The sequence below is a fragment of the Psychrobacter sp. 1Y11 genome (assembly GCF_052259045.1).
Classification (GTDB): domain Bacteria; phylum Pseudomonadota; class Gammaproteobacteria; order Pseudomonadales; family Moraxellaceae; genus Psychrobacter.
The window spans coordinates 1-57,671 of the sequence record NZ_JBQQER010000003.1 but is presented as its reverse complement, the minus strand read 5'-3'; the positions used below and the strand labels follow the sequence as shown (position 1 = coordinate 57,671).

48 protein-coding genes (1 of these 48 running past the window's edge) are annotated in these 57,671 nt (G+C 45.5%); 25 read left to right on the top strand and 23 right to left on the bottom strand.

Annotated features, from left to right (window positions below; translation table 11 throughout):
• Positions 1–35, bottom strand: partial view of an excinuclease ABC subunit UvrA gene (gene uvrA, locus ACTXGJ_RS03325; protein ID WP_443565118.1) — the beginning only. The gene continues 2,872 nt to the left of window position 1, outside the view; the window shows 35 of its 2,907 coding nt (coding positions 1–35); it begins with the start codon at positions 33–35; its stop codon lies beyond the left edge, outside the window.
• A gap of 628 nt (positions 36–663) precedes the next feature.
• Between uvrA and ACTXGJ_RS03320 the strand changes: the two genes are divergently transcribed.
• The 11 genes from ACTXGJ_RS03320 (at position 664) to ACTXGJ_RS03270 (ending at position 13,386) form a co-directional block, all read left to right on the top strand.
• On the top strand, positions 664–2,028 hold the full coding sequence (locus ACTXGJ_RS03320) for an MFS transporter (RefSeq protein ID WP_439241469.1): 1,365 nt from the start codon (positions 664–666) through the stop codon (positions 2,026–2,028).
• Between the two features lie 295 nt (positions 2,029–2,323).
• Complete coding sequence (gene ssb / locus ACTXGJ_RS03315) at positions 2,324–2,899, top strand: single-stranded DNA-binding protein (protein WP_439241467.1); 576 nt, start codon at positions 2,324–2,326, stop codon at positions 2,897–2,899.
• A 481-nt stretch (positions 2,900–3,380) separates the two neighbouring features.
• On the top strand, positions 3,381–3,704 hold the full coding sequence (locus ACTXGJ_RS03310) for an H-NS histone family protein (RefSeq protein ID WP_439241451.1): 324 nt from the start codon (positions 3,381–3,383) through the stop codon (positions 3,702–3,704).
• Between the two features lie 150 nt (positions 3,705–3,854).
• Positions 3,855–4,658, top strand: a complete 804-nt coding sequence (gspN, locus tag ACTXGJ_RS03305) for a type II secretion system protein N (protein ID WP_443565117.1) — start codon at positions 3,855–3,857, stop codon at positions 4,656–4,658.
• Positions 4,659–4,666: 8 nt separating this feature from the next.
• Positions 4,667–5,569, top strand: coding sequence for a type II secretion system protein N (locus ACTXGJ_RS03300; protein WP_443565116.1), 903 nt, complete (start codon positions 4,667–4,669; stop codon positions 5,567–5,569).
• 150 nt (positions 5,570–5,719) lie between these two features.
• On the top strand, positions 5,720–7,987 hold the full coding sequence (gspD, locus tag ACTXGJ_RS03295; RefSeq protein WP_439241445.1) for a type II secretion system secretin GspD: 2,268 nt from the start codon (positions 5,720–5,722) through the stop codon (positions 7,985–7,987).
• Between the two features lie 69 nt (positions 7,988–8,056).
• Positions 8,057–8,245, top strand: a complete 189-nt coding sequence (locus ACTXGJ_RS03290; RefSeq protein WP_439241443.1) for a hypothetical protein — start codon at positions 8,057–8,059, stop codon at positions 8,243–8,245.
• A 232-nt stretch (positions 8,246–8,477) separates the two neighbouring features.
• Positions 8,478–9,443, top strand: coding sequence for a hypothetical protein (locus ACTXGJ_RS03285; protein WP_439257400.1), 966 nt, complete (start codon positions 8,478–8,480; stop codon positions 9,441–9,443).
• A 166-nt stretch (positions 9,444–9,609) separates the two neighbouring features.
• Positions 9,610–10,647 (top strand): TatD family hydrolase, encoded by a 1,038-nt coding sequence (locus ACTXGJ_RS03280; protein ID WP_443565115.1) that lies wholly within the window; start codon positions 9,610–9,612, stop codon positions 10,645–10,647.
• Between the two features lie 164 nt (positions 10,648–10,811).
• On the top strand, positions 10,812–11,627 hold the full coding sequence (locus tag ACTXGJ_RS03275) for a tRNA threonylcarbamoyladenosine dehydratase (protein WP_443565238.1): 816 nt from the start codon (positions 10,812–10,814) through the stop codon (positions 11,625–11,627).
• Between the two features lie 16 nt (positions 11,628–11,643).
• Positions 11,644–13,386 (top strand): GAF domain-containing hybrid sensor histidine kinase/response regulator, encoded by a 1,743-nt coding sequence (locus ACTXGJ_RS03270; protein ID WP_439241437.1) that lies wholly within the window; start codon positions 11,644–11,646, stop codon positions 13,384–13,386.
• A 98-nt stretch (positions 13,387–13,484) separates the two neighbouring features.
• Here the strand turns inward: ACTXGJ_RS03270 and efp are convergent, their stop codons facing one another.
• Positions 13,485–14,057 carry an elongation factor P gene (gene efp, locus ACTXGJ_RS03265; RefSeq protein ID WP_439241435.1) on the bottom strand — a complete coding sequence of 191 codons (573 nt, stop codon included), beginning with the start codon at positions 14,055–14,057 and terminating at the stop codon, positions 13,485–13,487.
• A gap of 226 nt (positions 14,058–14,283) precedes the next feature.
• Here efp and epmB point away from each other — a divergent pair, with 226 nt between their 5' ends.
• The 6 genes from epmB to ACTXGJ_RS03235 all read left to right on the top strand — a co-directional run bounded on the left by epmB (position 14,284) and on the right by ACTXGJ_RS03235 (position 22,598).
• Complete coding sequence (epmB, locus tag ACTXGJ_RS03260; RefSeq protein ID WP_443565114.1) at positions 14,284–15,288, top strand: EF-P beta-lysylation protein EpmB; 1,005 nt, start codon at positions 14,284–14,286, stop codon at positions 15,286–15,288.
• Positions 15,289–15,468: 180 nt separating this feature from the next.
• Positions 15,469–17,553, top strand: coding sequence for an EAL domain-containing protein (locus ACTXGJ_RS03255; protein WP_443565113.1), 2,085 nt, complete (start codon positions 15,469–15,471; stop codon positions 17,551–17,553).
• Positions 17,554–17,652: 99 nt separating this feature from the next.
• Complete coding sequence (locus ACTXGJ_RS03250) at positions 17,653–18,201, top strand: c-type cytochrome (protein WP_439241429.1); 549 nt, start codon at positions 17,653–17,655, stop codon at positions 18,199–18,201.
• A gap of 76 nt (positions 18,202–18,277) precedes the next feature.
• A complete protein-coding gene (locus ACTXGJ_RS03245) occupies positions 18,278–19,264 on the top strand; it encodes an AAA family ATPase (protein WP_439241427.1) in 987 nt (328 codons plus the stop codon).
• 35 nt (positions 19,265–19,299) lie between these two features.
• The gene (locus tag ACTXGJ_RS03240; RefSeq protein WP_443565112.1) at positions 19,300–20,334 is read left to right on the top strand and encodes a hypothetical protein; all 1,035 of its coding nucleotides are present in this window, start codon (positions 19,300–19,302) and stop codon (positions 20,332–20,334) included.
• Positions 20,331–22,598, top strand: a complete 2,268-nt coding sequence (locus tag ACTXGJ_RS03235) for a transglutaminase family protein (protein ID WP_443565111.1) — start codon at positions 20,331–20,333, stop codon at positions 22,596–22,598. Before ACTXGJ_RS03240 ends, ACTXGJ_RS03235 begins: the two co-directional genes overlap by 4 nt.
• A 9-nt stretch (positions 22,599–22,607) precedes the next feature.
• Here the strand turns inward: ACTXGJ_RS03235 and ACTXGJ_RS03230 are convergent, their stop codons facing one another.
• The 18 genes from ACTXGJ_RS03230 to ACTXGJ_RS03145 form a co-directional block, all read right to left on the bottom strand.
• Positions 22,608–23,468: a universal stress protein gene (locus ACTXGJ_RS03230; RefSeq protein ID WP_439241421.1), complete on the bottom strand. Its 861-nt coding sequence runs from the start codon at positions 23,466–23,468 to the stop codon at positions 22,608–22,610.
• A 430-nt stretch (positions 23,469–23,898) separates the two neighbouring features.
• Complete coding sequence (modB, locus tag ACTXGJ_RS03225) at positions 23,899–24,600, bottom strand: molybdate ABC transporter permease subunit (protein WP_443565110.1); 702 nt, start codon at positions 24,598–24,600, stop codon at positions 23,899–23,901.
• 56 nt (positions 24,601–24,656) lie between these two features.
• Complete coding sequence (locus ACTXGJ_RS03220) at positions 24,657–25,187, bottom strand: molybdenum cofactor biosynthesis protein MoaE (RefSeq protein ID WP_439241417.1); 531 nt, start codon at positions 25,185–25,187, stop codon at positions 24,657–24,659.
• 242 nt (positions 25,188–25,429) lie between these two features.
• Positions 25,430–25,714, bottom strand: coding sequence for a MoaD/ThiS family protein (locus ACTXGJ_RS03215; RefSeq protein WP_443565109.1), 285 nt, complete (start codon positions 25,712–25,714; stop codon positions 25,430–25,432).
• Positions 25,715–25,804: 90 nt separating this feature from the next.
• Complete coding sequence (moaC, locus tag ACTXGJ_RS03210; RefSeq protein ID WP_443565108.1) at positions 25,805–26,335, bottom strand: cyclic pyranopterin monophosphate synthase MoaC; 531 nt, start codon at positions 26,333–26,335, stop codon at positions 25,805–25,807.
• 58 nt (positions 26,336–26,393) lie between these two features.
• Positions 26,394–26,924, bottom strand: coding sequence for a molybdenum cofactor biosynthesis protein B (gene moaB / locus ACTXGJ_RS03205; RefSeq protein WP_439241411.1), 531 nt, complete (start codon positions 26,922–26,924; stop codon positions 26,394–26,396).
• 168 nt (positions 26,925–27,092) lie between these two features.
• Positions 27,093–28,133, bottom strand: a complete 1,041-nt coding sequence (moaA, locus tag ACTXGJ_RS03200; RefSeq protein WP_443565107.1) for a GTP 3',8-cyclase MoaA — start codon at positions 28,131–28,133, stop codon at positions 27,093–27,095.
• 292 nt (positions 28,134–28,425) lie between these two features.
• Positions 28,426–29,124, bottom strand: a complete 699-nt coding sequence (locus tag ACTXGJ_RS03195; RefSeq protein WP_443565106.1) for a nucleotidyltransferase family protein — start codon at positions 29,122–29,124, stop codon at positions 28,426–28,428.
• Positions 29,117–30,355, bottom strand: a complete 1,239-nt coding sequence (locus tag ACTXGJ_RS03190; protein ID WP_443565105.1) for an XdhC family protein — start codon at positions 30,353–30,355, stop codon at positions 29,117–29,119. The genes ACTXGJ_RS03195 and ACTXGJ_RS03190 overlap by 8 nt, the downstream gene beginning before the upstream one ends.
• 116 nt (positions 30,356–30,471) lie before the next feature.
• Complete coding sequence (locus ACTXGJ_RS03185; protein WP_443565104.1) at positions 30,472–32,967, bottom strand: molybdopterin cofactor-binding domain-containing protein; 2,496 nt, start codon at positions 32,965–32,967, stop codon at positions 30,472–30,474.
• Between the two features lie 2 nt (positions 32,968–32,969).
• On the bottom strand, positions 32,970–33,962 hold the full coding sequence (locus tag ACTXGJ_RS03180; protein WP_443565103.1) for an FAD binding domain-containing protein: 993 nt from the start codon (positions 33,960–33,962) through the stop codon (positions 32,970–32,972).
• Entirely contained in the window at positions 33,959–34,630 is a 672-nt protein-coding gene (locus ACTXGJ_RS03175; RefSeq protein ID WP_443565102.1) for a 2Fe-2S iron-sulfur cluster-binding protein, read from the bottom strand. Before ACTXGJ_RS03175 ends, ACTXGJ_RS03180 begins: the two co-directional genes overlap by 4 nt.
• Positions 34,631–35,620: 990 nt before the next feature.
• On the bottom strand, positions 35,621–36,346 hold the full coding sequence (locus ACTXGJ_RS03170) for a DUF3726 domain-containing protein (RefSeq protein ID WP_443565101.1): 726 nt from the start codon (positions 36,344–36,346) through the stop codon (positions 35,621–35,623).
• Positions 36,343–38,166, bottom strand: a complete 1,824-nt coding sequence (locus tag ACTXGJ_RS03165; protein WP_443565100.1) for a hypothetical protein — start codon at positions 38,164–38,166, stop codon at positions 36,343–36,345. Before ACTXGJ_RS03165 ends, ACTXGJ_RS03170 begins: the two co-directional genes overlap by 4 nt.
• A 107-nt stretch (positions 38,167–38,273) precedes the next feature.
• Positions 38,274–39,926, bottom strand: coding sequence for a BCCT family transporter (locus ACTXGJ_RS03160; RefSeq protein WP_443565099.1), 1,653 nt, complete (start codon positions 39,924–39,926; stop codon positions 38,274–38,276).
• A 218-nt stretch (positions 39,927–40,144) separates the two neighbouring features.
• Positions 40,145–41,134 carry a membrane dipeptidase gene (locus ACTXGJ_RS03155; protein WP_443565098.1) on the bottom strand — a complete coding sequence of 330 codons (990 nt, stop codon included), beginning with the start codon at positions 41,132–41,134 and terminating at the stop codon, positions 40,145–40,147.
• Positions 41,135–41,313: 179 nt separating this feature from the next.
• Positions 41,314–42,789, bottom strand: a complete 1,476-nt coding sequence (locus tag ACTXGJ_RS03150; RefSeq protein WP_443565097.1) for an aldehyde dehydrogenase family protein — start codon at positions 42,787–42,789, stop codon at positions 41,314–41,316.
• An 89-nt stretch (positions 42,790–42,878) separates the two neighbouring features.
• Entirely contained in the window at positions 42,879–43,265 is a 387-nt protein-coding gene (locus ACTXGJ_RS03145) for a RidA family protein (protein WP_443565096.1), read from the bottom strand.
• A 213-nt stretch (positions 43,266–43,478) separates the two neighbouring features.
• Here ACTXGJ_RS03145 and ACTXGJ_RS03140 point away from each other — a divergent pair, with 213 nt between their 5' ends.
• Positions 43,479–44,378, top strand: coding sequence for a LysR family transcriptional regulator (locus ACTXGJ_RS03140; protein ID WP_439241388.1), 900 nt, complete (start codon positions 43,479–43,481; stop codon positions 44,376–44,378).
• A gap of 57 nt (positions 44,379–44,435) precedes the next feature.
• Positions 44,436–45,254, top strand: a complete 819-nt coding sequence (locus ACTXGJ_RS03135; RefSeq protein WP_443565095.1) for a sulfite exporter TauE/SafE family protein — start codon at positions 44,436–44,438, stop codon at positions 45,252–45,254.
• A gap of 82 nt (positions 45,255–45,336) precedes the next feature.
• Here the strand turns inward: ACTXGJ_RS03135 and ACTXGJ_RS03130 are convergent, their stop codons facing one another.
• Positions 45,337–47,019 (bottom strand): FAD-dependent oxidoreductase, encoded by a 1,683-nt coding sequence (locus ACTXGJ_RS03130; protein WP_443565094.1) that lies wholly within the window; start codon positions 47,017–47,019, stop codon positions 45,337–45,339.
• Positions 47,020–47,082: 63 nt separating this feature from the next.
• Positions 47,083–47,838, bottom strand: a complete 756-nt coding sequence (copM, locus tag ACTXGJ_RS03125) for a CopM family metallochaperone (RefSeq protein ID WP_443565093.1) — start codon at positions 47,836–47,838, stop codon at positions 47,083–47,085.
• 423 nt (positions 47,839–48,261) lie between these two features.
• Here copM and ACTXGJ_RS03120 point away from each other — a divergent pair, with 423 nt between their 5' ends.
• The 6 genes from ACTXGJ_RS03120 (at position 48,262) to ACTXGJ_RS03095 (ending at position 55,600) form a co-directional block, all read left to right on the top strand.
• On the top strand, positions 48,262–50,607 hold the full coding sequence (locus ACTXGJ_RS03120; protein WP_443565091.1) for an FdhF/YdeP family oxidoreductase: 2,346 nt from the start codon (positions 48,262–48,264) through the stop codon (positions 50,605–50,607).
• Between the two features lie 115 nt (positions 50,608–50,722).
• A complete protein-coding gene (locus ACTXGJ_RS03115) occupies positions 50,723–51,691 on the top strand; it encodes a formate dehydrogenase accessory sulfurtransferase FdhD (RefSeq protein WP_443565090.1) in 969 nt (322 codons plus the stop codon).
• Positions 51,692–51,805: 114 nt separating this feature from the next.
• Complete coding sequence (locus tag ACTXGJ_RS03110) at positions 51,806–53,107, top strand: molybdopterin molybdotransferase MoeA (protein WP_443565237.1); 1,302 nt, start codon at positions 51,806–51,808, stop codon at positions 53,105–53,107.
• Between the two features lie 60 nt (positions 53,108–53,167).
• On the top strand, positions 53,168–53,857 hold the full coding sequence (gene mobA / locus ACTXGJ_RS03105) for a molybdenum cofactor guanylyltransferase (protein ID WP_443565089.1): 690 nt from the start codon (positions 53,168–53,170) through the stop codon (positions 53,855–53,857).
• A 20-nt stretch (positions 53,858–53,877) separates the two neighbouring features.
• Positions 53,878–54,381, top strand: a complete 504-nt coding sequence (locus ACTXGJ_RS03100) for a YgjP-like metallopeptidase domain-containing protein (RefSeq protein WP_443565088.1) — start codon at positions 53,878–53,880, stop codon at positions 54,379–54,381.
• Between the two features lie 10 nt (positions 54,382–54,391).
• Complete coding sequence (locus ACTXGJ_RS03095) at positions 54,392–55,600, top strand: saccharopine dehydrogenase family protein (RefSeq protein ID WP_443565087.1); 1,209 nt, start codon at positions 54,392–54,394, stop codon at positions 55,598–55,600.
• 136 nt (positions 55,601–55,736) lie between these two features.
• Here the strand turns inward: ACTXGJ_RS03095 and ACTXGJ_RS03090 are convergent, their stop codons facing one another.
• Positions 55,737–57,365, bottom strand: coding sequence for a long-chain fatty acid--CoA ligase (locus ACTXGJ_RS03090; RefSeq protein WP_443565086.1), 1,629 nt, complete (start codon positions 57,363–57,365; stop codon positions 55,737–55,739).
• Between the last annotated feature and the right edge of the window lie 306 nt (positions 57,366–57,671).

Sequence of the window (57,671 nt, the reverse complement as noted above, 5' to 3'; positions counted from 1 at the left end):
CGAGCGCCGCGTATTGCGATATGGTCATGTGCCATCGGTAAGGGGTTTCCTATTTTTTAAAGTGGGTTAACGATTATTAAAGATAACCAACATTTGTAAATTTAAAAGAGTAGATAAACTTAAATAATAATAAAATAGACAAATAAAAAGAAAAGAGAGTAAAAGACTTAACTACTTTTTAAAACCTATTTATTTTTATCAATTAACAAAAGTCTATTTATAGGAGTTAAGGTCAAATAGCTAACCGGTATTTATATTTTTACGATAGCTATTAAGCAAGTTTGCCACTGCTGCAACTTATGAGTAAAAAAATGCTATATGAGCAAAAGAACAATGCTATCAACGCTTTACTTTATAGTCACGATTAAGCGATTATTCAAGTCAGGGAGACGTATTAAAGAAGGTTAGTAACAAAACTATAGAGATAAAGGCAGCAGAGAGCGCCTTGTGATAAAAGTCTCGGCAAGAAAATGGCGAATGTCTTATACTAGGGAGCTTGATTTGGAGCTGAAGCTAGCGCAGATATAATAACGTCATGCGGTGCTTGAGGTCTCTAAGCCAGCTTTAATCAACCTTTGTAGGATCAGGCTTGGAGATCAATCCACTTAAGTGGTCTGCAAGCTGTAGCTATCAGATGTTATAAGATGAACCAGTGAGGCAAGTATGAATAGCGTAGAGAAACGGGCAATCTTAGGGGTAGGTGGTATTTTTGCTCTGCGGATGATTGGCCTGTTTATGATAGTGCCGGTGTTTTCTGTTTATGGCAGCACTTATGCGCATGCGACGCCTTTTTTAATTGGTTTAGCCGTCGGGATTTATGGTCTGGGTCAAGCTATTTTTCAGATTCCGATGAGCCTTGCTGCCGATAAGTTTCCGCGTAAGCCTATTATCATGCTCGGTCTGATATTGTTTGCGCTTGGTGGTGTTATTGCGGCCAACGCCACAGATATTTACGAGGTTATTATCGGTCGCGCACTCGCGGGTAGTGGGGCCGTATCGGCGGTACTAATGGCGCTCTTAGCCGACGTCACGCGCGAGGAGATGCGCACCAAAGCGATGGCCACTATGGGTTTGACCATTGCCACCTCTATTATGCTCGCCTTTGCTTTTGGACCATTATTAGTCGGCTCGCTTGGGATGTCAGGGCTGTTTTGGTTGACCGCAGGCTTTGCCGTACTGGCTATGTTGCTATTGTTCGTAGTACCGACGCCGCTACGGGTCCTCAAACATAACTTAGATAACAAATCGATCGGTGAACAGCTAGCGACGGTGCTCAAAATTGGCGATCTAAACCGGCTGCATTTCGGTATATTTGCGCTGCATTTGACGCTTACCGCGATATTTGTCATCTTGCCGCATCAGCTAACGGAAGTCATGGGCTTGTCGGTGCGTCAGCAAGGCTTAGTGTATTTGCCGCTGTTATTTATCGGCTTTGGCGTCGCGATACCTTTTATTATTATCGCTGAAAAGAAGCGTAAGATGCGCCAAGTCTTTTTGGCTGCTATCGCCTTAATGACCGCCGCATTAGTATTATTGGCTTTAGGTAGCCAAGTCGGTGTCGGTATTATCTTAGGGTTACTGCTGTACTTTATGGGCTTTAACTTACTTGAGGCCACTATTCCGTCTTGGATCTCTAAGCGCGCGCCAGTCGCGAACAAAGCCACGGCGATGGGGCTGAATTCATCAAGTCAGTTCTTCGGTGCCTTCGTTGGCGGCGCGATGGGTGGTCTGTTACTCAGCCAGCCTAATATGTTGGCATGGGGTATTTTGGCGGTAATAATGGCTGTGGCACTACTAATCATTCTGCCCATCTCGCAGCCGCCGTATCTATCTAGTACCACAGTGACAATTCCGAATAACATCGATGTTCAGGATTGGTCGCGACAAATGATGGCAATCAATGGCGTCGATGAGCTAGTCGTCATGGCAAAAGAGCAAGTGGCTTATCTAAAACTGGATAAAACCCAGCTAACAGATGAAGCAAAGCAAGAGCTTGCCAAGTTAGCACAAAGCCCTTTAAATATATAATTGAGCTATTAAGATCCGATACGATTGCGATAGTATTGACTGTACTGAAAGTATCGACGGTTATATTAGGCTAGCTAGCACACAAATGTATGATAGTAAACGACATGAACTGTCGTCTATAAATAAGTGTGTCTAGATATTTACGAAAAAAACGTATAAAGTGAACCTATAATATTAATTGAAAATTAGGGTTGATAATTATTGACCTTATAAAAATAGATTAAAGTAAGCTATTTAGGCTTTTATATAAGAGCTTAGCGCTTATCAACAAAATCATCTATAAAAGGAAGACATTATGCGCGGAGTTAATAAGGTCATCATCATCGGCAATCTTGGTGCGGACCCCGAATCACGTCAATTCAATAATGGCGGTAGTGTTACGAATATATCAGTAGCCACCTCTGAGCAATGGACCGATAAACAAAGCGGCGAAAAAAGAGAAGCCACTGAATGGCATCGTGTCTCACTGTTCAATCGTTTGGGTGAAATTGCCGCTCAGTACCTACGAAAAGGCAGTAAAGTCTATATCGAAGGTAGCCTGCGCACTCGTAAATACCAAGCTCCTGACGGCAGTGATCGCTATGCTACCGAAATTCGCGCCGATCAAATGCAGATGCTAGATGGCGCTAGCGGTGGTCAAGGTGGTCAGCAAGGTGGCTATAGTAACCAAGGCGGTGGACAAGGGTTTGGTGGTCAGCAGGGTCAAGCTGGTGGTATAGCAGCGGCAGCACAAGGTAATCAGCAAGGTGGCTATGGCAATCAAGGTACACCTACTCAGAACAACAATCAATTTAACCAACCAGCACAGGCATCGCAGTCTAAACCTAACGCCATGCCAGACGGTCCGGTCGATGATGATATTCCGTTCTGATGAATACGTAATCTAATAGTGTTGATTAAATCAGATAGAGCCTATGCAAATAGGCTCTTTTTTTATTTGGCTATTGTTATCTTGATAGGTAAAGATAATGTGTTTTTAGTTTAATGTCTTAATTATAAAAGATGAAAATAAAATATAGAGATATATTTTTGCAGCATTTTATACTCTAGTAGCATCGTATGCTTTTATATTTAATACTCTATAAGAGAAAAAGAACTTATGTTCTTTTTCTAAAAAGTAACGCTATCTATAATGAATTATAAATAGAGTATTATAGTTAATAGAGTTTGTTATAATGCAGATAGTTAATCCAATCTGTATTTAGATTGAATTAATCACTTTGTATTTATAATCGAATACTCGCATCGCTAATTATGGACCAAGCTATTAAAGACAATGTCGACCAATGGATTATAAATTTTAGGCTATTAAGTCTATTCCTTATAATGAACACTTTTATACCGAGGCTACTATGAAGAATAACACCCCTATTGATTTAGAAAACTTGGACGTCGATCAACTGCGTGCAATTACTGAAAATGCCCAGCAGCTTATCGATCAAAAACAGCATCAGCGTTTGTATGATGCTTATATGCAATTTGAAAAAATCGCTGAAGACGCCGATAGTAGCATTGACGAGATTCTAAAAGCTGGTGAGAAGCTTGAGAAGAAGCGTAGCATTAAGTATCGCAACACGGACAACAGTGAGGAGACTTGGACAGGACGTGGTCGCAAGCCGACTTGGCTTGTAGAAGCTATGGCAGCTGGCCGTGAATTAAACGAGTTTGCTATTTAATAAAGCTATAAAATCAGTACGATAATCGGCGCTAAGCTTGAGCAAGAAACCAGTATTTTTATTTAAGAATACTGGTTTTTTTATATCACCTATAGCGGATTATTTGCTATGATAATGAGCTTTTAACCCCTTTAAAAGAGTCTTTTATTCGTGCCAAAACTGTCTACATCGTCCAATAAACGTCCGCGTAAGCTCTGGTGGCTGGTGGGTATGGTGATGTTTGCGCTATTTGCAGTACTGCAAATGCCAGCGGCATGGATAGTCGAAAAATATGCTCCCAATTCGCCTTATGTGCAGCAAGTATCCGGCAATGTCTGGCAAGGCGCGCTTATTTGGCAGTTGCCACAAACGAGTACGGCGCTGACCGGCTCGGCCAATTGGACTTGGCAGCCGTGGCAGTTATTTTTGGGAAAGCTTGGCGCTGACGTTGAGATTACTACCGGCCAAACACGTTTAGAGGGGCAAGTCAAAGTAGGGCGCAGCTCATGGCAAGTGGATGATATGAGCGGCAAGATCGCTCCGGAAACTTTGGCAAGTGTTGTCAATTGGCAATTACCAAATACGCCTATTCAGCTCAATAACGTCTCTTTACAGCGTCAGTCAGCGGCGGGAGAGAAGAGCGCAGGTTTCCATAAAGCGGATGGTCAGCTGACTTGGGTTGGCGGTGAGGTGGGCTATCCCAATGCCGGTAAGATACTCTACATTACGATGCCGACCATGCGAGCGCAGCTCAGTACGGAACAAAAAAACGATAACCACCTATTGCATGTCAATTTATTAAATAATCAAGACAAACGCTTAGGCGACTTATATCTAGATGGCGATAATATGCTAGATGTCAGTCTGACCCAGCGCCTACTCGAAAACATGCCAGAATATCAAGGTCAAGCGCCGCAAGATACCCCAGTCATTAGTGTGCGTCAGCCGTTATTAACCGGCTTAGGGGCAAATTGATAATGAGTATGAGCGCACGACTAAAGCCGGTGATGGATACTCTCAATCGCTTCTCAGCTTGGCTGTTATTATTAGCGATTATTTGGTTGTGTTGGGTGGCAGCACGGTTATTGTGGCTTATATTAGCGCCGCCGCTAGCCCCAGCCTTACCGCTGCAAGCTATTCAAAATAACGCAAATAGCTCCGTCGATAATAGCAATTTGTTTGCCATTTTTGCAGATCCTGAACCTGTCGCGGCAGCCGTCCAGCCGCCGCCGAATGTAGAGCTAAAAGGAGTGCTACTCGCCATACCTGATAGCTTGTCGTCAGCGCTGTTAGACGTCAACGGTGAAGTCAAAAACTATCGTATCGGTGATCGCTTGGAAGATAGTGGCTTTACGCTTATCAGTGTAGATTGGAACGCGGTTATTATTGCGGACGCTGCCGATCAGCAAACCGTCATCGAGATGCCAGAGGCGCTACCACTTGATCAGCGAGGGCTGGATGATAACGCTATTGGCAATCAGCGCTTACCTAATACTAATAATTCAAGCAATACGCTGCCTTTGCCAACCCAAAGCCCGCCGATAGCCACTGATAATCCGCTAGCAGAAGAGGGTGAACCTGCCGACACGAGCACCGCTATCGATGAGGCAGTAAGCGCGCTAAAAGAAAACCCAGCCAGTTATCTAAGCCGTATGGGCGTCATGGCGTCAGGTGAGGGCTATCAAGTCACCGCAGCTATGCCATCAGGGTTACGCAATCGTTTAGGGCTCGAGGCTGGAGACAAAGTGCTGACAGTCAACGGGCAGACGGTTGGTAGCAGTCCTGTGCAAGATGCGACTGTCTTGCAACAAGCGCAGCAATCGGGCGAGGCGCAGATTGAGGTGCAACGAGGCGAGCAGGTGATTACTATTCGTCAGCAGTTTTAGGGTAGCGCGAAGATCTTTTTATCATAATTTAGTTTTATCAGTTTATCGTACACAAGTTTTACCGCGTTAATTTATAACTGCCAGTTAGCAGTATGTTAGCCTGTAGCATCTTGTACCTCACAAGTGACATCATAATGGGTAATCATAACCATGGTAAGTTTGGATAAGTTTTCAATGACATCTTTACGTCTTTCTATACAGCGGTTGCTGCGTCTGTGCCGGCCTTTATATTTGGCGCTGCCATTATGGGCGGCGTCTTGTGGTCTTGCGAGCGCTGAGAGTTGGAAAGTCAATTTGCAAGATGCCGATATAAAAGCTTTTATTAACGAAGTGGCTACTATTACCGATCAAAACTTTGTCCTTGATCCACGTATCAATGGCAATGTCACTGTCATATCCAACCGTGCTTTATCGCGTGATGAGATTTATCAGCTGTTTTTGAGTGTGATGCAAGTCAATGGTATAGCAGCGATAGACTCGGGTACCACAGTCAAGCTAGTTCCGGATAATGTCGCTAAGCAATCGGGCGTGGCGGTAGATCTGCGCGGTGATAGCGTTGGTGAGTCATTGGCCACCCGAGTGATTTATCTGACCAATACTCAAGCCGCTGAGATCTTAGGCGTTATTCGGCCTTTGATGCCGCAGTCCGCTCATGCTGCTGCCGTACCAGGCGTCAATGCGCTCGTTTTATCTGATCGCGCCGATAGCCTAAACCAGCTTACTGCGCTGATTCGCGACTTGGATAGCAATGTCAATGATAGTCTGCAAGTGATACCGCTACGCCATGTCGACTCTGAGCGGATGATGGATCTAATTAGCGCTCTGGTGAGCACTGGCGGCGGTCAGGCAGCAGGCGGCGATCAGCTCAAAGTCATTGCCGATAGCGCAAGCGATAGATTGCTAGTCAAAGGCAGTCCGGAGATGATTGCCAAGGTACAAGAGATGGTCAATCAGCTCGATACCACGCCATCGCGGCGGCTTAGTGGTCTGCGTGTGTTTCGCTTGAAGTACGCCAGCGCCGCTCATATCGCTGATATGTTACGGGGCTTGTTGGCTAATCAGTCTCTTAATAGCTCAGGGGCAACCTCCACTCTAGAGTCGGCCTCCTTGACCGGCGCTAGTAGTACAGGTGCTACGCTTAATGGTGCTGCCAATGAGCTGATCAATACTGCGGCTAATAATGCCAGTACCCCTTCGACAACTAGCGGCACAACTGGCGGCGCGAACGATAGTACCACCGGTCGGCCTTTTAGTATTATTGCTGATGAGACGCAAAATGCCGTCATCGTCAATGCCGCGCCTGAGTTGATGTTTGAGATTGAAGAGGCGGTCAATCAATTGGACAATCGCCGCGCGCAAGTGCTCATTCAAGCGGCTATCGTGGAAGTATCGGGCGATGATGCGACCCAGTTGGGTGTACAATGGGCGCTTGGTAATGCCAATAGCGGTTTGGGAGTCGTGAATTTCAATAACGTTGGGGCTAGCGCGACGTCCTTAGCGGCAGCTGCATTGGCAGGTGGCGGCGCGGCGGGTGCTGCTGGGCTCAGCGCAGCAGCCAATTCAATCGTTGGCGCTTTGATAGGGATTGGCGATAGCCGCAAAGACAGCCAAGGTAATACCGAATTTTATGGTGCTATCTTACAAGCGCTTGACTCCTCGACCAGTGCTAATCTATTGTCTATGCCTTCTATTTTGACCTTAGATAACGAAAAAGCGAGCATTCTAGTCGGACAAAACGTGCCTTTCGTCACCGGCTCTTTTACCACTAGCGGTAATGACTCGAATAACCCTTTTCAGACTATTGAGCGCCAAGATATCGGTATTAATCTCAATGTCATTCCTCATATCGGTGAAAACGGTACCGTACGCTTGGAGGTTTCGCAAGAGGTCTCATCAGTAGTACCAGGAAGCGTTGGCAACTCAAGTGGAATCATTACCAATAAAAGCCTGATTAACACCACTATTTTGGCAGACGATCAGCAGACGATCGCCCTAGGTGGCCTGATGCGTGATAACTCGACGACTCGCCAACAGAAAGTCCCCGGTTTAGGTAACGTGCCAGTGATCGGGCGCTTGTTTCGCTCAGATAATGACAGTACCCAAAAGAGCAATCTAATTATATTTTTGCAGCCGACGATTTTGCGTGACGGCGGAGCGGTGGCAAGCGTCACTGAGCGCAAATTCAATCAAATGCGTGTATTACAGCTGGTTATCGACAAGAATGGTACGATTAAGCAGCTGCCCCTTAGCGGTACCAAGGGCTGGAATGGTGACGTCAGTAAAGACTTTGAGCTCATGCCGCTCAACCCGCTAATCCCCAAGCGCGATCAGACGCCAAAACAAGTGACGCCGCCATCAGGGTTTACGCGCGTTGATAGCCCAAATGCAGGTATCACTACTTATCCCATTAGCCAGTAGTTTTAAAAGTGGTTATAAGTTATAAACTTAGTGGTCGTCATAACTTAGTGGTCGTCATAAAGGAGCGTTATGAATAAGAAAAAATGGCTTACATTAAGCCTTATCGGGACGGCTCTACTCTTAATACCTCGGCGTAGCAGTCGGCAGACGCATCCGAGCGCCAACCGTCTTTTCAATGAGCAGAGTCGCGCCTCTGATCAAAATGCTAATGACACGCAGAGCAAGCAGATGGCGCAAAATAAAAACGGCGCGCAATAACTTGGCATCATTCGAAGCACTATCCTAAGCCTTTATACTATGGAGACTTTGCTCAGCGTTAAAGTTATCACTACGTAATATTGTCGAGCATCACCAAGCATTGTGTTATTATTTTAACCAGTTCTTTACTGTAGCTGACTCCATGAGACGCCATCACGACACACACATACGTGTAAACTCTTCCGTCATTTCCTTGATGTTCTTTTCTAGGGGATTCGTTTTGATGCGGTTCATGTCGATGGCGACAGCGGTTGTATTGGCTAGCACTATTTTGTTAGGCTGTGCGCCGCAACCTGAGTCTATGTTCGAGAAGCAAGCGGAGGAGGAGGCAGCTAATGAAATCGGTGTTCATAGTACGATAGAGAATCATAAATCCTCCCAGTCTAGTACTGCTAACACCGCTAACTCTTTAGACAAGACAAGCCATAAGCAAGCGTCGCCTATTAATATCAGTAAACAACAAACCATCGCGCGCCAACCTGACTGTGATGCGCAGCAAACGAGCTGTCAGTATTTGGAACTCAACACCTTAACCTTTACGCCGCCTCAACCTTGGCTTGCCAACATCATGTGGCAAACTGTTGCCAGGACCTTATCGCCAGACACGCCTTTTACCAGTCAACAACAAGTGGCAAGAGACTCCGTATCAGCGCTGTTAAAACAAATAGAGTTTCGCAGTGAAGGAGTCAGCTCACAGCCTAACTATCAACGTATTGATACCGACTTAATCCTCAACCAAAGCTTGAATACTGACAGTGCTGTAGCGAACTCTAATACTGACGACGCTGTGATGACTGGTTATCTGTTGGTCGAATCGACTCAGCAGCGCAGCGAGGATCATCAGCAAGGGCGCCGCGACTACGTGATGCTAGATATGCAAAAAAAGCTACAATTGACCGTAGAGGATATTTTATTACCGGACGCCGATACCCAAAAACTACTATCGGCTTTCAATGCAGTCAAAAAGCAATGGCTCACTAAGCAAGGGGTTGAGCAGCAGGATCTAGAACAATGGCCGCTCCCCCTATCTGAGCAGTGGTATATAGATCAGCAAGGGCTGCATTTAGTCTATCAATCCGGAGAGCTGCTCAATACTCAGCTTCAGGAAGTGGATTTCGTGGTTCCCTTCACTCAGCTACAAGATATCGTGAAGCCGAGTTATATGGTGACGCTTTCAACGAGTATGACGTCATCTTAAGTGTTAACGATATAGATGTTTAAACAGTAAATAGCAGGTCAGTCCAATCCACTGATGCTCGTACGCCACAACATATATTGAAAATAATAGTGATATTAATAAAAACTAGCCTTGCTAAATAATCGCAGATTAGTGATAGTAATAAGTTAGTGTAAGGAGGCTGTTTATGGCTGATACCATCCAATCGCTAACGGATAATAAAGACATTGTTCGTTACCCTTTAATTGATACACATACCCATTTTGATGCTCCTGTATTCGATGAAGATAGAGCGCGACAAGTACAGCGCGCTTATCAGAGCGGAGTCGAGCATTTAGTGCTAGTGGGTTATCTGTATCGTCACTTCGACCGGCTTTATGAAGTTCAGCATTTTTTTGATAAGCGTGAGTTTGCAAGCAACGCAGCTGATTCGGTAGACATTGATGGCAGCTCCATCCCTGCAGCTCATATTGCGCTAGGGCTACACCCTTTTTATATAGAGCAGCATACCGAAGCGCACTTAGATGCAATGGCAGAGATGCTAGATAAGCAGCGTCCTCTGGCCATTGGTGAGATTGGGCTCGATACTTTTACTGCAGAGATGAAAGAGCCTGAGGTCTTTGCTAAGCAGCAGCGCTTTTTTAGCGCTCAGCTTGATATGGCGGTGGCTCATCAATTACCGGTGATGCTACATATTCGTAAAGCTCATGCTGAGGCTTTAGCGATATTAAAAAAACACGCTTATGATGCCAAAACCTTAGGCGGTATTGCTCATAGCTTCAGCGGCGGTGAACAAGAAGCTAAGGCTTTTGTGAAGCTCGGTTTCAAGCTTGGCGTGACCGGACAAGTCACCAACCCTAATGCCAAAAAGCTGCGCCGCGCGCTGCAAGTCGCCGTTGCTGAGTACGGTATCGGCTGCTTAGTGATAGAGACTGACTGCCCAGATATGACGCCGATTAGCTGTCAGACTTCTAACGATAACGCCTCCGCTTTAGGCAAAAACCAAGGTCAAAGCCCAGATGATGTTTGGGAGGGTGACGAGGGTAATGACAGTCATAATCGCAACGTGCCCGCTAATTTGCCCCTTGTGTTAGCGAGCTTAAGCGAGCTACTGGCAGTCGATGAGGCAAAACTTGCTCAGCAACTATGGCAAAATAGTATCGATAGTTTAGGTCAGTCGTGGTCTTATCCTAGCGCTAATTTTGGTACTGATTCTAGTAATTAAAAGCCTGCCCCTGCGCAGTGAAGCGACGCTGCGAGTAGTGCAAATCATTTATCATCGATATCAGTATTGTCAATAAATAGCGTCAATAAATAGAGTGTTAATGCATGAAAGATCAATCCACCATAACCGATAGCAAAGTCGCCGATAGCGAGCGACCTGAAATGATGGCGACAGTAGCTGATGATAGTCAATATCAGCGCCGCTTTCAGGGCACACAAAAGCTGTATGGCGCTGATGCTTTTACAAGCTTTGCAGCCGCGCACATCTATGTGATTGGTGTTGGCGGAGTCGGATCTTGGGTGGCTGAAGCTTTAGCGCGAACCGCTGTCGGCTGTGTGACGCTAGTCGACTTAGACGTATTAGTCGCCTCCAATGTCAATCGGCAACTACTAGCGCTTGACAGCAGTTTTGGTCAGAGTAAGATTGCCACTATGGGCGCGCGTATGCGCGAGATTAATCCAAACATAGAGCTACACTTAGTTGATGACTTTTTGACGCCTAATAATGTCGCGCAGTTATTACCTGATCGCGCCGCCGCTAAGCAAGCTATGGCGCAGAATCGGCCAATTATTATCTTAGATTGCGTCGATGATATGAGTGCTAAGCTTGCTATTGCCTTGCATTGCCGTTTTAATAAGCTAAAGCTTATCTGTGCAGGCGGGGCAGGCGGCAAAATAGATCCGCGCCAGATCACGGTTAGCGACTTAAAAGACAGCTATCAAGATCCTTTACTGGCAAGACTACGTAACAAGCTGCGTCATGAAAAAGGTATCAATAGCCAAATGAAAGAAAAATTCGGCATCAAATGTGTCTATTCAACTGAGCCGCCGCGCGTCGAAAAGATAGGTCAGTCCGCTGGCTTAAACTGCGGCGGTTATGGTTCGGCAGTGGCGGTAACCTCAGTCATTGCTATGGTTATGGTAAGTGAGACTCTACTTATACTCAGCAAGCAAGCGGCTGCTACAGCGGCTACTTTATAATCGTTTTGGAGAAGGCATGTCCACTTATCCGCAAGCAAAAGATGAACAAGCACGCATCGCTAAGCTACAAGAGTATCAAGTCCTCAACACAAATGTTGAGCCAACTTTTGAGCGCCTCTCTGACTTGGTGAAAACCTTCTTTGACATGCCTATAGTCGCCATTACTTTTATGGATGAGGATACCCAGTATTTAAAGTCACCTCGCGGGCTTGGCGATACTTGCACCACCACTCGTGGCGTGGCGGTTTGTAATTACACCGTGCTCTCTGATGAAGTATTTGTTGTTGCCGATTTATCGATAGATGAGCGTTTTATTGATAATAGCTTAGTCACCACCGATCCCAATTTACGCTTTTATGCGGGCGCACCTATTATCTTGCACGAAGATAACCATATCTATCGTCTAGGCTCATTGTGCCTTATGGATACCAAGCCACATTATGACTTTAGCGAAGAGCAAGCCAAGCACTTAACGCAGTTTGCTCAGATGGCAGCTGATGCGCTGCAGCTACAAAAAAAGCAACGTCTTGCCAAGCATGCCAACGATATGAAGTCAGATTTTTTGGCGAATATGAGCCATGAGATCCGAACTCCTATGAACGGTATCATCGGTATGGTCGATATGCTTGATGAGACGGCTTTGAGTGCTGAACAAAAAAACTATGTCGATAATATAAAAGTATCGACAGATCATCTACTGGTCATTATCAACGGTATTTTGGACTTATCAAAAGTTGAAGCCGGTAAAATGGTCATTGATACGGTACCGATGAGCTTAGCCACTATCTGCAATGAAGTAGTGACTTTATTTACTACCAAAGCTACTCAGCGTGGGTTGACTTTAGAATACCACTACGATGATACTCTAAACTCCTACGTAGAAGGCGATCCAGTACGGCTTAAACAGATTTTTTCTAATCTGATCAGTAATGCTATTAAGTTTACTCGCGAGGGCGGTCACATTGTCTTTGATGTTAGACCATCCAAAGATAGTGATTTGGAGGCGTTTAATGCTCAAAGAGAAGTCTCGGATGCCACTGATCACCCTATTAACCATGACGATATGGCTTTTTTTATTACCGTCTCAGATACTGGAGTGGGGATAAAAAGGGAGTCGCTGAATGCGATCTTTGACGCTTACAATCAGGCGGACAAATCAACGCATCGGTTATACGGTGGTACCGGTCTTGGATTGTCGGTCTGTAAGTCACTAGTGGCGCTAATGGGTGGTCATATTTGGGCGGATAGTATCGTCGGTGAAGGCACCACCTTTAAGCTATTACTCCCTTTAAAAGTAATCGATAAACCGCAGTATGCCGCCTGGCAACAAGCCAATCATATCGATATCGAACCTGAATGGCATTATAACGGACATGTGCTGTTAGTTGAGGATGATAATGTCAATGCGATGATCGCTCTAAAGGCCTTGCGTAGTAGCGGCCATGAGGTCACGCACGTCACTGATGGACAAAAGGCCATTGACGAGTTTGTCGCGAACCCCAAACGTTACGATGTGATTTTGATGGATCATCATATGCCTATCATGGATGGAATACAGGCGACTATTAAGCTGCAAGAGATGTTTGATGCCGAAGATCTGCCACCTATCATTGCTCTAACTGCCAACGCTATGGACGGCGAGCGCGAAAAATACCTGCAAGTGGGTATGCAAGACTACTGTAGTAAGCCCTTCAAAAAAGAGCAATTAAATGCCTTAGTTCAGTATTGGCTGATGTATAAACAGTCAGTTAATGCGTAAGCTCAAACGCAAGCAAACTCACATGCAATCTTAAAAAAAGGCTTAATCGCTACCCGATTAAGCCTTTCTTATTCGACTCTTATCAAGACGACAGGGAGTTAGCTTACGCGAGTCTGATAGTCACCCGTACGTGTATCAACACGTACCACTTCACCTTGCTGCACAAACAAGGGTACGCGTACTACAGCGCCAGTCTCTAAAGTTGCAGGTTTGCCGCCGCCACCAGAAGTGTCGCCGCGAACGCCCGGATCGGTTTCAGTGATCTGTAGCTCTACAAAGTTTGGCGGCGTGATAGATAAAGGAACGCCATTGAATAGCGTGATCACACAAGTGGCATTGCTGTTTTCTTTTAGCCACTGCGGGGTATCGCCCATTGCTGTTTTGTCCGCTTGGATCTGCTCAAAGCTCTCAGAGTCCATAAAGTGCCAAAACTCACCATCGGTATACAGATAATCCATCTCCGTATCGATGACGTCAGCGGCTTCTAAGCTATCTCCTGATTTAAACGTTTGCTCAAGTACCTTACCGCTACGCAGGTTACGTAGCTTGACGCGGTTGAATGCTTGTCCTTTACCGGGTTTGACGAATTCATTTTCCATAATGGCACAAGGGTTGCCATCAAGCATGACCTTTAGACCTGCTTTAAATTCATTAGTAGAAAAACTTGCCATAACAACAAACTCCTAGTAGCACTGTCTTGGGTTTAAGAAATTGGGCTATAGTAACTATATAATAGTAACAATATATAGACGCAAATAGATAAGGGATAATAATATAGGCACAAATAGATAAGTAACCATATACAGTAATTATGATTGCTATATTTTGCTAGGTTACTAGCACGCCACAGTGATAAGCGTATAATGGCGACTTTTGGGCATAAAGTATTAGGGTGTTATGATAAACCATTTAATCCTACAAAAAAACTGGCAAACTCAATTATCCGAGGCCATAACCTCTATTGATGAGTTATTAGCAGTATTAGAGCTCGAATCGCTAAGATCGCAGATATATGTGCCAACGCATTTTGAACTACGAGTGCCACGCGCTTTTGTGGCCAAGATGCAAGTAGGCGATGCTAATGATCCTCTGCTTAGACAAGTGCTACCGGATCAAAGAGAGCAAGTAGCTGTGACGGGCTATGTCGCAGACCCTTTAGCTGAAAACTCACAAAATCCGCTGACCGGTCTGCTGCATAAGTACCAGTCTAGAGTGTTACTGACGGTGACTGGAGCCTGCGCTATCCATTGTCGTTATTGCTTTCGTCAGCATTTTGACTATCAAAGTAACCTACCAAAAGCGTCGGTGCAGGATGCTATTATCCGCTATATCCATGAGCACCCTGAGATCAATGAGGTGATATTAAGTGGCGGCGATCCCCTTAGTGTCTCAAACCGTCGATTATTCATTTGGTTAGATATCTTAGAGGCTATCCCGCAGCTAACGACGATAAGGTTACATACGCGTCTACCGTTAGTTATTCCTGAGCGCTTAGACGATGACTTACTAGATCGATTGGCTAGCAGCCGTTGTCAGATCGTCATGGTTGTCCATTGCAATCATGCCAATGAGATCGATGAGACCACCGCGCAGCATTTACAACGAGCGCGCGTAGCGGGTATTACCTTACTCAATCAGACCGTGTTACTGCGTGATATTAATGATGATGTAGACACACAAGTGGCACTTAGTCAGCGCCTCTTTGCCGCCGGTGTGCTGCCTTATTATCTACATTTATTGGACAAAGTGGCCGGTGGCGCTCATTTCGATAGCCCAGATAGCGAAGCTATTGCGCTATACTGGGCGCTATTAGAGCAGCTTCCTGGCTATTTAGTACCCAAACTGGTGCGCGAGTTACCCAATAGAGCGTTTAAGGTGCCGATTGACCTTTATAAGCCCTGATAAAGGCTATATATCTGAACGCTTTAGCCAATATGATTTTATGCTTATTCATATTTAGTTATGCTAGTATTAGCATCTGATGCCATAAATGGCGACTAGTCATAGCTTATCTGGTCATACAGATCTAGTGACAAAAAACTAAGTACCTCGATTGCCATCGTAAGATTTATGAGGATTTTTATGCGAACCGATACCACTCTGAATTTATTAGTCATAGACGATGATCAGCTATATGCGGAGGGTTTGATAAATTTATTAAAATCCTACTATGCAGAGGTAAATTTAGGGTTCTTGGATGACAAAGAAGAGCTGCTCAAGTCATTACGTCATAGCTGGGATGTTCTAGTGTTTGGTAGCGCCTATGATTTGAGCTTCACCGATGTCGTGGCTATTATTCAAGAGCATAACATTGATCTGCCCATCATCGGTCTAATGAGCGATGAGCTCGCAGAAAACGGTCGCAACCAAGATGGGTTGCCGATTATTATCGATGGTACCATGATCAAGGCATTAGTAGCCGATCGCGAGACGCAAGTGGTCATGGCGATTCGCTTATTGCACGCCAATTTGCGTACCCGCCGACAGGTTGGCACTTTACAACAAGTGCTGACTGAGTCGGAGCAACGAGCTAATCTGCTGATAAAGAACTCCAAAAGTGCGGTCGCTTATATCGATCAAGGCATTCATATTTTCGCTAACGATCCTTATCTCAAGATGTTCAACTTCGAGTCGATGAACGATATTATGGGCTTGCCTATTATTGACTTGATAGCTGGGTCTGACAATATAAAAGACTTCAAACAGTTTCTACGCCAATTTGATAAAGGCAATCGGCAACAAGTCGAATTCAACTCTAATAGTAAAACTAAAGACGGTGAGATCTTTGAAGTCAAGCTGCAACTGGCTACTGCTACCTTAGAGGGCGAGCCTGTGACGCAGATCATCATTCAGCAAAGTGGTCCAAGTAGCGCCGATATCGATAAGCAGCTAGCGGCAGCAGAGCGGCTCGATAGCTTGACTGGGCTAAGTAACCGCCGCGGCTTTGAGGAGCGGCTTGAGAGCTTACATCAGCAAGTCTTAAATAATAAAAGCCACGCAGGGCTATTATATATTCAGCTAGATAACACCGGTAGGATTAGCAGTAGTTTGGGGTTAGAGGGAGTGGATGCCACCGTCAAGCAAGTGGCCGCGCTGCTCGATGAAATCGTTGCCGATTATCCGGTTAGCCGCTTTAGTGACACCTCATTTACTGTGCTTGCCAATGATATTTCAACCCAAGCGCTCAAGGAATTGGCTGAGCGTGTGCGGCTAAGGATTAGTGAGATGCTCATCAACGTCGGCAAGCGGACGATGAGCACCACCGCGAGTATTGGGGTGGTAAAAATCGACCAAAATGCTCCTGCACCTAAGGTGTTACTAGAGCGCGCGCTGGAAGCTATCAATCATATCGGTATAGAGACTAGTAATCAGGGCGATGCTTATCATTTTTATGATCTGAGTAAACATGTGAGCGAAGATGATAATGCTTTAGCTGAATACTTAGTCAATGCCATTACTAATAATCGCTTTGAGCTGATGTTTCAACCCATCTACGATATCACTTTTGATCGCAGTGATTTTTTTGAGGTTTATTTACGTTTGCCGCTAGGGGATGCTGAAAACACCGTACTCTCCCCAAATCAGTTTTTATCAGTAGCCAAATCACACAATCTACTTGAAAAGATAGACCGCTGGGTACTTATCAATGCTTTTAAACAGCTAAGCGAGGTGCGTAAGTCGCATCCAGAAGCGCGGCTCTTAGTGCAATTAACCAGTGCGTCATTGGTTGATAAAAAGCTTGCGAGCGTAGCCAGTCAAATCATCAAAGCCGTAGGGGGGCCAGCAGGCGCGCTAACCATACAGTTCAATGAGCAAGATATTCGCAACCATCTAACGATAGCAAAATCTCAGTTTTCGGCACTAAACCAAATCAACTGCCGACTGTGTATTAATAACTTTGGTAGTACTACAAAGTCTCTCGATACCGCTGAATTTGTACAACCGCATATGATACGCATCGCGCAAAGCTACGTCACCGATATTCATACCGATAACAACTTGGACACCATAAAATCTTTAATCACCGAAGTGAATAAAATCAATGTCGATGTGTTAATGCCTTATATCGAAGATGCCGCCACTATGTCGGTGTCTTGGAGCGTAGGGGCGCGTTATCTGCAAGGCTACTATTTAGAAGAGCCAAGCCGCAGTATCAATGTGGTCTAAACGTGGTGTGACTGTTTTATAAGGCCGTTTACTAACAGAGGCATTGTTAGCATAGACGGCCAATGATATCGTTTTTTATTAAAAGAAGTTTTTGTCAACATGTCTATGGTTATGCGTCAAATAAGTGTTATTTTTACTGCTGTCATTTTACTCAGTGCGTGTGGTGAGCCTATTCCGCCTGATAGCCGTGCTGCAGTGACTCTGCCGGTATATGAGCAAGGGGATGCAGACAACGGCGCTTTGATATATCAAGACGCTTGTGGACAATGCCATCAGCTCACTCCAGGGCTGAATAAAAAAGGACCGCAGCTGATGAATATTTACGGGGCTGAGGCAGCTCAATTAGCTGATTATGAGTATAGCGAAGGTCTTAAAACCTCGGGCTGGGTATGGGATGCTGAGACGCTCGATCCTTATATTGCAGATGTTGAAACAGCCATGCCTGAATCAAAAATGCTCGCTGATCCGATGCCTGACGCGAGCGAACGTGCTGATGTTATCGCCTATTTATCGACGCTACGTGCTCCCGCAGCTTCACCGGATGCTGATGCAAACATAACAGACAATCAGCCCAGCCAGATGAGTAATGAGCCTGTTGATATAATAGACGAGGATAAGGATCAGCCTGCCGCTGACTTTCAACCCTAAGCTTAACTGTTACTCTTAGCCAACTGACACCTTTAGATGGTAGCCTTTTATAATACAAACTTATGATCCTAAGCCTATGACTGTAGAAGTAGCCCCTTTACCCGTAAATGCAACAGCTGATAACTATGAGCGTAATCAACAGCAAATCGCTCAGTTGCTCGTGCAGCTGAACAAGGTGGTCCTTGATAAACCACAAGTGCTCAAATTAGCACTTAGCTGCGTACTCGCTGGCGGGCATTTACTGCTACAAGATCTGCCTGGCATGGGTAAGACTACGCTAGCACAGGGATTGGCGCAGTTGTTAGGTTTGAGCTTCAGTAGGGTGCAATTCACTAATGATATGCTGCCTGCCGATATCTTAGGTATGACGCTCTATGATCAGGGCAAAATGGCTTTTGAGTTTAGACCTGGGCCGATATTTACTCAGTTATTATTAGCTGATGAGATCAATCGCTCAAGTCCCAAGACCCAAAGCGCGCTACTCGAAGCCATGGAGGAGCGGCAAGTCACCCAAGATGGGCAGTCATACCCTTTGCCAAAGCCGTTCTTCGTCATTGCTACCCAGAACCCTTTGCAGCAAGCAGGGGTCTATCCGTTGCCTGAGTCGCAATTGGACCGGTTTTTAATGTGCTTGTCGCTCGGTTATCCCTCTCCTGAGGCGGAGCGAGCACTATTGCGCGGGCAAGATCGCCGTGAGTTGCTGAGTCAATTAGAAGCCATACTTGATAATAATGAGGTGCTATTAGCACGCCGAGGCGTACAGCAAGTCTATGTGTCAGATGCCTCTTTAGACTATCTACAGCGCTTGGTTGCTAAGACGCGTATCAGTCAGGACTATCATGGGCTATCGCCGCGTGGCGTGCTGTCACTACAAAGTGCCGCGCAAGCTTATGCTTATGTCTCAGGTCAGCAAGAAGTGACGCCGGAAGATATTCAAGCGGTATTTGCTGCGGTCACTGACCACCGGCTAGGGCAGCGTTTTGTGCCTGCTAATGCCGTCAGTGGTCAAACACCGCCGACTATCGCTCAGCGTATTATGGCCGAAGTGGCAGTAATCGTTTGATAGCTTGACTACCCCTGACAAGTGATAGGGCGACTATGACCATCTTACCTCAGACCATAAAGCAACCATTGACCGCGATGTTCAGTCGCTGGTTTGCCAAACGTGCCCCTAGAAGTGACAATGCTACTCTCAACTTGCGTAATGTTTATATCTTCTTTAGCCGCGAGGGACTACTGTTTGTACTGCTGCTGATTATCACCTTTATTGCAGGTGTTAATTACGGTAATAACTTAGTACTAGGGCTGTGTTTTTATTTGATTAGCGTTTGGCTCATCAGCTTCCATATCACCTTTGCTCATATATCAGGACTACAAGTCAGATTGCTTGAGGTGACGATGGCAGAGGCAGGCGAGCCGGTTTGGGTGACCTTACAGCTACTGAGTAATAGCCGTCAACCTAGGCGGCAGCTGTCTATTGGCTTCGACTCACAAGACAAGAAGTTCAACAAACGAAGCTCGGTAAACTCTCCATTAGACTCTGCGCAAACCTCAGTACTACTGCCGCGTCTCAAAGATGAGCAAATTATACGGCTGCCCGTCGCAACTCATAGACGCGGTAAACTTAAATTACCGCGTTTACACATTAAAACGGTCTATCCTTTAGGCATTATGCGCGCTTGGTCTTACGTTTACTTTGCCCGTTCAGCTTGGGTATATCCGCAGCCGGAGGCTTTCGAGTGGCAAGCGCGATATTTAAGCGCAAATAGCGCAGACCTACCTACAGGAGGGCAGTTCACCCAAGGTCAGGACGATTTTGAGCGCCTCGATAACTATGTCGCCGGCGAGTCTCTAGCGCGAGTCTCTTGGGCACATGTGGCGCGCGGGCAGGGCATGTTTACTAAGCACTTCGCTGACCCTATCGGCTACGAGCAGCGCTTAGCTTATGAGGATATGCCGGCGATAACTCATGAGCAAAAACTGGCGCAATTGGCTTATGGCGTGCTAGCTTTAAGCGAGCTTGAGCTACCGTTTCAGCTACAACTGCCGCATGAAGCGCCTAGTACAGGCGAGATAGGCCAAGGCGAAGCATTCGGGCAAGCTTGCTTACTAAGGTTGGCGCAAGCATCATGAGTCTATTTAAGCGTAACGCAAAGCTATCAAACTCAGCTAAAGCAGAGGCAAGTATACAGTTAGAGGCGCCGCGTACTTCGACGGCAGCTGCTCAGGACAGCTACGCAAGCTTTGAAAAACTAGCTTATGGTCAAGTGGCATCTACTAGCTTGTATGATAGGCCGCTTAATGATAAGTCCGCTGGTATCAGCAAAAGCTATCAGCGCCTATTATCGTTGCCCGCTTATTATTGGGTGCTAATCGCGCAGCTGTTTGTTATCCTTCCTCATGCCGCCTATTTACCCTTATGGTTAATAGGCTTTGCCATTATCACTATCATCGCCCAACTGCCAAGCATCAAATCGAAGTTCAAACCCACTCGCTTAAAGCGCCTTTATCAAGTCATGCAGATGCTAGGGTTTTTATTGGGTTTAGCCGGTTTATCGCTCACTTATGGTACGGCTTTTGGTTTAGATATGGGCGTTGGGTTTTTAGTATTGTGCTTAGTCAGTAAGCTGTGGGAGCTTTATAAACGCCGTGACGCGTATGTGGTACTGAATCTATCACTATTTGTTATCGCAGGCTTATTTTTATTAGATCAGGGTCTTGTCACCACTTTGCAGGCTATCGCAGCTACTATTGTCGTGTTATTGGCTTTTATAACGCTTAACGATGATAGTAACACTAGCGGTGATGGCCGCATGCGTACCCTTGGTGTATTAGGCGTATCGGCGCTGCCTTTATTAGTGGTGCTATTTTTATTTTTCCCGCGCTTGCCGCCGTTATGGTCAGTGCAGCTGTCCTCGAGCCAAGCAACTACTGGCGTCTCTGATAGTATGTCACCAGGCGATTTTGCCAATTTGAGTCAATCCACAGAGCTTGCCTTTCGTGTTGATTTTAAGCAAGATCGTCCTGCGCAAAGTGAGCTGTACTGGCGCGGTTTAGTTTTTAGCGACTTTGATGGCGTCACTTGGCGTCCCAACCGGCGCATACAGCAGCAATGGCAATGGCAGCCTAAGCGCCAACCACCTAAGTGGTTTGAGCAATCATTAGCGACGGCTAGCGATGCGGTCAAGCTCGATCCTAATTACTATGAGATCACCTTAGAGCCCACCCAGCAGCCATGGTTATTTGGTCTAGATTATCCCTTTACCCAAAATCAAGATATTAACTTAACCTCAGATTTTACCTTAATCAAAGAGGAGCCTGTTAGTGAGCAGCTGCGTTATGAAGTGCTACGTTATGCGCCTATGCAGATTGCTCCTATCCTTGATGATGTCAGCCGTGCGGCTAATCTAACGCTGCCTAGTGCAGGTAATCTACAAACGCAAAACCTTGCCAAGCAGCTATTTGCTCAATCAGGATCAGACCCCGAGCGTTATATACAAGCTATCCAGCGCTGGATCAATCAGACTGAGTTTCGCTATACCTTATCGCCGCCGCCACTGGATGAGAACCGTATTGATAGCTTCTTATTTGAGACCAAAGCCGGGTTTTGTGAGCATTACTCCTCAAGCTTTACTTTTATGATGCGCGCTGCAGGCATTCCAGCGCGCGTGGTCGCCGGCTATCAAGGCGGCGAGATGGGCCGCGGCGGTAACGTCTGGGAAGTGCGGCAAATGGACGCGCACGCTTGGAGTGAGGTATGGCTTGAGGGTCAAGGCTGGGTGCGCGTTGATCCGACAGCCTTTGTTGCTCCTGAGCGGGTCGAGCAAGGGATGGACGCGCTAACCCAGTCGCGAGGCGCTTCACTGTTCGGTGAGGGAGCGACCGCTCAAGTCAGCTATCAGCAGTATCAGATGCTACAAGCATTAAGACGGCTATCAGATCAAGCCAGTTACTATTGGCAAAAAGACGTCGTCGGCTATGATCAAGATAAACAAGCCGGATCGCTGCTCAAATGGTTTAACATTCGCTCTATCTCTGAGCAAATCGCTTGGCTAGCAGCGAGCGCTATCACGGTAATAAGCCTACTAGTATTTATGATCTGGTATCGCCGGCGCAAACAGTGGCATCCGGCAGATAGACCGCTGATAAAGCTCTCTAACAAAGTAGCTAAAAACGATAAAGCTTTGGCTCGCCACGATAATGAAGGCGCTTTGGCCTGGCTTGAGCGCTTACAGAACAGCCAAATGAGTCATAATAAGCTGAGCAAGCAACAGATAGCGGATATCAAAAAATACTACCGACAGCTTCGCTATGGACGCTTAAGCGTCGCCGAAACTCACAGTCAAGAGTACCAACAAGTACTCAAAGCGCTCAAACGCGGTATCAGTCAACTGTGATAGCCGCTATTAACGTAACAATAGAATAGGCGACAAGGTTTTGGTAATGATTTTTGTGGTTGTGCTACCGATAAAGAGCTGTTGAAACTTCGAATGCCCATAAGCGCCGATGACGATCATGTCGATAGCATTATTGGCTTGAAACTCAACCAGTCCCTCAACGACATTGTCGTAAGGCAAATGATGAGCAGTAACGGTAAACCCTGACGAGCTTAACTGCTCAGTCACGGCCGCTAAGCTGTTCTTCGCCGTATTATTATCATTACCGACCATCACGATATAACCTCTCAGCCCTTTTAACAGCTCGCTAGCCGCGACCATCTGCGCCGCTTTTATTGCGGTCTTGCTGCCATCAAAAGCAACTAAATAGGAGCTTGGTGTTTTGAATGATTCTGAGCAGATGAGAATAGGTTTATGGGAAGCGCGGGTCACCGTTTCAATTTGGCTACCGATATTGACGCGGTCATTTTGATGGTCTTCTCCGCGTCGCCCCAGCACGATCGCGCGGTTTTCACTATCGAAGTGCTCGATGGCAGGCAGCAGTTTGCCGCGGCGTCTATAAGTTTTTATCTCAACATCAAAGCGGCTATTAATATGGCTTTTTGCATCTTCGATTAGCGCATTGCTATAGCTGTTAACCACCTTAGCTCTTTGCTCATCTAGCTGCGTCAACTCTTCTAGTAATATCTGCCGACTGTCGACCCCTATCGTTCCTGATAAGTCGCGTCTAGAGGAGACAGGAATATCAACCACATTGAGTAGCGCCACCGCTAGATTGAGCCGATTGGCGTACCATGCCGCATAGCTACAAACGGACTGAGTGACTGTAGAGCCATCAATACAAGCTAAGACATGCTGTTCGCTAGACATAAAGTCTCCTCAATATAGAAGTTATCGGCTTTTGCTGTTGCTACACGGTTATCTGTACTATAACAAATTATAAGATCGCATAAGTAGAGCATAAAAAAGCGCTCTAAAAAAGTCTTCTAAAGCGCTTTCGCTTATCGTAGTACGTTAATTATGAGCCGCAGTTACAGCATTTAGCGCACATATCACACTTATTGCAAGTGGCTTCGCTAGTACAGCCACATCTTGAGCAGCTACAGGTTTTGCTGCGAATGGATAAGTAGCTTAAATGAGTGTTATTAGTCAATGACATAAGTAATCCTTATTACTGATAAGTGATAATTTATACTGTCATAGAGAGGATAAGCATTCAGTAATTATCTTGTGGTCTTGATGCAGAGGTTTATTAGAGAAAAAGTAACAGGGTATTAGTCTGTCGTTATAAGCATTGTTATTATGAGCGCTGAATCGACTTACTAACGCTCGCTATCAAGGTCACCATAAGCATCCCCGTGATCACTAGTACCGCTGCCATCAGATGCGCCATCTCATAGTTCAGCGCTTCGACTTGCTCATAAATAGCGATAGAAATGACCTTGGTTTCCCCAGAGATGCTACCGCCTATCATCAATACCACGCCAAACTCACCAATGGTATGGGCAAAGCTTATTAAGCTACCTAAAATAATGCCAATACGCGCTTGCGGTAGCGCTATAGTGATAAATCGTCTGAGGCGACTGTTTTCTAATAATTGCGCCATTTCTGTGACGCTTTTAGGAATACGTAAAAACTGCGCGTAGACTGGCTGGACATAAAAAGGCAAAGAGTAAATGATAGAGCCTATCACTAAGCCCTCAAAGGTAAAGACTAAGCTGCGAATATTATGTTCATTTAGCCAATGACCAACGAGCGAGTTGGGGCTCATAAGCAGTAGCAAATAAAAGCCAATAACAGTCGGCGGCAGTACTAAAGGCATCGCTATAACACCTAACAAAATGACTTTAAGGCGACTGATAAAACGATGACGACTAGGACGCGCTAGCCAATAAGCGAGCGGAGTCGCGAGTAATAGCAGGCATAAGGTAGTGACGCCTGCAAGCTTAAGGCTTACCCAAAATGGCATTAGCATCTCTGATAAGACGGAAGGATCGGCCATAGCTCTACAACTATCACATCGGAAGGGGAGTAACGGTACTAATCAGCCATTATTACTTAGCCGTTGTTGCTTAGCCATTTGGGCGACTCATTATCATAATATTCTTGCTTCCAGACGGGAATGTCGGCTTTGATGGTATCGAGTATCCAGCGGCAGGCATCAAAAGCCGGGTAACGATGCGTGGAGACCACACCGATCCAAACCGCGATATCGCCAATCTCTAACGCGCCAATACGGTGAATAGCCACAGCATGCGAAATCGCAAACTTCTCTTTGGCTTCGTTAATGATTTGTCGACCTTGGTTAATCGCCAAATCTTCATAGCCGTAGTAAGTCAAACGCTCAACAGAGCTGGCATTATTATGATTGCGCACGCGACCTTCAAAGCTTGCAAAAGCGCCACAGCTATCGTCATCGAGCATAGCTCTGAGACGAGCCTCATCGATAGCCACATCTAATAAAGCAAAGCCATCACGCTGAGCAATAGCGTAAGCTTCCTCACTGCTGCGTTTAATCTGCATCGATTGGCTATGCACGTCGGCTTTATTGCCAGATTTTGTATCATTGCTTTGATTGTCGTCAGTCATTTATAAACTCAAGTTTTTAGTAGAATCTGGTAATTAACGAAATTCTATTTAAAGAATTTCACTTGCAAAGCGAAAATTGCAGTTCAATTTTTAACGCTTTTCAGGGCTAAAGCCGCAGCCTACGTCAGCTTAGCTCTAGTATGAGAATTTATACATAAAAGCCAAATAAAATGAGCCTTAAAATAATATTTGCTAAGCTATGACCTATAACCTACGTTAATTTTTATATTAGTTAAAGACTTTTAACCGCCTGCTACTGGGGTAATAAAGACCACGCTGTCGCCATTATTGATAGGGTCGTCCCATTTAGCAAAATAATCGTTCACCGCCACGCGCAGATCGGCCTGCGGACGACTAAAGCGGTGCTTTTCGCTAAGCTGCGCATAAAGCTGAGCTAGTGAGGTAGCAGGATCGACCGCTACTGTTTCTTCCTGACAATTAGCTTCATCGGCAAGACTGGCAAAATAAAGTACGTTAATATTCATTAAGTTATTAGCATTGGTGTCATTCATTGTATTATCAGTCATATTTTTACCTATATCATTCGGTGCTGCTTGCAGTCGTTGATTCAACCATGAGTTAAATTATTCGCTCACTAAATAAACATCAAATCTAGATTATTTTACTTGATGGTTATAATCGGACTTGCCACCTGTCTTAGTCATGAGTTTAACTCCATCAATCACGATGTCATGCGATAGCGCTTTGGTCATGTCATAGATAGTCAGGCAAGCGACGCTTACCGCAGTCAATGCTTCCATTTCAACGCCAGTCTTATGGGTAACTTTCACCGTTGCATTGACCGTTATGCTACTGAGCTCATCGTCATAATCGAAGCTTAAGCCGATCTTATCTAGTGGCAATGGATGACAAAGCGGAATCAAATCATGAGTGCGTTTGGCTGCCATAATACCTGCGATATGCGCGGTTTGGGTGATGCTACCTTTTTTGGTCATACCATCAGCGGCTTTTATTTGGCTGTAAATATCCGCTGGAAAACGTACCTGACCGATAGCATGGGCTTCTCTAGTGGTCGCAGTCTTACCACTGACATCAACCATGTGAATATCGCCGTCGCTATCTAAGTGCGAGAGGGTAGCGACTTTGTTCTCTAAAGGTTTGGCGGTATTTTTATCAACAGCAGACATAGGCATATCTTTTCTTAGCAATTAAATTTTTATGACAGCTTTGTTTATACGCAAGCAATTAATCATGACTCGGATTAGCGCGCATAAAGTGCGCGACGAAGTTACAAGGACGAGTGCGATTATCGAATTGCTCTTTTAGAATACTATTCCAGCCCGTGCGACAAGCGCCCGTCGAGCCAGGCAGACAAAATATACCTGTACCATTAGCCATACCAGCGATAGCACGTGATTGAATGGTCGACATACCGATCTCGTCTTTAGAGAGCAAACGGAACATCTCGCCAAAACCGTCAATAGACTTGTCAAATAAAACATTGACCGCTTCTGGCATACTATCACGGATAAAAAACCCAGTACCGCCCGTGGTCATCACCGCATGAATATTAGGATCAGCAATCCAGCCGCTAATAACGGCGCGAATCTTATAAATATCATCAGTGATTAATTGACGATCGGCAAGCTTATGACCCGCTTCAACTAAGCTATCGACCAAATATTGTCCTGAAGTATCTTGCTCAAGAGTGCGACTGTCAGAGACACAAAGGACGGCAATATTAAGTGGGGTAAATTCTGCGGCAGGCTTAGACATTTTTTTCCTTACTCTTAAATTATTTAATACTTGGTTTATAGTGGATACCAAACAATATGGATGCGCTATATCGTTTTTATATCGAACATACTATATATTTTAGAGCTTTAGAAGCTTTGCGATTTTTAGTTTTACAATGTAAAAATTATCAAACTTCACCAAAATAGTCTAACCACCAATAATAGATAAGTTATGCATCATGCCACTATCAGACTCATGCAGATGATGATGTTCAGGTTTAATTGGCATAAAGCTATATAGGGTATCAATCAACCCTTGCACATCATTGTTTTGCAGATATTTTCTAATATCATAATTGCCTTCGTCAAACAAACACAGATGCACTTTGCCTTGGCTACTGACGCGCAAGCGGTTACAGTTATCACAAAAGTGCGCGGCATAGGGCGCAATCATACCGATACGACCGAGATAATCAGGGTGGCTGTATTCGATTGCAGGACCATCGGCGCTACCGCGATCATGCGACTGCCAACCGCGCGCAAGTAAGTAATCAGTAATCATATCGGCCTGCGCATGCTGAGCAAAAAACAAATCACTGTTGTCGCTCGTCTGCATAAATTCAATAAAGCGATAAGTCACAGGACGATCTTTGACGTAATCCATTGCATCGATCAGGTTTTGAAAAGCGGTCTCTGCCATTAAGATACTATTAATTTTAAGCTTGATATCAGTAGTCGCTAATAAGGTATCCATATCGCGCATCAGCTGCGGCTGAGTATTAAAACCTGTCATCTGATGGAAAGTATCGGCATCGAAACTATCCATACTGATGTTGAGCTGATTAAGTCCTGCTGCTTGCCAGTTAGCTAAATGCTTGCCAAGCTTATAGCCATTACTAGTCATCGCCACCATCTCGATACCGGCAGTATTTTTGATAGTATCGATAATCTCAACCACATCGCGTCTGATAGAGGGCTCACCGCCGGTGATACGTACCTTTTGGGTACCAACTTGCGCAAAGCCTTGAATTAGCGTTTTGATCTCAGCCACGCTGAGCTCATCGGAGGGACGCTTGCCCTGATAGCCATTTGGCAAGCAATACTCACAGCGAAAGTTACAAAAATCAGTAATGGACAGGCGCAAATAAGTCAGCCGCCGCGAAAAGCCATCGGTTAGTGGTTTATTATCAACTGCTAAGTTACTGGCTATCAAATTATCGGCACGAGCAGGATCTACAGAGGATAGCATTGAGCTATTCTGTGCTTGAGGGTCAAAAATTTCAGGCTTTGAAACAGGTGAATACAAAAAGGTACTCCCAATAATGGGGTCAAAGAAAAGTATAAGTGATTAAGGCTGGTTTTACCGTCAACGTTATGTATTTATTGCCTTAATTTAATTAGAATTATAGCAAATATGGGAGATTGTATTAGGGCATATTCAGGTATGGATAGAGGTTTGATAAAAGCGGTGCTACGAGTTTGCATGACGTGCAAAAAAGACTGAGCTAGAAATAATAAATCATTTTGCTCATTAAGCCGGTTCAATCAAGCCAATCTTTCTCTTTAGCATAAGCTAATTGTTTAGGAGTATCAATATCAAAGCTAAGCCGGTCATTGCTAATGTTAGCTATCGACTCGGCAGGTAACACTCTAATAAAATGCCGTAAACCTTTATCACCGCTCAGCGAAGACTGCCATGTGTTTAATAACTCATAATTGACAACTATTGGTAGGCCAACGATATCACTCTTATTTTCATTAACAATAAAGTTATCATCTAAATAGGGATAGCGACTGGCAACGACTAAGTTGTCTTGTGTTAGAAGTTGCTTCAAATGCTCTGCCTCTAATAACACTTGATCCACACCAATAATCAATACGCGCTTGATAACTAAATCGTGCTGAGCTTTTAATGCATCAATAGCTAAAGATAAGCTCTGCGCCATGCCTGTCTCTGGCGCCGCATTATGGACTATCTCTATGTTTGGATTTTGCGGGTTTGGTTCATCGATAATAGTATCGAGAGTAGAACGGATAGCTAAATTTTGCTTAGGAATGACAACGATGATAGTTTGGGGCTGAGTCGCCAAAGCAAGCGCTGTCATATAATCGACTAAAGGCTTACCCTGCTTTTTTAAGAGTTGCTTGGGCTGACCTAGCCTGTGACTGAGGCCGCTAGCTAAGATAATGACCGCGTGATTTTGAGGTGCGTTTTGAGTCACTAAAGATCTATCACTCATAACTGGCTGCGTCGACTAACTGATTTGAGTTCGATGATGATTTTGGCTGGGCCAATTCTCTATTAACCGCAACTTGCTCATGAACCACCGCACTGATTTGGGCGATGATACTAAGTGCCAAGGCCTCAGGACCATCACCGCCTAATTTATAGCCGATAGGGTAGTGTAGTCGATTGATGCCATCTGCTAATATCGCAGGGTTTTCGCAGTTTGAGCTTATCTCCTCAATCAAGCGCTCAGTGCGATAACGCGGCCCCAACTGTCCAATGTAATTATAATGATTTGGACGTTGTAGCAAAGTAGCTAAACGCGCACGATCTTGACTGAGGCTATGCGACATCAGCGCTACCGCTGCATTTCGGCTTAATTTAAGTAAAGTGTCGCTATCTGCTAAGGGTACCGAAAGGACTGAGTCAGCTTGCAAAAAACGCTGGCGCGTCGCATATTGCGACCTGCTATCGATGACTGTGACGTGCCAATCCTGCAGCTTTGCCATCGTAACTAGCGGTATAACATCATTACCGGCTCCGCAAACTAATAGTCGAATTTGCGGTTGTAAGCTTTGTATTAACCATTCGGTTTGTACGCTTGCGCTATCCTTATTTGCCATTGGGTTTTTTAGAACGAGATAATCAGCATTTTTTTTACTAACTTCATAAGTGGCCAACTCATCAATTATCGGCTGCGGTATTGCTTGTGAATCCGCGCTTTCACCCGAAAAACCAGTGCTTGAATTAACTCTAGTGCCAACGGTCATCTCAGCACTGTTAGCGCGAATTAGGGTAGCCACAGTAGCAGGTTGCCCACTTTGACGAACTTTTTGAATTAAATCCAGATAGGGCATAGCAGTAGTTAGACGCTCAAATAACACGTGAACTTTACCGTTACAGCCTAAACCAAAATTTAGCTCGTCCTCTAAGTCTGTATCAGTATCAACAGCAGCATAATTATTTAATGCATCATCCTGTTCGTCACTGTGCTCATCACCGGTTTGATAGACTTGCACGCTTGCATTATTACGAGTCAGCCAAAAAGCGCGCTTGATAATATGCGGCTCGAGGCAGCCGCCACTGATCATACCGACTGAACGACCATCTTCGCAAATGAGCATCATTGCGCCAGGTTTACGATAAGCCGAACCTTCCGTGCGCACTACCGTTGCCAAGACGGCATCAACGTTGTGCTGATGCGCATCGAAAGCGAGCTGTAGAATGTCTGCGACTTGATTCATATTTTTGCGTTTCTTTTTTATATTTTGAAAGATAAAAATAAATAAAACCTGCTTAGGATTAAAATTAATATTTAGCAGGTTTTATCTAAGAGATTTTTATACTTCGATAACGCTCATTACTCAGGCATATCGGCTAAGATTTTGTCTAAAGTAATAGGGAAGTCATAAACTCGTACACCAACGGCATTATAGATAGCGTTAGCAATAGCGGCCGCTGAGCCTGAAATCGAGGTCTCGCCAATACCTTTTATGTGCATCGGATTGGTATAAGGATCATCTTCTTCTAACAAAATTACCTCCAACTGCGGTACGTCAGCGTTGACCGGCACATGATATTCGGCAAGGTCATGATTACATAAGCGACCATCGCGCTTGTCATGAATAACCTCTTCCATCAAAGCAGAACCAATTCCAAATATCATGCCGCCATAACACTGTGAAGTTGCCAACTTATGGTTGAGAATACGTCCTGCTGCATACACGCCAGTCATACGTTTGACGCGAATCTCACCGGTGACTCTATGTACCGCGACTTCAGCGAAATTCGCTCCAAACGAGGCTTGGCGATAGTTTTTGCCATTTTTACCTGGTTTGATCTGGCCTTTGGCGCTGATCTCTTGCTCGTCAAACTTAGCGATGATATCAGCTAACGCATAGGACTGATTATCATTAAAATCATATTGCTCGGTTGCTGATTTTAACTTTGATGCCGATTCTGGCAGCGGTATACCCGTTTTCTTTGACGCTATAACCATCAGATCTGCGGCTCTATCCATCAAATCTGAGACTTTATCAGCCAACTTTTCATCAACCAGCTCTGTGACTTTTTCTTTACCCGTATCTATGGCTACTTCTATTTTACTAGGCTCGTGCTCACCCGATTTTTTGATTTGGCCTTTATCTATACGAATGGTATCGGTATGCAAACCTACTTTTTTGGCTAGCATGGCGCGTAGCTGCTCGCAAGCCAAATAGACGCCACTACCGGCGCTGGCGGCACCAAAGCTACCACCAGAACCTGAGGCTGGTGGCAAATCACTGTCACCAAGCTTCATCTCGATATGATCGACAGGCAGACCCAGTAGATCAGCAGCAACTTGAGTAAATACCGTGTAAGAGCCAGTGCCAATATCGGTCATATCCGTTTCGATAATAGCTTTGACGCCAAGCTCTTTTAAGCTATCGAGTTGCAAAATTGCCCGAGCTTCAGAGGGCTGCAATAGGTTACCGCGCGAGGTCCCAGACATACCGGTCCCTATCCACCAATCGCCTTCTAGCTGACTGGCAGGTTTGGGGTTATGTTGATCCCAACCAAACGCTTCAGCGCCTTTTTCCATACAGGCAACGAGCTGACGGGTGGAGAATGGAATCTCTTCGCTCGGGTCTTCTTCCGGCTCATTACGGCGGCGCAGCTCAATAGGATCAATCTCCAGCTTGTTCGCCAGCTCATCCATCGCACATTCAACGGCAATCATACCGACCGCTTCACCTGGAGCACGCATAGAGCCTGATAAGACTTGGTTCATATCCACCATCTGATAGCTGACGCGGCGATTCTCTCCGCGATACAGGAAGTGAGTCGATAATGCCGTTGGCTCAAAAAATGCCTCACCCGGTAAATTACTGGTTGTAGTATCGTGAATAAAGGTATCAATAACGCCTTCTTTGTCACAACCAATAGCGATACGCTGTCGAGTGTTTGAGCGTCTTACTGTCGCCTCCATTACTTGCGGGCGCGTCATAGTAATCAGTACTGGACGACCAACTTCTTTAGAGGCAATGGCGGCAGCAATAGATTCTGGCGCAATACCCAGCTTACTCCCAAAGCCACCACCTACGTAGTATGAGATCAGCTCTACTTGCTCTTTATTCAAGTCTAGCGCGTCCATAATTTGCTGCTTACAAGAGGCGATCATCTGATTTGAAGAGTACATAATAAGCTTATCCTCTTCCCAATAAGCTAAAGTCGCATGCGGCTCCATAGCAGCGCTATTTTGACTGGGCGTGTGATACAAACTATCAAGGGTTACAGCTGAATCAGCCAAACCTTGTTCCGGATCGCCATGTTCAGCGTTCTTGTCTGAGCCTTTTTTCTCGTCAACATCATGAGCATTGGACAGCTGTTGGGTGAAATCCAAAGCCGCCTGCTCGGTCTCATCTTTATAGGTCACTTTGAGCGCATTGGCACCTTCAGTTGCTGCTTCAAAAGTTTCAGCGACAACAACAGCGATAGGTTGACCGTGATAAAAGATTTCACTTACGCCTTGAGTGGGGGCTTCGGTCTCGCCGCCTTGCTGTGAGTTACGTAAAAAGCGCTCAGGATCAGTAACGACTTTAATGATGCCCGGAATATCTGCGACCGAGTCGCTATCGATATTGTCAACCTTACCTTTAGCAATGGCCGCGCCAACCAGCACACCATACACTTTATTTTCGACCTCGATCTCTGCTGAATAATGGGCTTGACCGCTAACCTTTAACGAGCCCTCGACGCGGTTAATTGGTTTACCCACCAAATTACTCGCTGTTTTGTCGAATAAGGTTTCAACAGGCTCATTCATTTTTTCTTTATTGGTAGGCTCTGACGGTAATACTGAATCTAATAATGACATGATTATGCTCCCTCGCCCGCTAGTGCACGCTTAATGACTTGTTTTAGCAAACGGCGTGTTAGTGGTATTTTAAAGTCGTTTTGACCGCTACCTTTGGCATCTTTTAACAACAAATCTGCAGCCTGACTGATAGTGTCATCGTCGCCCTGCGTATCGATCAATAAATCTTCCACATCTTCATTGCGCCACGGCTGAGTACCAATTCCGCCAAATGCTAAGCGTACTGTCGCCAAATTACCATTATCATCAGCGTCTATCACAGCTGCACACGATACAAGCGCAAAAGCATAAGAGGCGCGGTCACGTACTTTGTCATAAGTGTGCATGCCTTTAATAGGTGCTGGCAGCACAACATGCGTAATAAGCTCACCTGACTCTAAAACGTTTTCGATATGGGGGGTGTCTTTTGGTAGACAATAAAAGTCTTTTACCGGAATCTGCCGAGTCGAGCCATCGGTTTTGGCAGTCTCGATGGTAGCATCAAGCAAACGCATAGCGACCGCCATATCGGATGGATGCTGAGCAATACAAGCGTCACTTGTGCCTAAAATTGCAAGGGAGCGGTTCTCACCATTGATGGCAGGGCAGCCGGTGCCCGGTTCACGCTTATTACAAGGGCTATCGGTATGATAAAAATAGTAGCAGCGCGTACGTTGCAGGAAGTTACCGCCAGTCGTCGCTTTATTACGCAGTTGGCCAGTTGCGCCAGCTAATATTGCACGAGACAATACCGGATAATTGGCAATCACGCTAGGATGCGCAGCCAAATCACTATTGCTCACTAAAGTTCCGATACGTAGACCGCCATCGGCGGTGTCTTCAATCTGTTCGAGCTCTAAGCGTGTGACATCAACCAGTTTGGTTGGCGTTTCAATCTCAAACTTCATGAGATCGAGCAAATTGGTACCGCCTGCGATAAATGAAGCCTCTTTAGGAGTTGCAAACATTACCGCTTGCTGCGGTTCAAGGGCGCGGATATATTCAAAGCGTTTCATGAGCGGCCTCCTGCTGTGCTACTGGCAGTTTTATTATGGTTTACGGATTGGTTACCAAGTTGCGACTGACTGGGCGGTGGCGACCAAATACCCGTCACTGCCGAGTCTTGTAGCGAACTTGTAGTCGTCTCTTCACTAGAAGAAGCACGCTTAGCTGACACTTCGCTCTCAAGCACTTGTGAGATGGCATCCACAATGTTGGGATAAGCAGAACAGCGACAAATATTGCCACTCATGCGCTCAGCGATCTCTTGGACTAATAGCCCATTAGGGTTTTTGAGATCTGTCGTCACATAGCTTGGCCAGTTTTGTTTCACCTCTTCTATTAAAGCAGTGGCTGAACAAATCTGACCTGGGGTGCAATACCCGCACTGAAACGCGTCATGATCTTTAAATGCTTGTTGCAAGGCTGACAACGATTCGGGCATGCCGATACCTTCGATTGTCGTGATTTTATCACCATCGTGCATGACCGCTAGCGTCAAACAGGAATTGATACGCTCACCATTGATGAGCATCGTACAAGCACCGCATTGACCGTGGTCGCAGCCTTTTTTGGGTCCGGTAATTTGTAGATGCTGACGACAAACGTCGAGCAGAGTGGTACGCGAATCAAGATCATCAAAGGAATAATTTTGGTTATTGATATTCAAAGTCAAAGTAGACATGCTGGCTTCTCGCTGGCAAAGGATAAGGGCTAAAATAAGGATAACTAATAAGTCATCATAAAATAGTAGAGGCAGCAGGCCAGTGAGTCTGTGTAGTAAATGTTATTCTAGGAAGGGAGGGAAAAGCTGAGGGGAGCGGCGATTTAAGAGCTTGGCGCTAAGCACAGGCCTTAGTAGTGACTAATCAAAAGTATGATAAGTTATATCGAGAGGTGAGAATAAAATCCTTTGGCGTACTGTTTACTTTTGCAACTGAGTCATTGAATAACTTAAATTATAAAAGTAACTGGAATAGCATTATCGGTTTTGTTTTACAAAACATTGTTTGCTGATTAACGGCCTCATCTACGTTTGCTACGGCGATCGATCTTTTGGTGCAGACGTTCAGGTTTATGGCTACTCATAGCACTTACAGAATGACTAACAGCGCAAAATAGATAAACAACCAGTGTCAATGAGACAATAAATGGGGTTAGCAGCCATATGATGCTATTAATAGTGAAAGGGAGTAGCAGACCATTAAAGATAGAGGTGTTGGGTATAAACGTGTCGCACAAGACATCCGTAATGCGCTTCGATATAGGAAACAATAAAGTGCTAACCCCTAATAAATAAAGGAGCTCGATAGAAGCATAGCCTTTAGCAAATATTATGAAGTAAAACATCATATAGAAGCTAAAGCTCAATAACCAACACTTGATAGAATAGCTGACTCGGAGCATATGCGACCTCATGACGCCAAAACGCGCTGATATCTGACATACTGGCATAATCAAACTCAAGCCTACGATGTGAGATAGAATTAAAGACAAATATGATTGAACTTATATCTACTAAATATAATCATAGCAAAAAAAATCTATACTGTTATCAATATATTCATTTTTTTACATATTTATTTTTAACGGCTTTTTTAACGATAAAAAACCCTCAAAGTGGTTAGCTTTGAGGGTCATAAAAGTAATATTGTTTTAAAGTTTAATGGCCGCTTTATACACCGCCTGCGCCTTTACTAGAAGCTTCGCTGTTCTCCACTAAGATAGCCGCTGCGGTTTTTTTGAGGGTATTCCACTGCTCATCATCGACATAAATGCCTTCTTTCCAAGCACGCTTATGCGTCTCATACAGCTCATCGGTCGATATCTTATGATCAAAATCTCGGCTTTCGTTATCAATATTGAAGTTAGCAGTAGCAAGCTCAATCACCATATCATCGGTGTTGTAATTGGCTTGAATCTCATTAAAGAAGTAAATATCAGGATAGGTAAAACCTTGATTTAGGGTAAACAACGTGTGCTTAGGGGCGCTGCCATTATCCCATTTGGCAAGGCAAGCGATACCTTTGGCCGATAGGTTGACCAGTTCGCTATAAGCCAGCCAGCGGTTGTGGCAGTTCTCGATATAGATTTTATAATGATCAAGATCGCCCATTTTCTCTAACGCGTAGTCCATAATAGTAGGCAAGTGACAGGCTAAGCTGCTGCTATGCAAATTAAAACGAATCTCATCGGCGCTCTGGGAGACGATATCGATAGGCGTATCTTGCTCAGTCAAAATGTAGGGGGTGGCATTATTGAATTGTTCAACACCATCAAGCCCCGCCATTTGTAATTCGGCGACCATAGTGGCGACTAGATCCGCTTCGCCGACTTCGCGGTGCATACCCGTAAAGGCTTTATACACGGTGCTGACAATCTCATTGCGTGAGACTATCATAGCTCTATCTCCTTCATCGCTTTATTTGCATAGTTAGGCACAATGGGCATAGTTGGCAGCGGTCCACTAGGCGCATCGGTAGCTAGCAGCGTTGTCTGCTCCGCTACAGACATCTTGCTCAAAGGTAAGCTTGGCAGTAGCGGAAACAGCCACTCATTGCTATGGACTTCATCGAACAGCGGCGCACCCTGAAATAAAGTCACCCGTACCCAGCGATCCGAGCGCGGATCGAATTTGGTTGCGCCAAACATCGATAGTTTGCAGCGCAGCAGATGAATAGGCAAAGTGTCTTTTTGTAGCACATTCATCTGAATATCGCCCATGCTCTTGTGACCCATCGTCCAAACTCGGCGAGCGATAGAGCGATACTTGGGCTGCTTTAACACAAACTCTGAGAGCAGCTGCTCAGGTTCGGCTTGTTTAAGCGCCACATACAAGCGATTCACTTGCCGGGCGATATCTAAAGACAGCTCACGATCATCGCCAGCTTCTACTCCGCGCACGCCCATCCGCGGCTCTTCTTTATCGACTGAGCGATACCAAAACCAATAACTGTTATCCGGCTCATTAAAGTCGATGTTGATTGCCCACTGATAACGGCTCTGTAATACTTCTAGCAAATCTGCAACCGTTTTACCTTTTGGTAGCGATAAGGTCTCATCGGCGTTGACCTGCTCTTGAAACGCATCTACTTGCTCAGGATATAGCTCCATCAAACAGGAGATAATGACCTCTTGGCTCTCATAACTTAGATCCTTTTGCGCGTGGAAAAAATCGTCCCAAGTCTGATATGTCTTTATACTCGTCAATAAGTTATTGCGTAATAGCGTTAACTCTTTTACAGCGTTTTGGTTTAGCGCGGCTTGTGTCTCATCAATAGTGACAATTTCGGTAAAATGCTGAATAGCGCGGCTAAGCAGACTGGAGAAGTAAGCGGCTTTTTTTGAATTAATCTCATTGACTAGCGTCGCTTGTAGCGCCTCTTCTCGCATGGTCATCCACTGATCGACAATGCAGGGATGATTAATCAAATAAGGCGCCATCCCAAGACCTGTGGCATTACCGATGCCCAAATAGCGCTTTATATCAGGATGTAGCGTGGTGGCCTGATCGCCGCCGCGTTTATGCGCTAGATAATCGACCCAATCGAGACTAAATTCACGTAGCAAATAAACCGCGCACATCTGCGCGCGAAAGGACTGATTAAAATCCTCGCTATGACCCAGCGGCTCAAAGTCATAAATACCAAATTTACCATTACCATAAACAGCCGTGGTACGCAGGATATAACCGACTTGCGCTAGAATATCGAGATCCGGCTGCTGACCCTCCGCTAAGCGTGAGACTGTGTGCTCAAACACGCGCATACTCTTGTTCGCGCGCGCGAGCACCATGACCATATTGGAGTTGCGGCCCGCTTCTTGCAGCGGTACGTTAGCCTTAAGCTTATCTAGCAGTTCTTGCCCAATCTCACCATAGACTAAGCCAAATGTCACATCCCACTTCTGTGCAATAACCCTATCATTACGCTCGTCATCGGCCAGCTCATTGCAGAACACCACTAGATGATAAATATGTTCAGCGGTCTGCAAGCGGTAAATCACTTGCCCAAAACCGTTATCGTCTAAATCCCAAAGATAGGTGGTTAGTGTCCATTGCTCTCTATCAATCTTACGCAGCAGTGTACGTACAAAGCTAATGCGCGTCTGATGCATAGCGCCAAGCCTCTCAGCGTCCATGACGACATTGGGGGCACGTAAAGAACGTTTTGCCAGCTCAATGCCTGTCATACTATTATCATTTGCATGATCGAAATTCATAATGCCTCCATGGTCAGTCGTGTATTGAGTCGGTCAACTGGTATCGTATTGCGTGACCAAATGACCGATTATGTTGAGCTTTATTGCTTAAGGTTTTGAGATTAATCTCATTTTTTAACGGCCGCTTGTCTTTCTAACTTCTTCTCTTGAACGAGATAGTCAGTCTCTACGCGATTAGGACGATATAGGTCTTGATCGCGTGCCATCTGCTGAGCGATTTGCGGCCCATTCCATAATGAGGGCAGCAGAATAAAGGAGACGGGCACCGCGGTAATCACGATAAAAGATTGCAAGGCACTGACGCCGCCTGATCCTAAGGAGATTAAAACGATAGCCGTGATACCCATCATCACCCCCCAAAAGGTACGAATCATAGCGTTAGGCTCACGCTCGCCGCTGATAACCACACTAATAGTATAAGTCATCGAGTCGCCTGTGGTGACGATAAACACCGTAGTCAAAATAAGAAATAGTATTGAGATGATTAATGGGAACGGTAATGACTGCGTAACGGCTAGCAGGGCACCTGGTAGATTAAAGCCTTCAAAAGCGCTACTAACCACACCCGGATTGGCAATCTCAAAAGCAAGGCCTGAGCCACCAACTACGGTGAACCAAAAGCAAGTCACCAGCGGCGCAATGATACAAACGGTGGTGATTAATTGGCGAATGGTACGACCTCGCGAGATACGCGCGATAAAGATCGCCATCATTGGCCCATAGCCCAAGAACCAGCCCCAAAAGAACACCGTCCAACCGCCAAGCCAGCCTTCATCACCGCGAAACGTCGCCATCGGAATGAAGTTTTGTACCATGGTACCAACGCCTTGGATGTAGCCATTAACAATAAAGTTGCTCGGCCCAAGGATCAAAATAAATAGCATCAGCGCAACGGCTAATATAACGTTAAAGCGGCTTAGCAATTGCATACCGCGCGCCAGACCACTGATAGCGGAGATGGTATAAAGTGCAATAGCGCCCACAATGATAATCAGCTGAGTGACAAAGGTATCAGGAATACCAAATAACTCGTTTAGCGCATAACTGGTCTGCAGTCCCAAAAAACCAATCGGACCGATGGTACCTGCAGCCACGGCAATAATACAGCAAGCATCGATAATAGCGCCGGTCTGCCCGGTCAACACTCGCTCACCAAATACCGGGTAGAGTAGGGTACGTGGTTTGAGCGGTAGACCTTTATCATAATGCAAATGCATCACGACGATAGCCGTCAAGCTACCAACGATCGACCACGCCAAAAACCCCCAATGCATAAAAGATTGCGACAAAGCATTAAAAGCGCGCTGCTGTAGATCAGCGGACTCGCCATAGACAGGCGGCGCGGTGACAAAATGGGCGATAGGCTCAGCTGCCGCCCAAAACACACCGCCGCCAGCGAGCAGCGTACAAAACAGAATCGCCATCCACTTAAAATTGTCCATCTCAGGCTTGGGCAGATTGCCCAAAATCACCCGACCCGTACGACCCGCGCCAACAGCTAGAGCAATGACAAAAGTAGCAAGGAGTAGTATCTGCCAAAAAGGTCCAAAAATATCAGCTGACCAAGTAAAAGCCGTGTTTACTACTACAGCCAGTTGTTCTTCAGCAAAAATGGCCATCATCACAAAGAGGGTAATAAAACCGCCGCTGTACCAAAATGCAGGGTTTTTTAGTCCTAAAGTATCGGTATTTTCTTCGATTAAGTTAGGCCTAGTGGAGCGTCCGAGCTCGTCTTGCTTAAGTCCCTTTAAATCAGCCATGGCTTGGCTTCCTGTAGTTGACATGAGAGTGTCATGCGTTAATTGGAATTAGAACGCTATCGAGCAAAATGTGAGCCAAGATAAAAAGGATAACTTTGCTCTAAATCGTCGGGTTCTAAAGAGTGGTTAACGCTGAAAACAGCTAATGTCTTATAGCGTATTAAATCGTAACGTTGTTAAACTCAAATTTTAAAATCAAAGGGTTTGGGTTTGTGGATTTAATCTAAAGGCTTTAACCCTTGCTCCAAAAAATCAAACCAGTTTTGCCCAATAATTTTGCCCGCATCAGTCTCATTAAAACCGTGTTTAAGTAGGCCGTTATAGATGTTCTCCATACCTTTTTCGCCGGCAAACCACGGCAGATTATCAGGCCAGCCTGAATTATTAGCACTGCCTTCGCCATAATCCATAGCTTTTGACCAGCGCCCATTACGCATCCATTCGAGCACGGATTTGGGCTGATTAAGACACAAATCACTACCGATGGCTAAATGCTCGACACCATATTTATCGGCGCAATTAGCAATCATAGTGCAGAAATCATCAAGGCTGCAGTCGCTACCGTTTGGCAGATGAAACGGGTATAAACTAAACCCTAACAAGCCGCCCGCTTCGGTTAAGGCGCTAATGACGGTGTCTGATTTATTACGCAGCGCATCATGAGCGGTAGTCGGATTGGCGTGGCTAATACAGATCGGGCGCGTAGAGTGCTCAATCGCCTCAAGGGTGGATTGCTCGGCGCTGTGCGACATATCAATAATCATGCCGACACGGTTCATCTCCGCTATCGCTTGCTGACCGAAACGCGTGACCCCGCTGTCTTTTGACTCATAGCAGCCGGTGGCTAGCAGGCTTTGGTTGTTATAAGTCAGCTGCATAATCAGCAGTCCTAAACGGCGCATGACGCTGATTAGGCCAATCTCATCATCGATAGGCGAGCAGTTTTGCGCGCCAAAGAAGATGCCAACTTTGCCTTCATCTTTCGCTGTCTTAATATCGTCCACGCTATAGACGGGCGAGATTAAGTCGCTGTTTTGCTCGAAGTGCCTATTCCATTCAGCAAAGCGAGTCATGGTTTGACGCGCATCTTCGTGATAGACCAAAGTAGCATGTACCGCGTTAATACCGCTGGCCTGTAGCATCTTAAAATAATCACGATCCCAGTTACTATATTGCAAGCCGTCGATGACGATATGGTCTTGGTACATATCCGTGTCCTTTATGCTTTGGAAAAATTTACGGTTTTAAATGAAGTAATGTCGTATATTTTTATCTATAACTGGTATAAATTTTTTGGCTTGCTGCTCGCTTCGCTCACAGAGGCTGCAAAAAATTCATCCCAGTCATACTTTTTCTACGTCAATTACGATTTTATTTTTATAAAAAACTAATACGCCTTTTGATAAGCGGTCTTGACGATGGTATAGAACTCTTTAGCGTATTGACCTTGCTCACGCGGGCCAAAGCTTGATTGTTTACGACCACCAAAGGGCACGTGGTAGTCAGTACCCGCTGTCGCCAGATTGACCATGACGCAGCCTGCTTGCACTTGCTCTTTAAACATGGCGCTATTACGCAGGCTTTGGGTGATGATGCCGCCGGTCAAGCCAAAGCGCGTATCGTTAGTCATGGCAATCGCTTCTTCCAAGTTTTTGGCGCGTATCACACAAGCTAAGGGAGCAAACACCTCTTCTTGGTTAACATCCCAGCTATTTTCGGTCTCGGTAAACAAGGTTGGGGCCATATAATAACCGTCATGCTGCATCTCTAAACGCTCGCCGCCATAGGCTAGATTGGCACCTGCTTGTTTGGCCTTTTCAACCCAGTCCATATTGGCTGCCAGCTGCTTGTCATCGACCACTGGTCCCATAAAGATACCGTCATCTAATGCGTGACCAACCTTTAGGGTTTTCATGCGCTCGACCATAGCGTCGACAAAGGCATCGTGGACACTATCCATTACAATCAAGCGAGAGGAGGCGGTACATTTTTGCCCCGAGCCGCCAAATGCGCCCGCGATTGCGGCATCAACTGCGATTTGCATATCGGCATCATCAGCGATAACAAGAGCGTTTTTGCTACCCATCTCAAGCTGGCAACGCACAAAGTTTGGCGCGGTAGCGGCCGCGACTTTACGACCTGTCGGCACTGAGCCGGTAAAGCTGACCGCGTCGATATCGGTTGAATGGATGAGCGTGTCGCCGACAGAGGATCCGCCACCTAATAGCAAATTAAACGTGCCCTCTGGCAAGCCTTGACGGTGAATAATTTCGGCTAAGGCAACCGCGCTGGCTGGCGTTAAATTGGCAGGCTTCCAGATGACGCTATTACCAAACGCGAGTGCTGGAGCAATTTTCCACACGGCAGTCGCGGTTGGGAAGTTCCAAGGAGAGATAATAGCGACAACGCCGACCGCTTCACGAGTGACTTCGACTTTGACCCCTGGGCGGACTGAATCTGCCAGATCGCCCATTTGACGTAGCACTTCGGCAGCGTAGTAATGAAAGAACTGACCGGCGCGATAAATCTCACCGCGACCCTCTGCGAACGGCTTGCCTTCTTCTAGCGATAACAATGTACCTAATTCGTCACAGCGCGCAATCATCTCATCGCCGATCGCTTGTAGGATAGATTGCTTCTTCTCAAGCGGCGTGGCTTCCCACTTCGGCTGCGCGGCACGGGCGGCTGCAATAGCGTCTTTGACTTGGTCGGTGCTGGCTTGTGCAAACTCGCCTAGATTTTCGCTAGTGTTTGAGGGGTTGATATTATCAACCGTATCGCTGCCCGCTTGCCATTCACCATTGATATAAAGTGATTTTGTTGGGTCTTGTTTTAGCGTGGTTTGTGCGATTTGAGTAGACATAAATGAATCCTTGATAAGATAGTTTGAATAAATGAGAAAAGTTGATTTAAGTATAATTATAATTATCGCCAATAAGACGTATAAAGAGCTTAAGGAACAGCAGCATAAACTACCAGCTCAACCAGCATCTCTTCGCGAGCCAGTCCCGCTATTACGAGTGCGGCGCGATTAGGGTAAGGCGCTTTGAAGTACTCGGCATAGACTTGGTTAACGGTTTTGAGGTAGTCGCGATCGGTGACATAGATCAGCACTTGTAGTACTGCGTCCATACCAACGCCTGCACTCTGCAAGGTGTGCTTAAGGTTATCGAGCGTTTGCCGCGTTTGCGCTTCGATGCCGCCGCTAACGACTTCCCCTTTATCATCGATCGGGATTTGCGCGGTGTATAAGGTGCCATTATTGGTCACTGCCCACTCAAGAGGCGCTTTTGAGGCGTAAAGAGAAGTTTTTACCGCTTGTTTTGAGTGAGTAGACATAAAGCTCTCTTCCTTAGATAACATAAATAAATATCATAAACAGATATCACAACTTTAAATCGTCGTTTGATAGTTCTGATTAATAGTCCTGTGATTAGCATTAATGCTACTCGGTTTAATATGACAAATCTAACTCATTAAATATTAATAATGATAGATTTAATTTATCATCTAAGCTAAGTTATAGGTCATATCGTTTTGGGCAGAACAATTATGAAAATACAACAGCTGCGTCATTTTTTATTAGTCGTAGAAGAGGGCGGTTTTCGCGCCGCCGCAGAACATGCGCATCGCACGCAAGCCGCGCTATCAGCTTCTATCAAGGAGCTAGAAAAATCGCTTGGTCAGCCCTTATTCGAGAGCGGTAACAAAGCCACCCTTAGCGCCTTTGGTGAGGTTTGTTTGCCGAAAATTGCGCAGTTTATGGCGGTGTATCAGGCGCTTGAGGAAGATTTGCAGTCAGTAGCGGCTGGCGATAAAGGCAAAATAAGAGTCGCAAGCGTACCGTCACTAGTGACCAAATTATTACCTAGCGTGTTAGCTGAGTATTCCAAAAAATATCCCGACATTGAGATTGTATTAATAGATGATAATTCGGTTGGGGTCGCCAATAGATTATTGGCAGGAGAGGTAGATTTAGCTTTGGGGAATTGTAATACTATCAATCAAGCAGATATCGACTTTACGCCTTTGATAGCGGATCCGATCGGCGTGGTCTGTCTGCGAGATAATCCGCTAAATGTTATTTTGAAGCAGTCGAAGTCAGCACAAGGACTGCGTTGGCAGCAACTCGTTGAGCAGCCATTTATCTATAATGGCACTTGTGGCCTGCTGGAAAATACCCCTGCTGAGGTGTTAAATCGGCAAGCGCGTTATACGGTTGAAAATATTACTTCCTTATTTTCCTTATTGCGCCACGACCTCGGTATCACCACTTTACCCAAGCTAGCCTTTCCGTCTAATGAGCCTGATCTGATTTGGCTGCCGCTACTCAGGCCAGCTTTGACCCGGCAAATAGGTATTTTCAAACGGGCAAACAAGACTATCTCACCTGCTGCGCAAACCTTTCATGACTGGTGCGTGGAGTATGTGCAAGGAACATACTTATTATGAGTCAGATAGCTATTTGTAATGAGCTATTAAAGAGAGGTTTGTAGATTAGGATTTGAAATGGTAGTGTTTGCAGCTCTAGCAGCGTCAACCGTATTGTTCGATACATTATTAGCTATCCCCAGTTGGCACTTAGCAGCCTTGTTTATCGCTGGCATGCTCGCTTTTATCATATCTACCATATCAGGTGGCGGCGGTGCTTTGCTGCTGATACCGGTTACCTCTTGGTTATTTGGTGCGTCAACAGCCGCTCCTATTATCAATCTAGGCACTTTTATTAGTCGCCCTTCGCGGCTATATTTATTTTGGCAGGATATTGACTGGTCATTGATAAAATACTATGTGCCAAGCGCTATCATAGGCGCGTGGCTGGCGGCATTTTTGTTTAGTCGTCTTGATGGGAAATGGATCCAATTATTGGTTGGTCTATTTCTAATTTCGACTGTTTTTCAATATCGCTTTGGAAAAGTAGATAAGACCTTTTATATGCCCAAAATGGGGTTTATACCTTTAGGGTTTATCACGGCTTCTATAAGCACTATCGTTGGTGGTCTAGGGCCTATCCTCAATCCGTTCTATATGAACACGGGACTCCAAAAAGAAGACTTAATCGCCACCAAAACGGCCAACTCGTTTTTTGTAGGGTTGGCTCAGATTGGTAGTTATGCTTTTTTTGGTATCTTGACCGCCCAGCTTTGGATTTATGGACTGGTACTAGGACTGGGCGCAATAATTGGTAATATTATCGGTAAGCGCTTTTTAGCGGGCATGAGTGTGGAGCAGTTTCGAGTGATGCTTATTCTACTCATGGTCGTAAGTGGTTTGGTAATGGTCGTACAGAATGTTGGCTTATTGCTTGAGTCGTTGTCACTTTTATAAAAACAGATTCATAATCGATAAAAAACCTTACCGAATATCATACTCAGTAAGGGTTAACGGGTATCTTAACTATTTACAAAATCTAAGACAGTCTATTCGCCGTTTTACTCAATGCCGTCACTAGCGGATCTAAATATTTATAACGGGCTTTATGGGTCAAAGTGGCAGTCTCTAAGCTAACCTGTTTATCTATTTTCAAATGATCGAATAAGGCTTGCGCCGCTTGTTTACCCGAAGTCGCAGCTTGCTCCATCGTTGGGATTTTCCAGCGTCCAGTAACGGAAACTATCTCGCCAGCTAACACTATATTATCCCACTGCGTCGCGGTATCAATCAGCTCGTCATCGGCATTACGTACATAAATCTGAGCCAGATTGACCCAGCGCTTACCCTTGTCCTGCAAGATGCCCATCTCCGCCGTTTCTATATCGCTATAAGCTTGCCAGTCGTCGGTATAGCGCAGATTGATAGCATCAATAGAGCCACCTTTTGCAATGCCTTTACGCTCAGCTTCATCAGTAACACCTAACTGATAGAGGATTTCTTCCTTAGCTTCCTCAGGACTGCATTCCATAAAGCGTTTGCCGAAAAGTGCGCCTTTATTAAATGGGGAGCTGCAAGTGGCCGATAGGTTATAATCAAAGCTATCTGGAAACTCAACATCCTGCCAAAAGCCATCACGGTGCTGAACTTGAAAGACGATATTCCACAGCGCATCAAAGCATAAGTTATAAGATTTACCCAAAAATGGCTTAAAAACTTCTGGCACTTCGCTCAACGGATACTGAGTACCAAACGACCACTCGTCGTTAAATGGCTTTTTGACTTGCGGCATAAGCCCAAGTTTCCACAATACTTCGTGCGGTAGGGCCATTACCGCCGCATCAAAGCGCTGTTGTGACAAGGTATCTATTTTAAGGTCATGGTCATGATCGGCAGTACTAGCTTGAACCTCAATACTCACTTTTCCATTATGATGATGCATATTTAACAGCCGCGCTTGAGTGATAACTTTTACCCCACGTGTTTTTAGCTTATTAACTAAAGCCTCAATCACCTCAGAGGTGGGACGATTAAAGCAATAGGATTTAGATGGCTCGCCCTCTGGCAGCATAGGCGCTTCACTCATCGGCAAAAACATCAATACAAAGCTGTCCATAATATCGACCGCTTTACTATGCATCCGAGCGCCTGTCAAAATCCCAAACCAATTGGTAATAAAGCGCTTAGTATGCTCATCAAAGTCATCGATACCGATTATATCGCCTGCTTTTTCATGAGCCATAGCAGCGCGCTCTTCATCAGAGGCATTGACGTGGTGGACGATACGTTGCACCAGTTGTAGCATGTCTTTTTTATTAAGATTAAAGGTGGTTATCATCGACTCAATAGTAGTCAAATCTATCGCGGCTCGTCTATCAATAGCGACTCTATTGCCGCTATCTTTACTCGTTGTCTGTCCGTCATTAACTGCATTATTACTACTTTGATAAAACTGATAGTTATCGACTGGGGTTAGCATATGCAATAAGTTAGCTCGATCAAAGAGGTTAAATAATGAAAAGTAAGTCGAGCTTAAGGCACGAATAGAGTGCTCCTCAAAGCGCTGTTTATCACTATTGAAGTAGCCGATCATTTTACCGCCGCAGTTCTCTCGCGACTCTAAGATAGTGATATCCAAATTAGGATCTTCGGACAGCTTAAAGGCTGCGGTTAGCCCTGAGATACCACCGCCTGCGATCAGTATTTTATTAGTAGTAGACATAGTTATAACCTTCTTTTTGTCTTTATAAATTTTGTGTCACTGGCTGTGAAATCCTAAGGCCTATCAAGCACTAGGCACTTTACCACCATGTGCTTTGATCCAGTTTTGCATTTGCTTAATTTCTGACTGCTGAGCATTGATAACCTCTTGAGCCAATTGTAGCATCTCCGGATCTTTACCATACTCGAGCTGTACTTTAGCCATATCTACCGCGCCTTGGTGATGTGGCAACATACCGCGCGCAAAGGCCATATCGGGATTAGGGTCGGTAATACCAAGCGTCATCTCACCGTGCATAGCATTCATGCCAGTGGCATAAGCTTGCTGCATAGCCGCAGTGATAGCCATAGGCGCTGCGACATCGGGGTGGCTATTCAACCATTTTTGCATTTGCTCTATCTCGGCTTCTTGCGTATCGATGATCTCTTGCGCCAGTTGCAGCATCTCTGTATCTTTACCGTATTTTAGCTGAATCTTAGCCATATCAACGGCGCCCAGGTGATGACCTAGCATTCCTTGGGCAAAAGCTGAATCAGGGTCATTGTAGGCCATGCCGATCATCATCTCACTGTGCATCTTAGTCATAGAATCATTGTATTCTTGATACATAGGGGTGTTCAGCTCACTGTTAGCCACATCCTCGTCCATAGCTAAGTCTTTGCCACTCATATCGTGGTCATGATGTATATCTGAGGCGGCTGCAGCGTTTTCAGGAGTGGGGGCCGCTTGTTCATTGGCTGGTCCGCAAGCGCTAAGTGCTAAGGCTGCACTAAGACTGACGGTTACTACTGCTAAGCGTGAACGCTTAATAGCTATCATGGTACATCCTTACTTGAATAGAGTAATAAAAATAAAATTAGGGTAATAAAATAGATTTTGTCGAATGTCTTTATAGAGTGTTAAGAATAGAAGGGATAAAAGGATCAGCCATAAAGATAGGCAAGCCCGCTAAGACTTGCCTAATAGGTGTGCTAATAAAACTCAGCATCCTCTTAACAAACAATTTACAGTTACTTTTTATAATGATTTTTTATCGTATGTTTATAAGGGATAAATAACGATTAATGCATAAAAATTGATGCATATTTAAGTGTAGGATTATGAAGGATTAATATGACTCGGTTGGTACTGGTTTAAGGAGTTTTGCTACTTTTTATTATAGGCGTGTTTACTTGCGTAAAACTAGTGCTAAGATAAAGTCACCACTATCCGTTTTTAACTCATTTGTGCGCGAGGGTCGCTATGCGAAAAATTCCTATTTATTCTCATCCTGCTGCTGGCTGGCCGGCGCTAGTAGCCTCTACTCGCAAATTAATGGATTATAAGTCGTTTTTGCGTGGTAGCTTAAGCGTGCTACAAAGCAATCAGCCGAATGGCGGCTTTGATTGTCCAGGCTGCGCTTGGCCCGATCATAAGTCGCATAAGACTTTAGATGTCTGTGAGACGGGGATCAAAGTACTCGCTAGCGAAACCATGTCAGTCAAAGCCGATGCCCAGTTTTTTGCTCGCCACACGGTGAAAGAGCTGCAAGGCTGGAGTGGCTATGAGCTTGAGCATAGTGGCCGTTTATCAGAGCCGATGCGCTACGATGCCAAGCAAGATAAATATCTGCCTATTGCTTGGGATGACGCTTATAAAATCATTGCTGATCAATTAAATAAGCTCGACTCGCCTGATGAAGCGCTGTTTTATACCTCAGGGCGCGTCACCAATGAGCCGGCCTTCTTATATCAGCTATTTGTGCGCTGCTACGGCACGAATAACCTGCCAGATTGCTCCAACATGTGTCATGAGCCCACCTCAGTGATGCTTGGCAAGCAGTTAGGCGTCGGTAAAGCGACAGTGATGCTGGAGGACTTTGAGCAAGCCAAGCTCATTATTATGTTCGGACAAAACCCTGCAACCAATCATCCGCGCATGCTTGAGATGTTAGCGCATGCCCATAAACAAGGCTGCAAGATTATCTCAGTCAATCCAATGCGCGAGCAAGGCTTAAGCGCTTTTAGAAACCCGCAAAAGCCTAGCCATATGGCCGCGGGTCAAAGCGATGACATGGTCGATAACGTGGTGCAAATCCAAATCGGTGGCGACGCTGCCCTATTGACTGGATTAGCCAAATGGCTGATTGACAATAATAAAATTAGCGAGAGCTTTATCGCTGAGCACACCTCAGGCTACGAGCCGCTTAAAGGGTGGATTGACGAGCAGACTTGGGCAGATATTGAGCTTGGCTGCGGTATTGAGCAAGCGGAGATTATTGCGCTAGCCAAGCAAGTAGCCGCCAGTCCTAAGACGATTTGCACTTGGGGCATGGGTATTACTCAGCACGTACAGGGCGACGATAATGTAGCGATGATTACTAACTTGCTATTGATGATGGGCATGATCGGACTCGATGGCGCAGGCGCCTCCCCAGTGCGTGGGCATTCAAACGTACAAGGCGATCGTACTATGGGCGTGCATGAGCGTCCTAAGCAAGAGTTGCTTGATAGCTTGGAGCGCGTGTTTAAACGTAAAATGCCGCAAGAGGACGGTTTTGATGTGGTTGGCGGTGCCAAAGCGCTGATTGAGGGTAAGCTTAAAGCTTTTATTAGCATGGGCGGCAACTACGCAGTCGCAGCGCCTGATATGAGCGCAATTCAGCAGGCTTTGACCACCACTGAGCTCAATGTGTTTGTCGGTACCAAGCTCAATGGTACAATGCTTTATCCGGGCGCGAATAACATTATTTTGCCTTGTATTAGCCGTACCGAAAAGATTGTCACTGATAAGGGCGAGCAGTTTGCCACCACAGAAGACTCGATGTGCCAAATATCACGCTCGCAAGGCAATCTAAAACCTATCAGTAAGGATATCAAGTCAGAGGTGCAGATCATCGCTGATTTAGCAACGCATGTGTTAGAAGATAGCGATATCCCTTGGCAAAAAATGAGCCAAGACTTCGACATCATTCGTGATTATGTGGCGCAGGCTATCGAAGGGTTTGAGGACTTTAATCAGCGTGTTCGCGCGGCCGATCGCGGTTTTCATCTGTATCATCCGGCGCGTCATCGAGTCTGGAATACTGATAGCGGCAAAGCGCAGTTTGAAGTGCCAAAGTATCCGATTACCTTTGTGGCGAAGCAAATGGCGGAGGCCACTGAAGACTTACAAGCCACTAGTGACTATGATAGCGATGACTCAAGCGATGACACAAATAATCACGCAGAGCAGCAAGTCTGGCAGCTCACAAGCGTGCGTAGTCATGATCAATTTAATACCATGATTTTTGGGTTTAAGGACCGCTATCGTCAGACTGAGCGCCGCGATGTGCTGTTTATGCATCCTGATGAGATCAGTCGTTTGGGCTGGCATAAAGGCGATAAAGTCACCATCTCCCGTCAAGATAGCCATGAGCAGATACGTACTTTGGGGCCGCTTATCTTGACCGAGATGGACATCGCTGCTAACGCTGTCGCCACTTATTATCCTGAGTGCAACGATCTATTTGACTTAGATACTCTAGCGCCAGATTCGCATATTCCGGCTTATAAATCCTCAACGGTTATGCTGGAGCGAGTGAGTGAGAGTAATCTGCCCTCAGCGTAGTTTTTTGAAGATGCATATAGTGGAGGTAGGTGGGTTAGCCAAATATAACCCACCGTTTTTATCTGTAAACTAAAAGTGAGTTTACTGGCTGATGATAGCTAAAGATGGCGTTGATATGACTTTAGAGAACCTAGAAACAGGAACCGTCGCAGCCGCTGAGACATCTGTGAATCCAGCACCATTATCTCGCAGTCACCTTACCCAAAAGCATCAGTATTCTGCTGTCAATAGCTCTCACAAACATCCTGATCCTCTAATAAAGCCTATCGCTATCGACAAACTGCCTGCGAGTCTTGCGGTAGAGGCTGCGGTAGCTATCGTTATTAATGGCATACATTACGCGGTACTGATGGCAAGCCCTCATCAGCTTGAGTATCTAGCGATTGGGTTTTTATTCAGTGAAGGGCTTATTGAGCACAGTTATGAGCTGCTTGATTGGGAGGTGACTCAGCTAACTGATGAGACAAAAATAACTGCTTTTAGGCAAGATGCCTTTGAGACAGATGAGGGTAATCCCAGTTTTGAGCATCTATTAGACTATGATACTTATCTAGTTGAGCTTGTGCTCAGTCAGCGCTGTCATCAGCGTATTCAAGCGCAAAAGCGCCAGCTAGCAGGGCGGACGGGCTGCGGGATGTGCGGTATCACAGGCTTGAGTCAAGCCTTGCCTAATCTGAGTCATTATACTCATAATAAAAAAACTCAGCTAAGCGTGAAGCCAAGTTTAGAGTATCTGCTAAACCTAAAAGCAAAAGTCGATGCCATGCAGCATACCCATCAGCTAACAGGCGCGGTGCATGCGGCAGCGACTTTATATAATGAGCAGCTTTATCTATTTGAAGATGTCGGTCGCCATAATGCTTTGGACAAACTGATCGGTTGGCAGCTACGCCAAACCGCTGAGATTGATTGTGTGGTGATGACTTCGCGCTTATCGATTGAACTGGTACAAAAAGCCATTCGTATACAGCTGCCTTGGCTGGTTGGTATGTCTGCGCCTACCAGTACTGCGGTGCGAGTGGCTGAGCGTTATGGGTTGGGGCTGGCGGGGTTTTTGCGCGCTAATAGAGTGACTTATTATTGAGGCTATAGTTGATACTAAATAAGCTCGTTCAGCTACGTTTTAGACTTTTAGAATCAAATCGTTTTACAACCAAGGTAAAACAGCGATAAACAGTTATAAGTGAGTACCCATTTTATGATTACCCTAGAAGACTTACAACGAGCTATCACTCAGCGTATCGAGGATTATAAGCAAACAGACTTCCCTTTAGCTCAGCGCGCGACCCAAACTATCGAATTACTGGAGAGCCAAAACCATATCTTGGCTCAGGATATTGCCTCGCCCTTTAACGTGCCTAGACAAAACGTCTCTGCAATGGATGGCTATAGTATTGCTGCTGGTAGCACTCTTGATCAGGACACTCGTATCGAGATCGTTGGGGAATCGCAGGCGGGTAGTCCTTTTACAGGAAGACTGACCGCTGGTCAAGGCATTCGTATCTTTACAGGAGCGGTGGTGCCAGACGATGGCGATACCGTCATCATGCAAGAGAATACTAACTTTGCTCAGATACGAGCGTCCATTGATAAGTCGCAGCCTTATGCCATAACGCTAACGCAAAGTGCCAAGACTGATGATAATATCCGCAAACAAGGTGAGGAGATTGAGGCAGGCGAGGTAGTACTGCAAAAAGGCAAACGACTTAATCCTGCTGATATTAGCTTGCTGGCCAATTTAGGCGTCGCAAAAGTCGAGGTTTATCAGCCTCTAAACGTCGGCGTATTAGCCACTGGCGATGAGCTAGTGACTATCGGTCAGCCGCTACAGAGTCTAGCGCAAATCTACAACTCTAACACCCCAACCCTCAAAACTCTATTGTCAGGATTGCCGATTAGCATTCGCGACTACGGCATTATCCCTGATAATTTAGAGCAGACAGTCGCTGGTGTCACCCAAGCTATGAGGGAGTGCGATGTGCTGATCTCCACCGCTGGCGTGTCGGTCGGTGATTATGACTTTTTGACTACCGTGATTGAGCAGCTTGGCAAAATCAATCACTATAAGGTGGCGATGAAGCCGGGTAAGCCTTTTGTCTTTGGTGAGTTATTAGGCGATAAGGACAATCGTCTTGCCAAGCCAGTAGTATTCTTTGGTCTACCGGGTAATCCACTGTCTACTTTGGTAGGGACTTTACAATTGGTGATTCCCGCTTTATGGCGTTTATCTGGCGTCAATACCAATGATATGCCAATGGTTAGAGGTGTAGAGGCAACGCTTGAAAACGATGTCAGAAAATCAGTCGGTCGCAAAGAGTTTCAGCGTGGTTTTTTATCGCAGAATGAGGATGGCAAGTTTACGGTCAATAGCTTTGCCAAGCAGCAATCGCACCGTATTAAGCAGCTTAGTAAAGCCAACTGTTTAGTGGTATTAGCGCAAGAGAGCAGCGACTTATCCGCTGGGGATAAGGTGCTAGTACAGCCTTTCCCGTGGTCTTAGATAAAGTTAGTAGCGTTTTTGAGTTTAGGGTTAGTTCGATACAGCGAGGCTTTAGCAGCTATGATATTGGCAGGGATTGTGATTTTGGCAGGTGGTAACTCTAAGCGCATGGGCATAGCTAAGGCACTGCTTAGACTGCCGATAGGCGAGACACTACTTGATTATCATGTCAGGCAGGCTATAGCATTAAGCGTACCGATCATGATCGCTGATAATGAGCGTGGCTTTAAGGTTGATAAATCACTAGCCGATAAAGCCAATACTACTATCTTTCATATTGCGGATTATCATGCACCTGATAAAAAGGACATCCAAAATAGAGATAATACGGGCGGCGCCTTAGTCGCGATTGAGTCAGCATTACAAGCTTTGACTTTACTAAATAAGTCGAAGGTTTCTACAGCGATATCGTCTGAGTATCTACTAGTTATCAGCTGCGATAGCTTAATAAAGGCTTCTGAGCTTTGGCAGCAGTTGAGCATTTCTACTAACCAAAATGACGATGAAAAATCAGTGATTTGTCTCAGCGATAACAATCACCTGTACCCTTTATTAGCCTTGTATAAAGTAGCTATCGAACCTGAACTGCGCGCTTATATCGATAGTGGCCAACGCCGAGTAATGCGCTTTATAGAACCGATTTGCCAAAAAGTCGCTTTTGCTCCGCAGTGGCAACATTTAACGAATTTCAATACACCTGCTGACTTTAAAAAGGCTTATGTGGCTTTATCTAAGGCAACTTCACTTTAAAAGATATGCAAGATAGAAAAATGACCAAACTTAAATACCTCGCTCATTATCCTGAGTCCATTCAAGCCCAAGCCGCTCATCTTATTAGCACCGGCAGGCTTGGCGATTATCTGCATAATAAATATGCAAACACGCACCAAATCCAAAGTGACAAAGCGCTATATCAGTATATTAATGAGATTAAAAACGACTATATGCGTAAAAGTAATCCTTTATCGCAGGTCAGCTACAACTCAAAGCTACAAGTACTGAACCAAGCGCTTGGCATTCATACTTATCAGTCGCGGGTGCAGGGCAGTAAGCTTAAATCGCACAACAGCATCACCGTAGCGAGCGTGTTTAAGGAAGCGCCGCTCGAGTTTTTACGGATGATAGTAGTGCATGAGCTGGCACATTTTAAAGAAAAAGATCATAGCAAAGCGTTTTATCAGCTCTGCAATCACATGCAGCCTGACTACCATCAAGCCGAGCTAGATACGCGGCTATGGCTGCATTGGCGCGAGCTTAAGGAAACAGATCGTTAGGAAGAGCGTTATGAAAGTATTAGCTATTGGTGGTAGTGGTAGTATGGGCCGCGCTTGTGTGCGCGCCGCTTTAACTTTTGATTTTGTCAGTGAGATAGTGGTGGCTGGCATCGATAAGGAGCTCGCCGCGCGTTTTGTCGAGTCATTAAATGACTCACGTGCGCGCGCCAGCTATCTAGATGTCAATGACACTCAGCATCTACGAGAAGAGATACGCAAAGTCGATGTCGTGCTTAATACAGCAGGGCCATTTTTTCGTTTTGGTGTGCCTATTTTGAGTGCCGCGATTGAGGAGGCAAAGCATTACTGTGATATCTGTGATGATTGGCAGCCGACCGCCCAAATGCTCGAACTATCTGAGCGCGCCAAAGCAAACAACGTCACCGCCATTATTGGTTTGGGCGCCAGTCCCGGTATCGCCAATTTGCTCTGTGTTAAAGCGGCGACAGCATTAGATGACGTAGAAACTATCGTCTCAGCTTGGAAGCTATCTGGAGCGGTCAACGCTGATGATGGTTTTAATGACAACCGATCTCACGCTCATGAAACTGATAAAGCCCCTGTTGATGCTGCTGCTGTGCATCTTATCCACTGTTTGGCGGAAGATATTCAAGTATTGCACGATGGTAAGATGGTTACGAGCAGAGCTTTGCAACATACGCAGCTTGATTTAGCGAGTTTGGCTAAAGTAGATGTTTGGTCGTTAGGGCATCCTGAAGCCATCACCTTAGTGAGGCGTTTTCCAGAGCTAAAAAACTGCTACAACGGTATGCTCGGTATCGGCAGTCAGGTAGAGAGCTTACGTCAAATCGCTGATGCGGTAGCTGCCAAGCAGCTGAGTATCGAGGTAGCAGCCCAGCTATTGATGACAAAAGAGGATAGTAGTGGCAAGAATAATGCAGAGGGGCAAGCTAAACAAAAACAGAGTAAAGATACAGATATTCCAGACATGTTTGCTTACGCCGCAGGTTACAAAGAGGAGCAGTTTGCTACTAGCGCTGCTTTTTTAAAACGTTATCCCTCAGGCGGCATGGCGACCATCACCGGCATTCCTCTAGCGCTGTTTCTGCCACTATTGCAGCAAGGCCATCTAACAGAGCAAGGGGTATTTGCACCAGAAGAGGTGATTGACCCTGAGGTGTTTTTTGAGTTATTTGATGCATTTTGCGGTGCGAAGGGTTGTGGTTTGACTGTGCTCACTTCGGACAATACTTGCTAAGATACTACGGCTTTAACCACTGTTTTTATACTTTTGTTAGTTAGAGTTAAGTTGAAATTAGGATAGAGTAATGATCTTATTACTAATAAAAGAGCCTGCGTTATAGCAGGCTTTTTTGTCAGAGCTAGAAGTTAACTTATGAGTTTAGCAGTACATTGCCATGCTCATCACGCAAGTTATTTTTCATCATCTTGCCTGCGCCATTTAAGACAATATTATCAACAAACACCACCTTGTCAGGGATTTGCCAGCTGGCGACTTTATCTTGATAAAACTCTAAAATTTGTGCCTCATTTACGCTCGAGCCGTCCTCTTTTACCACAATCAATACCGGACGCTCACCCCACTGTTTATGATTGGCCGCGATAGCCGCTGCCATTTTTACCTCAGGATGACCGGCTGCTATGTTCTCAAGCTCAACCGAGGATATCCACTCGCCGCCCGATTTGATCAAGTCCTTAGAGCGATCGCGAATATTCATATAGCCATCCGCGTCGATGGTAGCGATATCGCCCGTATCAAACCAGCCATCGTCAGTGATAGCGTCTGGTCTGTGAGTAAAATAATCATCGATGACCCAGTGTCCGCGAATCTGCAAGCGTCCTTGTGACTCACCATCCTCTGCTACCGGCTGGTCTGGGTTTTCAGTATCCATTAGCCGCAGCTCAACCCCGTAAGGCGGACGGCCTTGTGATTTACGTAGCTCGTTGATCTCCTCACGGCTTAATGACTTATGCTTCGCTTTGATCTGATTCATCGTACCCAGCGGACTGGTTTCGGTCATACCCCAGCCGTGTATCGCATCGCAGTTAAAGTCCTCGCGAAAGGTCTTGATCACTGATGGCGGACAAGCGGCGCCGCCAACGATAGTACGCGTCATGCTCTCAAGTTTGCTACCGCGCTTTTTGGCGGCGTTCAATAAGCCCTGCCAAATGGTCGGTACGCCTAGCGCAATGGTTACTTTATAATCATCAATCACTGACACCAGGCTATCGCCATCGAGATTGGGTCCTGGCAGTATCAACGAGCAGCCCACTATCGCTGCGGCGTATGGCGTGCCCCATGCATTGACGTGGAACATCGGTACCACGGGCAGTAGTACATCTTGCGCTGATAAGGAGGAGACATCGGGCATGCATAGCGCGATAGCGTGTAGCACTGAGGAGCGATGCGAATACAGAATACCTTTGGGATTACCGGTGGTGCCTGAGGTGTAGCATAACGAGCTTGCGGTGGTTTCATCGAGCTCTGGCCAGTCAAATTTAGGCTCCTCGTCAGCGATTAATTCATCGAAGAATAGCGCGTCAGGGAAGTGCTCTAACACTGCCTCGTTACGCTCACCTAATAAGATAAAGTGTTTGATGCCTTTGATATGATCTTTGATAGCAGCGATAAGTGGCAAAAAGGTGATATCAAAGAACAGTACTTGATCTTCGGCATCATTGATAATATAGCTGAGCTGCTCAGGAAATAGCCGTGGATTAATGGTGTGGCAAATTAAACCGCTACCAGAGATGGCATACCAAGCTTCTAAGTGGCGACGATTATTCCAAGCGAGAGTCGCTATACGATCTGAGGTTTTGAGTCCTAGCGTCTGTAAAGCATTCGCCAAACGTTTTGAGTTATCACTTATCGCTGACCAGTCGCTTTGGGTCATGGTGCCATCGACTTCTTTGGAGTAGACAGCCGTATCGCCATGATATCTATCGGCATGTTCGATTAAGCTGCTAATCAGCAGCGGTTGATACATCATTTTTCCTAACATTTGCATATCCTTATAGTCCGTTAGTAGTACATGTCCGTCAGTACAGTTTCTATGACGCTTTATCAGTATACGTCACTCTCGGACATCTAAAAGGACTTTATGATAAAAAGTCAATATTTTGCGACAGCCGTTAGTGCATGAGTTATTTTTTATCATTAAAGTTTTAAGTCATTTTTTTCATGATTTTTATAAAAATGGCTGTCTTTAAAAGTTAAATCTAGTTTTTGTATATAGTCTAATCCAAATAAAACCGATACAATCCTATTAACAATTGCATTTAATGAAATAAACGATGACTTATTCAAT

What these genes read in the sequence shown, in the direction of transcription:
- ACTXGJ_RS03320 (WP_439241469.1), top strand. Translation starts at nt 664, where the DNA reads ATGAATAGCGTAGAGAAACGGGCAATCTTAGGGGTAGGTGGTATTTTT.
- ssb (WP_439241467.1), top strand. Translation starts at nt 2,324, where the DNA reads ATGCGCGGAGTTAATAAGGTCATCATCATCGGCAATCTTGGTGCGGAC.
- ACTXGJ_RS03310 (WP_439241451.1), top strand. Translation starts at nt 3,381, where the DNA reads ATGAAGAATAACACCCCTATTGATTTAGAAAACTTGGACGTCGATCAA.
- ACTXGJ_RS03300 (WP_443565116.1), top strand. Translation starts at nt 4,667, where the DNA reads ATGAGCGCACGACTAAAGCCGGTGATGGATACTCTCAATCGCTTCTCA.
- gspD (WP_439241445.1), top strand. Translation starts at nt 5,720, where the DNA reads ATGGTAAGTTTGGATAAGTTTTCAATGACATCTTTACGTCTTTCTATA.
- ACTXGJ_RS03290 (WP_439241443.1), top strand. Translation starts at nt 8,057, where the DNA reads ATGAATAAGAAAAAATGGCTTACATTAAGCCTTATCGGGACGGCTCTA.
- ACTXGJ_RS03285 (WP_439257400.1), top strand. Translation starts at nt 8,478, where the DNA reads ATGTCGATGGCGACAGCGGTTGTATTGGCTAGCACTATTTTGTTAGGC.
- ACTXGJ_RS03280 (WP_443565115.1), top strand. Translation starts at nt 9,610, where the DNA reads ATGGCTGATACCATCCAATCGCTAACGGATAATAAAGACATTGTTCGT.
- ACTXGJ_RS03275 (WP_443565238.1), top strand. Translation starts at nt 10,812, where the DNA reads ATGGCGACAGTAGCTGATGATAGTCAATATCAGCGCCGCTTTCAGGGC.
- ACTXGJ_RS03270 (WP_439241437.1), top strand. Translation starts at nt 11,644, where the DNA reads ATGTCCACTTATCCGCAAGCAAAAGATGAACAAGCACGCATCGCTAAG.
- efp (WP_439241435.1), bottom strand. Translation starts at nt 14,057, where the DNA reads ATGGCAAGTTTTTCTACTAATGAATTTAAAGCAGGTCTAAAGGTCATG.
- epmB (WP_443565114.1), top strand. Translation starts at nt 14,284, where the DNA reads ATGATAAACCATTTAATCCTACAAAAAAACTGGCAAACTCAATTATCC.
- ACTXGJ_RS03255 (WP_443565113.1), top strand. Translation starts at nt 15,469, where the DNA reads ATGCGAACCGATACCACTCTGAATTTATTAGTCATAGACGATGATCAG.
- ACTXGJ_RS03250 (WP_439241429.1), top strand. Translation starts at nt 17,653, where the DNA reads ATGTCTATGGTTATGCGTCAAATAAGTGTTATTTTTACTGCTGTCATT.
- ACTXGJ_RS03245 (WP_439241427.1), top strand. Translation starts at nt 18,278, where the DNA reads ATGACTGTAGAAGTAGCCCCTTTACCCGTAAATGCAACAGCTGATAAC.
- ACTXGJ_RS03240 (WP_443565112.1), top strand. Translation starts at nt 19,300, where the DNA reads ATGACCATCTTACCTCAGACCATAAAGCAACCATTGACCGCGATGTTC.
- ACTXGJ_RS03235 (WP_443565111.1), top strand. Translation starts at nt 20,331, where the DNA reads ATGAGTCTATTTAAGCGTAACGCAAAGCTATCAAACTCAGCTAAAGCA.
- ACTXGJ_RS03230 (WP_439241421.1), bottom strand. Translation starts at nt 23,468, where the DNA reads ATGTCTAGCGAACAGCATGTCTTAGCTTGTATTGATGGCTCTACAGTC.
- modB (WP_443565110.1), bottom strand. Translation starts at nt 24,600, where the DNA reads ATGGCCGATCCTTCCGTCTTATCAGAGATGCTAATGCCATTTTGGGTA.
- ACTXGJ_RS03220 (WP_439241417.1), bottom strand. Translation starts at nt 25,187, where the DNA reads ATGACTGACGACAATCAAAGCAATGATACAAAATCTGGCAATAAAGCC.
- ACTXGJ_RS03215 (WP_443565109.1), bottom strand. Translation starts at nt 25,714, where the DNA reads ATGACTGATAATACAATGAATGACACCAATGCTAATAACTTAATGAAT.
- moaC (WP_443565108.1), bottom strand. Translation starts at nt 26,335, where the DNA reads ATGTCTGCTGTTGATAAAAATACCGCCAAACCTTTAGAGAACAAAGTC.
- moaB (WP_439241411.1), bottom strand. Translation starts at nt 26,924, where the DNA reads ATGTCTAAGCCTGCCGCAGAATTTACCCCACTTAATATTGCCGTCCTT.
- moaA (WP_443565107.1), bottom strand. Translation starts at nt 28,133, where the DNA reads ATGCTATCCTCTGTAGATCCTGCTCGTGCCGATAATTTGATAGCCAGT.
- ACTXGJ_RS03195 (WP_443565106.1), bottom strand. Translation starts at nt 29,124, where the DNA reads ATGAGTGATAGATCTTTAGTGACTCAAAACGCACCTCAAAATCACGCG.
- ACTXGJ_RS03190 (WP_443565105.1), bottom strand. Translation starts at nt 30,355, where the DNA reads ATGAATCAAGTCGCAGACATTCTACAGCTCGCTTTCGATGCGCATCAG.
- ACTXGJ_RS03185 (WP_443565104.1), bottom strand. Translation starts at nt 32,967, where the DNA reads ATGTCATTATTAGATTCAGTATTACCGTCAGAGCCTACCAATAAAGAA.
- ACTXGJ_RS03180 (WP_443565103.1), bottom strand. Translation starts at nt 33,962, where the DNA reads ATGAAACGCTTTGAATATATCCGCGCCCTTGAACCGCAGCAAGCGGTA.
- ACTXGJ_RS03175 (WP_443565102.1), bottom strand. Translation starts at nt 34,630, where the DNA reads ATGTCTACTTTGACTTTGAATATCAATAACCAAAATTATTCCTTTGAT.
- ACTXGJ_RS03170 (WP_443565101.1), bottom strand. Translation starts at nt 36,346, where the DNA reads ATGATAGTCTCACGCAATGAGATTGTCAGCACCGTGTATAAAGCCTTT.
- ACTXGJ_RS03165 (WP_443565100.1), bottom strand. Translation starts at nt 38,166, where the DNA reads ATGAATTTCGATCATGCAAATGATAATAGTATGACAGGCATTGAGCTG.
- ACTXGJ_RS03160 (WP_443565099.1), bottom strand. Translation starts at nt 39,926, where the DNA reads ATGGCTGATTTAAAGGGACTTAAGCAAGACGAGCTCGGACGCTCCACT.
- ACTXGJ_RS03155 (WP_443565098.1), bottom strand. Translation starts at nt 41,134, where the DNA reads ATGTACCAAGACCATATCGTCATCGACGGCTTGCAATATAGTAACTGG.
- ACTXGJ_RS03150 (WP_443565097.1), bottom strand. Translation starts at nt 42,789, where the DNA reads ATGTCTACTCAAATCGCACAAACCACGCTAAAACAAGACCCAACAAAA.
- ACTXGJ_RS03145 (WP_443565096.1), bottom strand. Translation starts at nt 43,265, where the DNA reads ATGTCTACTCACTCAAAACAAGCGGTAAAAACTTCTCTTTACGCCTCA.
- ACTXGJ_RS03140 (WP_439241388.1), top strand. Translation starts at nt 43,479, where the DNA reads ATGAAAATACAACAGCTGCGTCATTTTTTATTAGTCGTAGAAGAGGGC.
- ACTXGJ_RS03135 (WP_443565095.1), top strand. Translation starts at nt 44,436, where the DNA reads ATGGTAGTGTTTGCAGCTCTAGCAGCGTCAACCGTATTGTTCGATACA.
- ACTXGJ_RS03130 (WP_443565094.1), bottom strand. Translation starts at nt 47,019, where the DNA reads ATGTCTACTACTAATAAAATACTGATCGCAGGCGGTGGTATCTCAGGG.
- copM (WP_443565093.1), bottom strand. Translation starts at nt 47,838, where the DNA reads ATGATAGCTATTAAGCGTTCACGCTTAGCAGTAGTAACCGTCAGTCTT.
- ACTXGJ_RS03120 (WP_443565091.1), top strand. Translation starts at nt 48,262, where the DNA reads ATGCGAAAAATTCCTATTTATTCTCATCCTGCTGCTGGCTGGCCGGCG.
- ACTXGJ_RS03115 (WP_443565090.1), top strand. Translation starts at nt 50,723, where the DNA reads ATGACTTTAGAGAACCTAGAAACAGGAACCGTCGCAGCCGCTGAGACA.
- ACTXGJ_RS03110 (WP_443565237.1), top strand. Translation starts at nt 51,806, where the DNA reads ATGATTACCCTAGAAGACTTACAACGAGCTATCACTCAGCGTATCGAG.
- mobA (WP_443565089.1), top strand. Translation starts at nt 53,168, where the DNA reads ATGATATTGGCAGGGATTGTGATTTTGGCAGGTGGTAACTCTAAGCGC.
- ACTXGJ_RS03100 (WP_443565088.1), top strand. Translation starts at nt 53,878, where the DNA reads ATGACCAAACTTAAATACCTCGCTCATTATCCTGAGTCCATTCAAGCC.
- ACTXGJ_RS03095 (WP_443565087.1), top strand. Translation starts at nt 54,392, where the DNA reads ATGAAAGTATTAGCTATTGGTGGTAGTGGTAGTATGGGCCGCGCTTGT.
- ACTXGJ_RS03090 (WP_443565086.1), bottom strand. Translation starts at nt 57,365, where the DNA reads ATGTTAGGAAAAATGATGTATCAACCGCTGCTGATTAGCAGCTTAATC.